Origin of the sequence: Bradyrhizobium sp. SHOUNA76 (genome assembly GCF_023006445.1) — a bacterium.
Classification (GTDB): Bacteria; Pseudomonadota; Alphaproteobacteria; order Rhizobiales; family Xanthobacteraceae; genus Bradyrhizobium.
This window is the reverse complement of record NZ_JALBHA010000013.1, coordinates 1-48,488: the sequence shown is the minus strand read 5'-3', so window position 1 is coordinate 48,488 and position 48,488 is coordinate 1. Positions and strand designations below refer to the sequence as shown.

The window sequence follows — 48,488 nt, the reverse complement described above, 5'->3', positions numbered from 1 at the left end:
CGAGGATCCGATCGCCCGCCTGCGCCAGCGCGCCGAGGACATGGGCGCCAGCTCCGCGGCCCTGAAGAAGATCGCCGATGCCGCCGATCCGCTCTACAAGACCCTGGACGAGGGCCAGAAACGGCGCCTCGCCGTGCTGACCCGCCACCGCGGCCCGTTCGGCGGCGGCGAGGACGGCCCGCTGCACCGCCACTTCATGGACCGGATGATGGAGCGCGGCATGGACCATTTTCACCACGACCGTTTCGAGCGCGACAGCGGTCCGGACCGCGACCGCGAAGGCCGGCTCTGAGCCATCAGGGATTCTGCCACGATTAACCTTGGCGAAGCCGCTGGAATCCAGCGGCTTTTCGCTTTTCCGGGCCTGTGGAAGAACCTTGGAAAACTTGTGTCCGATCGCTTGCCAGACCCGGATCGCTTTGCTAAACGACCGGCCTCGCAAGGCTTTGACCGGCCTTCGGGCGCATAGCTCAGTTGGTAGAGCAGCTGACTCTTAATCAGCGGGTCCCAGGTTCGAGCCCTGGTGCGCCCACCAAATAAATCAAGCACTTAAGATCTGGCTTGGTAGAGTAAGCGACCTCATTTTACAGGTCGTTTTACAGTTTTGTTCTCGCTTCGAGCTTGAGCACCGCAGCTTCGGCGAGCTGAATGTCGCGGCCTAGATAGTGCGCATCCAGAATGGCCTCGACGTCCTTTAGCGAGTGGCCGGTCACAGCCGCGATCTGCGGCACGCTCGCGCCAGCAATCGCCAGCCGAACCACCGCGGTGCCTCTCAGATCGTGAAACGTCAGGTCGCCAATGCCCGCCCGTTCGCAGGCCTTTGCCCACGACGACCGAAAACCATCCGACGTCCAGGGCCGGCCGAGCGTATTTGTCAGGATCAGAGGTCCACGGCGCTTCGTGGTGTCGAGCAAGGCTCTCAAGGGAGTGCCAGCAGGCATCACCACGCGCCGCCCGCCTTTCGACTGGCGGAGACGAATGTGAGGACTCTCATAGGCTGACCACGGCAAGCGCAAGAGGTCGCCTTGTCGTTGACCGCTCCACAAAGCCAAGATCAGCGCCAGCCTGATCTCTTCGGATGCAACCGATAGAACTGCGGCAATGTCCTGTTCGGTCCAGATCTTGTCCCGCCGGTCTGCGGCGTAGAGCCGACCTCCGCGCTCGCAAGGATTGCTGGCGATAATGCCCCGATCTTTCGCGAAAGACAGAATGCGCGCCAGCACCGTCCAGGCAAGATCTGCTTTGCGCGGCGTGTTGGCGTATTTGTCGCGCCAGCTTTTGAAATCGCCACGAATCCTGCGATCGGCGAGAGCGGCGATCGGCAGATCAGCGAATTCATCTTCGATGAGCTTGATGTATCTGAGGTAGTCACGGCGGGTGGACACAGCGATCTTGGTAAATTCCGGTGCCGTCTTGTATCGCGCGATGATTGACATGAAGGTGCCAGCGCGGGGCTGCCGAAGATTCGAATGTGCCTCTTGGTATTGCTGGACAAAGTCAGGCGTACCCGGTTCTGCTTTGATCTGGGGGCCGCCACGATAGGCGTAATAGTACGTCTTTGGTTCGCCGCTTGAGAGCGTCACCTTTACTTTATGAATGCCTTTGAGATTGACGCGCACGCTTCGCTCTCCACTCGTCCAGGGCAGATGTCGCAACGTCGGAAGTTTGAGTGCTGGGTAACCCGCTCAGCGAGTCTAACGCGAGATCAATCGCTTTCAAGTCCCATCGCGATGTGCCGGAAAGAGCAGAGGGTAATCTTCCGATCTTTACCCACCTCGAGAAAGTGTTAACGGACAGACCACAGTATGAGGCAGCCTGGTCACGCGACACCAGGCGCTGGCCAATGCTGCTCCGAACAAACTCCATCCGAACGATCCAGTCGTGACAGCATCACGCCAAGGCACTTGGAAGATCGCACTTTCGTCGGCCGGCGCAACTGCAAGCAGCGGCATTGAGATCAAGCTGCCGCCTTGTAGGAAAGCGATCGGGCAAGGAGGATCAAGCCCGATCAGGCGGCTCACATTGTCTTGAGATGCGACGAAATCGTTCGAAGGCCGAAGGTGGAATTTGGATCAGCTCACTCTTCCGCCGCTGTCTTATTGATTTTGATTTAGGTGCGTGCGGCTGTCGCCACAGCGGGCTCTCGTGAACCGAGTCGCCTCGCGTCTCGGCCTTCGGCTTCGATCCCTCACGCAAGCAGATATAATGTGTCGCTCGCCGGAGGCACTCGCACGAAGGGCTGCCGCTTCGCGGCACCGCTATCACTGCCCGTCGCGCGGGTGCCTCGTTAACCGGTCTCGCGACTGCACTCGGTCCCGGGTCCCGCCGCGTACCGCGTCGGCGCTATGCTGACCCTCCTGCGGGTGCCTCTTTTGATTCTCTCACTCTTGCCTTGTTCTCACCTGCGCTGACTTGCTCAATATTCCAACGCTTGAGATCTAAGGGGCGCCGCCCCTCGCGCGCGCCAGGGTAAAGCGCCGGCTGGCGCCGGCGCCGACCCGAGCGGTCTCCCCGGTCTTCCGCGCTTCGCTCATCCTGTCGACTTTGACTGCATGCCACACACGCTTGTGCAGACCCGCTTCTTGCGAGCGGCCCTTGCGGGCGGGTGATCCCCCTCCGCTCGGGTCGCCCTGGCACTTGCTACCCCCGGTCTCGCCGACGGGCAGGGGTGCAGGCGCGTAGTGCGCCTTGCACCCATGGAAGCAAAAGGAAGAATGATCATGTCGGCCAAATCGGTTGAAATCGTTCCCGCGAGCGGGACGGAGGTTCTCATTCCGCTCAACAAGCTGAAGAAATCCCCGAACAATGCGCGCAAAGTGCCGCATAGCGAGGCGGCGATTGAGGGGTATGCGGCGAGTATCGCCGCCAAGGGTATCCTGCAGAATCTGGTGGTTGAGCCCGAGCTGGACGGAGAGGGAACGGCCACGGGGTTCTATTTGGTGACCATCGGCGAGGGCAGACGGCTTGCCCAGCTGCTGCGGGTGAAAGAGAAGGAGATAAAGAAGACTGAGCCGATCCGCTGCATCGTCGACACCACGAATGACCCCCACGAGATCAGCTTGGACGAGAATGTCACCCGACAAAACATGCATCCCGCCGACCAGTTCGAGGCGTTCAGGAAGCTCGCGGACGAGCGTGGTTTCGGCCCGGAGGAGATCGCCGGGCGCTTTGGGGTGACGGCTCACGTGGTGCGGCAACGGCTGAGATTGGCGGCGGTTTCCCCCAAACTGATCCAGCTCTATCGCGACGGCGACCTGACCCTAGAGCAGTTGATGGCCTTTGCCATCACCGACGATCAGACCCGTCAGGAAAGCGTCCATGAGCGCCTGTCCTACGACCGCGATGCCGGCACCATCCGTCGTCTCCTCACCGAAACTCATGTCGCGGCCACGGAGCGCCGGGCGCGGTTTGTTGGGCTGGCGGCTTATGTGGAGGCGGGCGGAACGATCCTGCGCGACCTCTTCACCGAGGATAGTGGCGGCTATCTCGAAGATGTTGCGTTGCTCGATCTCTTGGTGACGGCACGGCTCGGTCGCGAGGCGGACGCCTTGCGGGCGGCCGAGGGATGGAAGTGGACCGAGCCCCATCTCGACTTCCCGCATGCCCACGGTATGCGCCGCGCCTACCCGCATCCGGTCGAGCTTTCAGCCGAGGATCGGTCCGCCCTTCATGCGCTCCAGACCGAGTTCGACTGGCTGACCGAACAGCATCAAACGGCTGACGAACTGCCTGATGAGGTGGATGCCCGGTTCGGTGAATTGGAGACCCAAATCGAGCAGCTAGAGGCGAAACGGCAGGGCTACGATCTCAGTGATGTCGCGCGCGGCGGCGCGTTCGTGATCCTCAATCACGACGGTACTATCAGGATCGAGCGCGGTTTCATTCGCCCCGAGGACGACAAATCACATCCCGAAGCCGGGCAGGAAGGGGACGCTCAGGCCTCGGGAGAGGAGAGCGAAGGGGACAATCAGGCCCCACGGGACGGTGAAACAGAGGACGCAGAAGACGAGGAGGAAGAGGAAGAACAGAGGCTGTCCGACACGCTCGTTCGTGACCTCACCGCGCACCGTACCTTGGGGCTGCGTCTCAATTTGGGTGAGCAGCCTGATGTCGCCATTGTGGTAGTCACCCACGCACTCGCCGCGCAAATTTTCTATGTCGGGGCCAATGCCCAGGTGGTCGGCATCCAACCCGTAAAGACGGATTTGGCGACGCATGCGGTCGGCATCGAAGATACGCCGGCTGGGAAAACGTGGTCGGATCGTCATGCCAATTGGGCGAGGCAAATGCCCCGGGACGTCGCCAAGCTGTGGGACTTTGTGGTCGAACTCGACCACGACAGCCGCATGGCGCTGTTCGCCCATTGTACAGCATTGACGGTCAATGCGGTCAAATTGCCGTTTGACCTTAGGCCGCGCGCGTTGGCAGCGGCTAGCCGTTTGGCCGGAGCCGTCGCCCTCGACATGCCCCCGATTCTGGCGGCCGACCGTGCGGAATTATCTCGGCCGGGTTACCAAGGCGGGCATCCTTGACGCCGTCCGCGAAGGCGTTAGCGAGGAGGCCGCCGAACGCATCTCCGCAATGAAAAAGGTCGAGATGGCGGCCGCCGCCGAGCAGTTGCTGACGGCAACCGACTGGTTGCCGCCGTTGCTGCGCACGGCCAAAACGAAGGATCGGGCCGGTGCGCCGGACAAGGCGGAAGGCCGTGATTTCCGCTCGCAAGCAGCGGAGTAAGAGATGAGCCGGGGGTCGAGGCGGCCCCGGCAAGCGTCAAATTCGGGCCGCGCACCTGACGGTGCGCGGCCCGCTAATCGAGGCGACGCGTGCGATGACGCTCGCCAGCCCGTCTCCAAAAGCGGGCCACGATCCGTCCGATCTGCGCGGCTGGCAGCGACCTATGAGGCTGTGCCGCGCCCTCCTTTTGCAGCGGCGAAGCGATCGGATTGGGGACCGGATGATGTCCAGATCTCGCGTATTCAAAGCGCAATCGCGCGAACAATTCTGGTCGGCGCCGTCGTTTCCCAGTCTGAAAATGCGGTCGGGTTCGCTTGGTTTGTTCGGTTTGCCGTGCTCGCGATGGATGCGCGGACGTCGCTTCTTTTTGATCGATCCACGCCGTTTTCCGATGCTGCACTGGGCGTTGGTAGCCACGATAATCGCCGTCAGTTCGGTCATGGCTCGCGTCCAACGCATCCACGAATGGCTCATCGGGCCCGAGGGACGGCAAGAGCCTCGATCGCCTTCCCGCAACAGCTCACGCCTGCTTTTTTCCCCTGCCGCCAAGCGGCGGCATTCCTCGCGCAAGACACAAAAGCAGGCTTTCGCCGTCCTCCGCTGCGCTGCGGGCCCAAGGGCTGCGGGCCGATCGCTCCCCGGGCCAAGGATCGCCATCGAGGCTGCGATGGGCGCGGCCCGAGCAACAGACGGACGGAGATCACCATGGCGACCATCGGCACTTTCACCGCTTCGGACAACGGCTACACCGGCTCGATCAAGACGCTGACGTTGAACATCAAGGCCAAGTTCACGGCCTCCGAGAAGGACAACGACAAGGCTCCCGACTACCGGATTTTCGCTGGATCCACCGAATTTGGCGCCGCCTGGAAGAAGACCGTCCGCGACAGCGACCGCGAATATCTCTCGGTCAAGCTTGACGATCCGAGCTTCCCGGCTCCGATCTACGCCTCGCTAGTTAAAGTCGAAGGCGAGGAGGGTTTCAGCCTGATCTGGTCGCGCCGCAACGGCGATTGACCCCGAGGATCATCGGCCCCGCCTCCTCGAGGCGGGGCTTTTTTGCGTTCCCTGCCCGCTTTGAAGGACGGCAGAAGGGCATTTTCTTCCCTCGAAAGGAAGGCGCGTAGCCACGGATTCGTGGCGCAACTTAAAGCCGGTTCGAGGCGCCGAGTTGGGAATGAATTAAGCTCGCGGCTGCGCTTTCCGTCGGGCGGTTCGTGAACTCAATCGCCGTCTCCGCGGCCGATTGATCGCGCCAAATTCGACTTGAGGACCGCGCCTTGGATGCGAAACTGAGCCGCTTTGCCGTCGAGATAATCGGCTCTGCATCGCGGAGAACTCGAGTTCGCGCATACATCGAATCGCGGTCGAAGCGCCGCTTTGCGGGGCGACTGGTGCTCCGCGGCAAGGCCTGGCAACTTCGCCCGAAGGGCACGATACCCTGCTTGTGGCGCTACGACCTATGGCGGCCGTCCCCCACCCGAAACCCTCGCACGCTTCCTTTTTCCCCGCCGGCAGGCCGGCTCCTCGCGGTCGCTTCGCTGCAAAAAAAAGAGCGGGCTCAGGTGCTCCGCTGCGCTTCGCCCCAAGGGTTGGGATGTGGTCCGGCCGCCATGACGGTCTCGCCATCGCAGGGCATCGGCACCTTGCGGCAACGAAGGAGACAGACCATGACCGCGATCGGATTCGTCACCCGCACAACTTACGGCGGCTTAAGGGGGCAGCTCATATTGCGCCGGTTCGCGCCGACATCGACATCGTGCCGAACCGCGACAAGTCCGGCGATAACCCAGCAGATTTCCGCATATTCTCCCAGGGACTTGAGATCGGAATCCGGTCGGATTCTGAGCGGCGAGAACTACGGAAGGGACTACATCAGCCTATCACTCGCAGCACCCGGCCTTGGGGTCCGCAAGCTCTGCGCAAACCTTGGTCGAACGATTGGCCTTAACAGCGACGGCATTCTTCGTGATCTGGAATCCTGTCGATAGGTCGAAATGGTGGGCTCTCGCGCATCGCGCGGGAGCCCATTTTTCTGTCTCGGATACAAGATTCTGGATATCGCCGACTGTTGCAAGAGCGCCCACAACTGGGTGCGCGCAGAAGGGTGAGGGTGGCTGAACAGCCTGCGAGACATCTCATTTCTATCGATGAACGCTCTCGCACGCTGTGGAATTTGCTTGGTGCCAAGGTCGTTTCCGTGGCTTTTTCTCTTCGTTCAGATACCGAAAATCGCTCCATCGTCATTGGTATTTGCGCCATTCCATGGAGAGCTCAGAGGCTGGAATTGATGGCTTAGAAGCGTGTCGAGCGCTCGATTTTTGTACGAATAGCGTGCTGATGGCGTACGGGCGATGCCTTCGGCCCGCGCTCTACTCGTCGCTTTGCTCCTCACCGAGCCACCCTACGGGTGTCTCGGCCCTTCGGGTAACGATCGCTATCGCAAAAGAGAGGAAAGCAAAAAAAGCAGGGGGAGTGAGGGCAAGATAAAAGCACTGGCACCACGGGATGGCTAAGTGGTTGTCTGCACATCCAAGGGTTGGAGATACCGAGGGCCGCGATGTCACCAATCGGGATTTAAGGCATTGTTGGCGTTTGCCGATCGCATCAGCAAACTGGCGATGGTTCGTTGACTTGAAATATTCGCGATCGTCTCAGACAGGAGCCGCGTCACGCGTGGTGTCGACGAGGACGAATCGAAGCGAAGGGTCGGGTGGATCGACAACCGCCAGCGATGCAATTGGATATATTCGGCACGTTGGCAGCCACAGAGCCACAGAGCAGGCCGGGGTTACGACTGATCGCGCGTCGAACTTCTCTGACGGTCGCGTTGGCAGCCGATGCGCACCAGATGCGGCGCTCGCCGGGCGGTGGATGACCAGGGGTGATCGAGGTGCGCCTCGGGGCACCAAGGCGTCGCGCGCGAGGGTAAGCCAGCCAGGCGAACTCTACGCCGCCACGCGAGATCGGGTCGGCGGCAAGGCATTCCCCGACCGCCAGCAATTCCGGTTCATCGTTGCGCTTGTGGGCCGCGCGGAGATCACCGATCAGAGGCAGTCATCCGCGACCTGATGCAATAAATGGAGGAAGGCCTCGGCAACAGGCTCGACTCGACTGGGGCGCTGCGGATCACTTCAACATCGGTCACGCGAACAGCCGTGTTGTGCTCCCCCGACAGGGATGACGCGAGACATGATCTCGTGATTGCCATCGACTTCGCCCAGAGTTTGCGGGCGCGGGGTGGCGGACCGTCCATGGCGTGGCTGGACCGAAAATCAGGATCAAGGTCGGTCGCAAGCGCAGAAGATCACAGCCGGAGCAGTTCATACTCCTCAATGAGCTATAGAGCGCAAAGCGGTGATGGGCGGTTCACGCACACACATATCTGCCACTCCGCCGCTAACGGGTTCCGGGGGACTTCCAGAACGGGATCGTCTTACGCCGAGATCGACGCCGTGAGCCCTTCTGCATGCATGGCGGCGAGCGCAGCCCTAACCCGCTGGATGGAAACCTCGAGCTCATGGAGCAAGCTCTTCAGTTCGCGCGGGCTGGCCTCCTCCATGCGCAGGTTGTCGACGTGCAAGGTTTCTTCAATCAGTTGGACCACGGATGTTTCTTCAGAACTGCGGCCAAGCGCGCCGTGATCGTTTGCAATTTCAGCCTCGGCGACGACCTTTCCATCGGTCGTCACTCGAACCGAGGTCTTCAATCGAACGAACTTGGCGACCGTCGAAGCCGGGATTTCAACAATTGCGAGCGGAGCGCCTGTTCGCTTGCAACGGTATCCGAAACGGAACACATCGCCCGCGTCCCCGGCGCATTGATGTCCAGGTAATTCAACGAAGGGTTCAAGATCAGCCAACACGCGCGGCTCTCCTTTTTGTTGAGTATACTCAATTGATGAGTTTACTCAACAAGAAGCATCTCGCCTTCGATGGACGAGATGAAGCAAATCGTTGCTCGGAATCTGCGGCGGGTTCGCCACGAAAGAAAGTTGAGCCAAGAAGAGCTCTCTTTTCGGGCAAAAGTGGACCGGAGCTATATCAGTCAGCTTGAGACCGGCAGTTACAGCGCGTCAGTTACAATGTTGGGAAAGCTCGCCAAAGCGCTTGGCGTCGACGTCAGTGAATTGTTGAAGCGGTAGTGGGAGTGGTCGTTCATTCGTGCGTTATCGTGTGGAGATAACGCATTTATCTTATCCTCCTGAGAACATTCAGCGATTTAGTTACGCCCTGGGCGGGTCGGGGCAGTAAATAGCAGCAAAATGCAGTGAAGGGCAGCGTTTGCGTGCGGATTGCGTGCGGGTCTGTTCTGCGGTCGTTCGCACCCTGCCCTTTGTGCTGGCCAGACTTTCAATGCCTCTTACGCGAAGACCGTCATGATGACCTCGCAATCTGCAGCAGATGGGTGAGAGGGTGGACTCGAACCACCAACCGGTCGTCGCCGCGCCTGCCAACACTCTCACCATACGCGAACTCGCGAATCCTGCTCCGACGTCTGAATCTCGTCAATGCTCACGTGTCGTACGTGCATAACTCGGAGTTCCTATTGAAGTCGGGATTCCGCTTCGGGTATCAAACCCTCATTGGCCAGCGATGGCTTCAAGAGCTCAGAGAGGCACCGGGGGGCCGCGGTTCTGAGAAAATTAAAACCTACTCTCCCGGTGTCGGCTGGTGCGTGGAACTCTCTGCCCGATGGGCCGCACGCATAAAGTTGGAGTAAGAGCGTGCTCGCTTCTTTCGCCTACGAAGCCGGCAAGGCGGATGGCTCGACGGTTCGCTTCAAGCTGAAACTATCCTTCGGGTGGTCTCTGCTTAGCCGAATCTTCGGGCCTTAAGTCTGGAAAGGGTCTGCCTTCGGGCAGACCCTTTTTCCTTTTGGGTCGCTGGGTCGAGACCCGAAAGGTGCCCGTGGTCGCCCGTGTCTGTTGGAGAGCCACTGACCCAGCCATCGGGTGGGCGGGGTTCTTCAATAGCGCTTCGGCGAGGCGGCTAATCCTCCAGTTCTACTTTGTGCTTGAGCTTGTCGATGAGTTCGGATGCATCAGCCTTGGTCTCGGGCTTGGGAACCGGCCTGTGGGCCTGCTCGACGAGGATCTTGAGGCAGGAAGCCTGGGCGCTGGTCACGGGGTCGTCGCTGGAAACCCAGTCTTTCGGGTGCTTTTGGATGTCGTCTGCCATCTGAATCTCCTTTTCCCATCAACGTCAGACTCGACTCTTCGTTCCGTTTTTGTTCTGGTGATGGCTTCCGTGATTTTGGTGAGGCCATGCCAGACATCGACCTCGTTCGTCGGGAAATCGAGCACATGCGCGTCCAGGTCGGGCGCCAGCGTAAAGAGATCCTCCAGCTTCAGCGGGGCAGGGATATCCACGGCATCGGCCGAATACTGCTGGAGCGGATGCTCACCAAGATCGACACCCTTTGCGAGCAGAGGGACGCTCTCAAGAAAGCCGAGCCGGGCCCCAACGCTCGCCGAGTGCTGGGAGCCCGGAAGCGGTAGCCCTCAGGTATCACTCCGACGAGCCCAACCTTTCTCCCTTCCTCAAGGCGTTGGACGAGGTCTGCCGCCTGGCTACGCGAGAATGGTGGTGCCGCGCACACGTCGAAGCCATCATGGTTGCGATTGACCAATACGCTAAAGCTGCAACGGGCAACCGCGAGTATTTCCTGAACAAGCCATATTCAATTGGTGGTAGTAGGAAGGGAGATATTCCTTGAGTGACCGGCGATGGCAAAGAAGGGCCGAAAAGCACAGCGGCGTAGAAAGCAACGGCGACGGGCGGCAACCCCGCTCGACCGTATGCACAGGGAGCTGGGTAATTTCCTGACTGAGATGGGGCGGCTTGAGTTTTCGATGCTGCTCCTAGGGGAAATGATATCCGAGGAGCCGCTTGAATATCTGTTCGAAGACTACGCCGAGCGGACGTTTGGAAGGAAGATTCAGTGGTTCGAAGAGCGCTGCAACGCATCAGAAGCGCTCGAAGAATACAAGACCGAGCTCACACGCCTTTACGCGGATATGCGGGCGCTAAAGACAAAGCGCAATTACCTTGTCCATGGCGAGGCCTATCAGGCGTCCTTCAAAGGTCGACCGATTGCACCGTATCGGGTTGGCGTTACACCCGACAACGTGGAGTACCTGGACGATTTCGACCACCAGAAGCATGGCGACAATGTCTTCAGCATTGAACAGGTAAAGGCAACGACGGCCGAGTGCGTAAAGCTAAAGGACCAGGTCGTTAGAATTCGCGCCGAACTGATTGCCAACGCAGAGCCATATGAAGAAGAGCAGGGCGAAGATAACTGGCCTCCGCCCGCGGCGGCTAAAGCAGGTTAGACAATCGCATCTACGTTCGGCGCGCTTTCGACCTCACGACTTGAAACGGCGCGGTACTCGGGTTCACCGTAAGGCTCCCAACCGGTCAGGGTGTTGGTCTTGGCCTTGTCCACGGCCGCGTCCGCGCCCTCGTGGACGAAGATGTGGGGGTAGCACGCTAGGTCAGCCCTGCGGACGCGCTTGAATGTCACTTCGACCTCGGTGAGGATAATGCGGGGCATCTACTTGCCCTCCGCTTTGGCGAGAGCGGCATGCTCGACTTTCAACCGAGCTTCACCAGGAAGCCCCCACGCATCCATAAGCTCTTTATGGCTTTCCTTGGTGTAGATGTCAGGGCTTGTATTCACTAGACGTGATATTGCGCGTTCTGCTGCCATATTGGCGGCCACCAACTCATCATGCGCATTAACGCATTTGACGATATGGGCGGCGTTGGCTTGCTGCTCACCGCTGGCATTGATGCGGTCGTCGGTGATACAGTCGGCTACCTCAAACTCTGATGGCGAGTTGGTTACGATTTGAGCGTTGCCATTTTCTTTCCAGGTCGTAGGTGTGTGTCCCACATTTCTATCTTCTCTTATCGTTTGTCTTAGAAATCAATTTCATTGTCGTGCTCGGGCCGAAAGCTCTCGGCGTCCAGCTCTTCTTCGTCCTCGTCGGTGACTTCGAGCGTGACCACATGGCCGAACATGTCGGCAAAATGCTGTGCGGCTTCGCGTGCCTCGTCGATGTCGAGCTTCTCGTCTACCTTGCCGACGAACTCGGGAACGTTGCGCTCGTCCAGTACCGCGCGGGCTTCGGGTCCGAAGCATGTTCGACAGGGTGGTAGGGCCAATGTTCTTGATGCACAGTCGTATCTTTCGTTCGCGAGACAAGCATGAGTCATGCCTCGAATCTCGTCAAACAAAAAGTGCATGTCGATGTAGAAGGGTGCTTAAGCAAGCAGCAAAAGGGGCCGGACTGTTTTGCGAACGATCGGCCCCCGATGCGCGTACTATGACGCAGCGCCATCACGCGCACAGGTCTTGAATCTTGTCAAGCAAGCAGCCTATTTGATAGCCGATGGACAACTACCCGAAACATCTCACGCCGCCGAAGGATGAATTTGGCGCCGTCGATCTGAATAAGTTCCCAGAATGGTGGGCGAGCGCGAAAGAGCACTTCTCTTCGGTTCCCGAGAACACCGCTCAGTTTTGGATACATGAGAACTGGGGGCGATCCCCGTACCGATACCTCAGGTCCAAGAACTACAAGTTTGAGCGCGTGCAGTGGCCGTCAGAGCGACTCTTCGAGTTGCGGACCGAGTGGGGCAACTTCGACGCAACGCTGCGGGAAAACATCGAGGATGGCGACTACACGTGCCACAATGACGAGCTTGGTGAGATTCACGAGCTCCCGCGATACATGATGGACAACAGGAGCTTTCCGCAACCCATCGTCATCCTTGATAACCGCGACGGTCATCTTAAGCGGGAGTACCGCGGCGCTGCAGACGTTCCAGCCGGCTACATCCTGATAGAGGGGCACAAGCGGTTGAATATCGCGGCATACCTGCAGACGACTGGCAAATTCGGCTCGACCTTCGACGCTTGGCTGATGACGAAAATCCCGGCCTAGGCGGCCGGGACGGTTTCGATTGGCGCCATGATCCGGCGGCTAAGGGGTAGGAGGGTCGGGCAGAACGACGCCACCCGGAAATCCATCTCCTCGTAGAGACGTGCCCAGAGATGGCGGCACATCTCGACCTGGTCGGGCGTCGGTTTCGCTCCTTCGAGCTGAACCGATACCGGCCTGTCAGGGGACAGGAGGTGGAGATTCATCTTGGCCTGGCCGTCGTCGAAGATGATGACCCCACCTCGCCATGGATGCTCGACACATTCGAACTTGACCGAGTAGGTCATGACTTCTTCTCCAGCCATAGCGTGGGTGTGGGCTTCCTCCGATACGTCACCGAGATGTAATTCCCCGCGGTGACATAGCTGATTGCTTCGTACCCTTCGCACTTCAAGCAGAAGGGCAGGACATCCTCGTAAGGACTGCCGCACTTCGAGCATTACTTCATGGGGTCTCCTTGCCCGCGTTCTCCCGCCGCTGCGAGAGGCACAGCGGGGCACATCGGGGTTTGAGATTTCAGCGGAAGAGGTCGAACTTGGGAGGATCGACGATGCCGTTGTCCGACTTGAACTTGGCGGTCGTCATGTCCTCGGAAGCCCACGGGAAGTGGAGAAGCCCACACGTCGGGCAGCGAGAGTTCTCCGGTTCGGGGCCCTCTCTTGTCCACTGCATGAGGCGATCCCCTGTGCAGCGGTACCAATGGCGATGCATGTTGGCCATCAGTCGGGCTCGATCGGTTCGTCAGCGTAGTAGTTGCTGTCGGTCAGAACCTCCGGCCGGTAGTCAGAGAGTTTCTCGTCCTCGCACTTCGGGCAGACCCTTGCGAGAGGAATACCGCGGGCATCGTTTGCCCAGCGTGAGAGAAGCCCCGAACCACAAGGGCAGGGGCGAGCGTTGTCGATCGCCATCTGCGTCTCCGTTTTCAGGTTTTGAAGGACAAACCCGACTAGCGGGGTGAGCTCGCAACGTCGCGGTTTATCAGATTAGGTCGCCCCATAAAGCCCAGGCACAACCGGCTTCCTCGCCGCTTCCTTTGGGCAAAGCTCGCCGCAAAGCTCAGTGAGTCCGTGCCCGACAAGGCGCACGGGGGAACGCTTTTAGATTTTCTGGCAGTGAATGAATCTTGCGCTGGTTCCGATACTTCGTAAAGTCGAAACGCTTTTTGGGGAGGCGGCTTTGAGCACCGTAGCTTTCTTACTTCACGCGCTGGTGTATTCAGCCGTGGGGGTCTGCACCGTACTTTTTTATTGCATCATCTATTTTGACCGGCAGTGGGCTCACGAAATCGGCTCACAGTTTACTTGGAAACACCGGCTCATCGTTCTGCCGGCGATGCTGGGCACCGGCATTTGCGTTTATTGCGGCACCGTCCATGCTCTGTCGTGGATGCCGCGCTCCTGGAATTACCTCGACTATGGAAGCGCGTCTTTTCCCGAGTATCTCGGGTGGGTGGTTGGAGGTAACGCTGCATTTTTGTTGCCTTATGCGGCCTTAAGCGCCGCCGGAAAACATGCAGAGCTAGAGCTGGAAGTCAGAGATTTGTGGGAGCGGCTTCGCAAGGCGGAACGAGCAGGAAAATAGATCGAGCGGATTATTTGAGCGAAGCGGTTGAAGTATACGATTTGCACCCGCAGTCTGTTTTCAAGGGGCCGCATTCCAGTCGGTGCGGCTCCGGCGAGACTATCGACTGGCGCAACGAAAGACTGGAGCAATCAAACACGTATGGAGCTGGCGGCAAGCCATTTGGGAATCCCAATTAGCCGCAACCACAAAAATAGTCCTACAGGCGTTGGCTAGCCACCTCAATGACATGGGCGAACCAATGTTTCCAAGCCAAGCTCGCCGGGCGCGCATGTGCTCGCTATCGGAGCGCGCAGTAATCACCCACCTTCATGTTGCGGAACAATTCGGCTGGATTGCGCCACGCAAGCGCGACCTCAAGAGCAGCAAATGGGCTGCAAACGAATCCGTCGCGACTTGGCCGAATGGGGTGAACGATCTTCAGCTCAGGGGTGAACCACGTTCACGCGCTGAGGTGAATGACGTTCATGGTAATATTCCAGTTGAAGTATCCAATGAACAAATACCGTGCGGGTTTGGAAAATTCTGGGAAGCCTATCCCCACAAGGTCGGGAAGAAGGCCTGCGAGCAAAAGTGGAAGAGCAGGGGCCTCGACAAACACCTCACTGCAATCCCGGCCGGCCTTGAACGTTGGAAAGCCTCTGACCGCTGGAAGCGAGGCTACGTGCTCGACCCCTGACCGTTATCAACCAGGAGCGTTGGAACGATGAGCCGCCGGCTGCTCCTTCTGCGCCGTCTAAGCCGGGTGAGATGCGTGTGCGTGAGACGACTGATGCTGAGCGAGATGATGCTCGCTTTAATCGGGAGATGATGCGCTTGCGTCGTTTGCCTGAGAATGTACGTAAGTCTGATGATGAGATTGCGAAGCTTGCTCATGATGCGCTGTATGTCAGCGCGGCATGAACACGATTCCCAATACGCCAGCGTCTCATGTATGCTTCGGCTCTAACGGAGGAAGCGCCATGGGCAAGTTCAAATTTCGGATGGGTTCTGGAGGCATTCACAACATCGTCGAGCGTTCGCCGGAGGATATTGCTGAGCGCAAGCGCCAGTCAGCCTTGCGCCGTGAAGCGAAGCGTAAGCTCAAGAAGATGAACCAAGGAGAGCAAGATGTGTGAGATTTCAATATCGAGATGACTTGTGCTGGCACCGCCGTTTCGCCTGGTGGCCGGTATTGGCGGTAGATGTCAAACATTCGGATGGCTGGGGGCAGGGCGGAGCCGCGCCAATCGGCAAGATGAAATGGGTTTGGCTTGAATTCGTCGAGTGTAGGCTGATCGCAAGAGAGCGGCCCGACAAACGAGGATCGGAGCTTAGGCCGGTCTATCGCTACCGATGAGCAAGCCCAGCGTCGCCGAGAACCAATACTTTGACCAGCTCGGCATCTGGCTACATGGGCCATGGATGTTCGATGGCGCCGAGGCGGGCGGAGTGGCTGCGACAGGTTTTGGCGCGAATCACCCGATCATCGCAATTCTTCATCGCTACGGAATGTAGATTCCTACCAACACGAATGTAGATATCAATCCGCAAGTCGGCAGTGCCAATTCGCAATGTCATCGCAAAATATTCCGATACGCATATTCTGGGCTCGAAATCGGGAATTATTTGCGTTTATCCCCACTTACCCCCTTGCGCGTGAGTCACGCTTTCGGCCACATATTTCTGCCCCCGGCAAATCAGCTCTGAATTTCCTCAATGGAGAGCTGTGCCATGTCCTCAAGATCCCGTGATGTTCACTCTTGGCAAAACACCGCGCCCCGTTTGACCGACAAGAGGTCGGTCAGTCAGCGGACGATTGCAGGACTGAACCAGTGCCAAAGCGTGCACCGTTTTTCTCTTGCCTGTCAGGCAAATCGTTGGGCACAAATAACTCGCCCCCGAAAGGCCAGCTCTGAAAAATATGGAGAGCTGCGCCATGAGTGATCCCGAGCTGAATGTTAAGTTCTGGCCGCCCAGCGTGACGGCTAAGGGGGCAAAAGCCATCGAGGCCATCCGCCGTCCGTTGGCCTTTGCGGTTTACGCCCGTCCGGTGGTGGCAGTTATTCTCGGCCTCGCTGTCGTATTCAGCGGTCCCGAATTTTTGCCCTGGGCGTTTCGGTTGTTGAAGTTTTGGTAGGCGAGTGCGTGTTCTGGCCGCAGAAGGGTGAACAACTGCTTTCATGAAATGGGCGGCTAAGGGCGGTCGTCAGTTCGTCCACAGAAACTGAATTCAGATAAGCTATTGGAAGTACGAGTGAACAGCGTGATAGGTGCGTGGGGTACGATTCCCGGTCCATCCCCCTTGCGCTCCCAAAAATAATCGGCGACAAATCTGAACCCCAAACACCGCTGGAGAGCGATCCTATAAGGAGAGCTGTGCCATGCGTGTCGTCCACATTTTTGAACAACGGTGGAGGGGGCAGGGGCGGTGCGTTGCGCCGTTCTCGAATCTGTGCCTCCATACCTCTGCAGAGTCGACGGTTCTCCAAGAATTCAAATGGAGGACTATGTCGTGAGTCCGCCCCCGAAATTGACCGTCAAGTTTTGGCCGCCCAGCGTCACCGCCGAAGGCGTTCGGGCCATTAACGCCATCCGCAGGCCCTTGGCCGCCCTGGTCTATGCCAGAGCAGCAACCGCCGTTATTCTCGGCGTCGCCCTCGTCTGGGGCGGGCACGAATTGGCCCCTAGGGCGCTTCTGTTGTTGAAATTTTGGTAGGCGCAGGTGGCCTTTCTGACGGAGCCTCAAAGCCAGGGCTCATTGGCGGAAGCCTTTCGCGACCCAGCCGATGATACGTCCGATAACGTAGACGACGAGCGGCGGCAAAACGACATAGAACGCGATGAAAATATAGTCCCGCCCGCTTAGCGGGGTATGTGGCACGTTGTAGTCTTTGCTGAGCCTCAGGTTTTGTTCGATGTCGTTCCAAATATCAAGGCCGGCGTACACGGCCCATACGATCGAGCCGACGACCCAAACCCTGAAAAACCCTTTGCCCCAATTCATCAGTAGCTCGGCACCCTATGCGTCCGGCAATCGTACGGCCCGTCCTTGCCCGTCCCCTTGATGTTGGCGTTGTAGTAGCGCCCGTGGGAATCCGCTGAGAGCAAAGCATCTACCGTTGATTTTGGTATCTCGCAGTAATGGTAGTAGGTGTCTTTCAACAGAATGACCATGTACTGGTTCGCCGCGTCGTAGCAGACTCGATTAATGAAGCTGCTCTTGGTGTCCTGGCAGGCGAAAGGTTTGAGGTCGACCGGGCCGCGATACTTCACGGTGACCGTCTCGGCGCAGGCTGGCGTGGATACTGCCAGCGCGAGGAGGAATGCGAGGCGCTTCATCATCTTCTCCAGTTCTGCCCCAATTCGTCGTCGAACCAGGCTTCCGCATCGTAGTTTGCTCCGGTGCGAGACCGGAAATCGAGACAATGGGAATAGTGGGCAAAGAGCCAGTCCTTGAAAGCGTACCAGCTCGGATGTTCCCGCTTGTCCTCAGGAAGGGTATCGAACCAAGTTGTGGCGAGCGAGCGGATAGCCTTTTCGGCCTCGTCCTTCTTCATGCCTTCACCCGAGGTTGGACAAAGTCGAGGGAAAATTCAGATACGAGAACGCCAGCTTTAAATTGTTCGACGGTTAACGATGCATTCTGTGTGTCTACCTGGAGAAAATAACCGAGCTTGTACCCGCAGACGTGGTCAGGCTCGACGCCTTCAGGGCAGGCGGTGGTGAGAGACTGAAGCCGCTCGCGGTCCCGCTGCTTGTCGGCTTCGTCTCCGTCGGCCTTCTTCATCTCAACAGCAATGAGGTTATCGTTGGGGAGTTCACCGCGACTATGAAGGAGGAGGTCGCAAACGACGTTAATAGGCTCACCCGTCACGGCGCTCCTGATCCTCTTCACTCTGTCGCCGTGACGGTTGTACTCGGTATCGACCCAATACCCTTCGAGGCCGTGCTGGTTCTTCACGTGCTCAACGTACCAAGCCAAACGGTGGCACATTGCCTGTTCATGGGCGTTCTTGCGGACCAGCGCGAACTCGCGGCCGACAAACGCCTGAACGGCCTCCCGAAAGATGTCCTCAAGCGCCATCGCTCTCGTCCAGTAGGCCGAAATTCAAGTCGAGAAACACGTCCTCAGGCGGAATCTGCTGCTCTTTGCAATAAGCGTAGATCTTCAACCACTCATCCCGCAAAACGACATCGTACTGATTGTAACCGGCGCGCTCTGAAATGTGCCCCATGCCGTGATGCTCAAGAATGCCCATGAGTCTTTTGAATTTGGTTGGACCTATCGTAAAAGCAGCTACTGTGTCGTGAACGTCGAGTTCATCTACATTCAGCCGGTTCATCCGCTCAGCGAGCCGGATAGCGAACTGCCTTTCGTTTAGAGGAACTTCCTTGAGGCTATTCAGGAAGTCAGTGATCTCCTTCAATTCTCGTTCAACATCCTCCGGGTCTAACCCTTCACCGTAAGCCTTTAGCGTCTTCGGATAGACGGGTTGATTGATCTGGGTCGCATCCACGAACTGCTCGATGAGCTGACGCTCGGCTTTCTTGAAACGATCCTCGTGGGCCTTCTTGATGGCGCGCAACTTATCGGGCGACCAATCTGCCTCGTTTTTCTTGTCGTCAATGATGTCGTGGTGTTTCCCGCAGATAATGAACAGGTTGGCCTCAGCTCGCCGCCCTTCGTCGGTCATCGAGTCGAGATACCTGGCTCCCCCTGGCTCGGCCGCATGGATATGCGCAATCTTCCCAAGCATGGTGCCCGATGGGTCAACGAGCGATTCGGTGCAATTGGGCATTGCACACTGGTTGCCTGTGTAGGCGAAGAGTTTCTTGATGGTGCTTTGCGTAGGCGCGAGACGTGGCATGGGCAAATCCAATAAAAAACCCCCGAAGGGGCTTCGTCCTGGCGCCGAGGGGTGGGGGGAGGAGGCGCCCAACCTCGCTAGATTAGTTGTGTACGTCGACTACGACAACCCAGTTGTCTTTGTTGTCGGCGAGCGCCCGTTTCCGGCGCTCTTCGAAGTCGGGTGTTAGAAGGTAAGCGCCATAGCCGCTGCCGTGCTCCGATCGTTCGTATATTCCAATATTTTTTCGGCACCCAATGATCGCCCGAAACAAAAAAATAGGGAGAAGCCCAGCATCTGCGGGACGAGCACATCCGGGAGCAGCTGATAGCCGACAACGCCCGGTAGCCTACCCGGGATGAATCTGCTACCTGAGGTTTTTAGCCGGGACTTGGTCTCGGCTTTTTTTATGAGCCCGCGATGTCCAAAATCATTAACCCCCGGCTGTTCAGCCAACAGTTCGGGGTGCCAAAGGCAGATATTGATAAGGCCGGCTTTCTGGACCCCCTCCTGAACGCCGACACGAAGCTGTTCATCGACCCCTTGCTGCTGCGGAAGAGCGGGAATGCTACCCTCCGGACCAAGGGCGTTGCCGCCTTTCGGAAGCGCACCGCCGACATCGTCAGCCTCCTGATGGCGAGCCCGACCAACAGCGGCCCGGCCTGGACGGCAGCCCTCCGGCTTCTGGACCTCCACGAGCGTCGGGAGACCTGTTTGGGATATGGGGGAGCGGGGACCTCCGGGAGCAGCCGGCCCGATGGGTTGAAGACCCGCATCTTGAACACCACGCGGGACATCGTGAAGCTGGGAGTCACCAACCCCGAGATCATCGGGCTCATGGGGATCTTCGAGGACGATGTTGGACCGGACACCATTAGCGACATGACCACCAACTCCCTCTTGGGAGTGCTGCAGGAAATCACCCTCGGGTTCTGCTCGAAATACTCGATCCCGACGGGGAAGTTCATCTGGGGCTGGAGGAGTATGAGCTGCCCATTAACCCCCTCGTGAGTGGCCACGGGTTCCTTCTGGTGCCTAAGGATGTCCTCCGGGAGCTTCCCGTCGCCACGGACTGGTCGGACATCGACAGGGTCGTCCAGCACAACGCCATGCTGCGGAAGATGGTCAACGCCATGATCGGCAACATCGCCAAAGCGACCATCAAGGAGAAGAAGCACGCCCTCAAGACCCTGGCACTTCAGTCCGAGAGCACCTTCCAGAAGCTCTTCACCGACCTTCTGAAGGGAAATCTGCAGGGCTACGATTTCGGCAAGGACAGGAAGAATGTCGAGGCATTGCGCGAAACGCTCACATCGACGCCGCAGAAATTCCCGCTCTACATCGCCAAACCCGCAACACCATCCTTCCCGGAGCTTCATCGGGTCGTGAATGAGATCACGGCGCAATTCAAACACCTGGTCGAGAACTGCGATCTCTCCAGACTTTTGTGGGACAACTCCAACCCGAAGTCCGAGAAGGCTGCTCAGTTGGTCTACTTCGGCGTCGCGGACTCGTATTGCAAGGCAAACAACATCGACATCTCTCCCGAAGTCCATTCAGGGGGAGGGCCGGTCGACTTCAAGTTCTCCACGGGCTACGCGGGGCGCTTGCTTGTCGAGCTCAAACTATCGAAAGGGAAGGTCGTCCAGGGTTACGAGGAGCAACTGGAGACGTACAAAGCTGCCGCACAAACCGAGGAGGCGCTGTTCCTGATTATCGACGTGGGCAAGATGGGTTCGAAGCTGACTAAGATCAAGAAAATCCAAGTCGAGAGGATTGCGGTGGGCCAGAGGGCCGCGGACATCGTTGTGGTGGACGCAAAGCGGAAGCCATCGGCGAGTAAGCGGTGAGGTCCACATGGCGTGGGTGAAGATCAATCCGAGCGAAATCCTAAAAGGTTTCCCGAACATGCAGGACTATCTCCCTTACCTCGAAGAGCTGGGGAAGGAGAGCCCGCGGGGCAAGGTCCTCATCTCGACGGGGTTCATGGAGCAAGTGCTCAAGGAGATCCTGTGTGCCTTTCTGATCGAGGGGAAGGTTGCTGAAGAACTGTTGGAGGGCGGCAGCGCGCCGCTCGGGACGTTCTCCGCTCGCGCAAAGCTCGCCTTCACGCTCGGCCTCATTTCCGAAACGGAATTCCAGGACCTCGAATTGATCCGCAAGATTCGGAATGAGTTCGCCCATAACGTCAAAGCGTCGTTCGAGGACTCGGAGATCCGCAATCGGTGCAAAATTCTAGAGCACAGGGTGCGCGACCATCCCGACCGGCCGATGCGTCCAGAAGAGCAGTTCACGACAGCAGCAACGGGATTGCTGCTCGATCTCGTGAACCGAGCAACCTATGTCAGCAAGAAGCGGCGCTCCTACGGTAAATGGAAGCGGTGATGAGCAAGGCATTTCGCAAGTCACCATCACCCAAGTCAGTCTGTCGGTCTGGCGCCATCGAGCGGATTGCGGTGCGCGAACTCGCGCACGAACGAAAAGTGCACGTATCTGGTGCGATTTCTGGTGCGGTAGCCGCGCTGCGGGCAACGAGAACGAAGTAAGCCATTGATCACGTTGGTGGGCCCGGCAGGACTCGAACCTGCAACCAGACCGTTATGAGCGTTCGGCTTGCGGTGCGATAGCCGCCACGTGCAATATAGCTGGGTCGGCAACGCTCCTTTGCGCTTCTCCGTTGGGCCTGAAAGACTACTGGCTGGGTCGTCGAAGGGACAGGGCAGTTGACCGACAGTCTTTGGTTGGAACTGGAGTCAGTTCGGGCCAAGTTTGGTTGGCTCGGTATCGACATAACAGACCGGTTGGTTAGGCATGCAAAGATCGACGTCTCGGGAATATCGGCCAATCAAGCAGAAATCCCGGCAATACAAGATAACTCTGCAAATGGCCGATAGTCTGGGCAACGTAGGGATATGCGTCCGTGAGTTTAAGGTAGCTTGAGTGGTTGGGGCAGCCGCCGGTGGCTGACGAGCTTCCTTTTAGTTGAGCCGCTCACTGACAAGCAACTACACGACCGCCCCGCTAACTCATAAGCCAACTATACAAATGCAGTAGGTTCGTTGGCTGATTAGGTTTCGGCACCAATGGAGTCAGTTCACCGACTGATAAAGTTTCATACGAAAGCTTATCAGTGTCCAGGGTAACGGAACGTCGCAAAGCCTATCAGTGGATTCTGAAGGCCAACCCTCCGGCTCGGTAAACACGGGTTGAGCCACGACTTTGGATAGGGAACCTGAAATGGTATCCACGTTCGGTCAAGAGCTGATGCGGGTGGCCCTGGAAGGGGAACTCGAGGCGAAGTTCGGTCTCTCGTTCGTGCTGGTTGACCGCGAGTATCTCACCACGCTCCGGCGCGAGCGTGGCTACACTGCAAACCCGTGGTCGTCCGGGTCGCGGTTCATCATCTCGCACTCGCTGATGGTCGATGAGACCTACATCGGCGGTCTTCGGGACCTGCTGGGCGAGTTTCGCGCGCAGGCCCTGCTCATCCTCGATGAAGCGCATCATGCGGCACCGGCGAGCGGATCGCGTTACGCGGTCGACATGAGCGCGCCATCTGCCTTTCACGGGTTTTTCCCCGGCCATGAGGGCTTGGGAGTTTTGGTGTGATGACGGTGCTGTCGATGAGCCGAGCGACTATTCTGGTCTTCCGATTTCCGCGACGAGGTCCTCGCCCGTCTGCCCATCGATTCGGTCGAGTGCGTTCTTAGCGGCCGTCTATTTTGGTTTGAGGGATCGAGTGAGAACAAGTGGTCACGACCAGCACGGTTCGGTTGCAATGCCTGCCTGCGATCGCATGCCCTTCAGTCTAGCATCGCTATTGAATTGTTCTACAATTGAGAGTTGAATGCTAGCATTTAAGAATGGGGGCTGATTTTGCTTCAGCTGGAGGCACATCTTGAACTGTCTGATGTGCTTCGTTTGATGGAAGAAAAGCTGGGAGCAGGTGTCTGGCGCTGTGATGCATCCGGCCAGATGCAATGGTCGCGTGGCTTTTTTGGGCTGCTCGGATTGGATCCGCATGCGGTGTCGCCTTCATACGCGGAAATCCAACGAAGAATTCATCCGGACGATCGCGGTCCGAATCGCAGTCCCAGCGAGTTGATGACAGATCGGACGTTGCTCGACGGTGAATTTCGCATTGTTCGGCCTACTGGCGCTTTGCGCTGGATTCATTGCCACACGGAAGTACTGCTAGATAGAGCAGGTGAGCCGGAATGTATCTTGGGGATTGCTCTCGACATTACCGCGCAACGTCGGTTGCTCCAGACGCTACGAAGTGACGCTGAGCGCTACAGCGCTTTAACCCAAGTGGTAGGCGGTCTGCTGTGGATCGGTAGTTCCGATGGTCGGATCACGGCACTGCCGAATGGCGAGAAGACACCGGAGGCAAATCAGTTCTTTGGCAAAGGTTGGGTTGATCTTCTTCACGAAGACGAGCGTGAGGCGGCCCTGAGAAACTGGACGGCCTCGGTCGAGACGGGACGGCAGTACAGTGTCGAACATCGGCTGCGACAGCCCGACAATACATATCGGTGGTACCATTGTACGGCAGTGCCTGTCACCAATGCGGATGGCAGCATCCAGGAATGGATGGGTCTCTCCATTGACGTGCATCAGGAAAAGCTCTCCGTCCAACGCGCGGCGACATCGCCGCTTACGGGCGCGCAACTGCGCGCAGCCCGCGGCATCTTAAATTGGTCTGTGAAGCAATTGGCCGCGCGCACAGGGATTTCGGCGGCCATCATCCGTCGGCTTGAGGAGTACGATGATGCTCCCCCAATGCCGGACGAGACCATGGAAATCCTTCGCCGCGTCTTTTCGGCTGCGGGAATCGAGTTCTTGTTTCCGTCTGTGGGTAAGCCTGCAGTTCGGCCGCGACAATGATCGAGACAGGTTGTCGCAGCCTTGCTCCTCTCACTCGCCATGAATGGCTTGAAGGACTGTCTTGGCAATCAGTTTTGGGGTTACGCGCGCATTCCGCGGCCCAGCGAGCTAAAAATTTGCGAAGAGCGCGACCTAGGTTTCGTAACAAAGCGCTGAACCGACAATTTTTGCTCGCATGAGGAAGATCGAATCAATTTTCTTCTTAACCAACTCGCAGGCAATTGTCTTCACCATCGTCTACACGCTTAGGTGGGGGTGGGAAGCGTCAGTTGCAGTTTCAATTGAGCGAATCCAAGGAGCTTTTTGGCATCTGCGCCTAAAAGCCGTCGTCGGTTGCGGCGACTAAGTGCGTCACATTCAAATCCATTCTTGCCGATCTTTTTTTTAGGGGTCCGATGACCCGCGGAGCGTTGCCATGCCTTTCAAAGTCAAACTTCGGATTCGTGGCCGGCTGATTTCGGGATTTTTTGCCCTGTGCGCGATTATCGCGCTTTCTGTCGGGTACACAGTGTTTGCGGTCGGCGGGATTTCCACGACCGTGGATCGCATGGTGAACCTGCGCACTCCCGTCGCACTCGCGAGCACGGAGCTGGTCGGCAATCTCTATTCCACACTGGCGACATTGCGTGGCTATCTCCTGACCGGAAATCCGCAAGGCAAGCTCGATCGGGCCGCAATGTGGAAGGAAATGGATGCCACAATTGCTGGCTTCGATGAGAAGGCGGTACATTTTACCAACCCGGAGAACAGCCGCAAATGGGCCGAGGCCAAGGCGCTGCTCACTGAATTCCGAGCTGCGCAAGACAAAGCCGAAGCCGTCGCGTTCACTTCCGAGGCATATCCAGCCACCAAGCTGTTGGTGACCGAAGCCGGTCCGCGCGCCGAAACAATCTTTTCCGAGATCACCGGGATCATCAACGAGGAGGAAGGCCTGGAGGCGACGGTGGAGCGAAAGCGACTGCTGAAAGCCATGGCAGACACGCGCGGCAATTTTGCCGCTGCCACCGCTCAGCTTCGCATGTACCTCTTGTCGGGCGAAAGGAATGACAAGGAAAAATTCTTCAAGCCGTGGGAGCTCTTCGAAAAAGGCTACACTGCGGTGAGCGCGAAGAAGGACCTGCTCACGCCGTCTCAGCTGCTCGCTTTCGAGAAGATCACGAAGGCGCAGGGCGAATTTGTCCCCCTTTACGAGAAGATGTTCGCGGTCCGAGAGGCCGCGGACTGGAATGCGCCGGTGCATATTCTCGTATCGGAAGCGGCGCCGCGCGCGGTGAAAATTCTCGACCTACTTGACGGGCCGAAGGGCGCCGATGGCACCCGCTCTGGAGGCATCAAGACGAACCAGAAGAGGATGCTTGCCGAAGAAAGCCATCGGGTGCAGACCAGCATATCGTTCCTGAAGCAGGTCCTGTGGGGCTTGCTCGCGACAGGGCTTGGCCTCGGCACCGCGATTGCGTTGCTGACCGCTCGGACGATGGCGCGCCCGATCCAGGGGATGACCGCCGCCATGTGCAGCATCGCGGGAGGCGATACGTCCACGGCGGTCCCCGGCATGGGCCGCGCCGACGAGGTCGGCGAGATGGCGGAAGCGGTTCAGGTCTTCAAGGACAATATGATTGAAACGGACCGGCTGCGCGCCGAACAGGCGCAATCGGAGGCTCGTGCCGCTGCCCAACGCAAGGCCGACATGCACCAACTCGCCGGCCGGTTCGAGGATGCCGTCGGAGAGGTCATCGAGACGCTGTCGTCGTCTTCGACCGAGCTTGAGGCAGCGGCCAAGACCCTGAGCAGGACGGCCGAGAGCACTCAGGAGCGCTCCAGCATGGTAGTTGCGGCTTCTGAGGAAGCCTCGACCAACGTCCAATCGGTTGCTTCCGCCACCGAAGAGATGAGTTCATCAGTCACCGAAATCAGTCGCCAGGTGCAGGACGCAGCCAGGATTGCGGGGGCGGCAGTGGGGCAGGCGCAAAAAACTAACGATCGCGTCAACAAGCTGTCGCAGGCGGCAACTCGTATAGGCGACGTGGTCGAACTGATCAATACGATCGCAGGACAGACCAACCTTTTGGCCCTGAACGCAACGATCGAAGCGGCCCGGGCCGGCGAAGCCGGACGCGGCTTCGCTGTCGTTGCTTCCGAAGTCAAGGCGCTCGCGGAACAGACCGCGAAGGCGACTGGGGAGATCAGTCATCAGATCACCGATATGCAGGCGGCCACCCAGGATTCCGTCGTCGCGATCAAGGAAATCAGCGGCACGATCGGTCGGATCTCGGAAATCGCTTCGGCCATTGCCGCCGCGGTAGAAGAACAGGGAATGGCTACGCAGGAAATAGCGCGCAACGTCCAGCAGGCCGCGCAAGGTACTCACGAGGTCGCCTCCAATATCACGGAGGTGCAGCAGGGGGCCACGGAAACCGGTTCAGCCTCAAGTCAGGTGCTGGCCTCGGCGCAAATGCTGTCGAACGACAGCGCGCGGCTAAAGACAGAGGTCGAGAAGTTCCTGGCCACTGTACGCGCAGCTTGAGGTCCACATGACAAGTACCTCGACATCAGCGGGTCACGCTGGAGGGGTCACAGCGACAATCTGTGATGGAGCATCCGAGCCGACGGCTGCCAACATCATCCCGCTGCCATTTAGTCTAGAGCGATACCTGATCGTCCAGACCAGAACGGACTGCGAGTTGCTGCGACGTAACGTGAATGTCGTTATCGAATGCCTTAGAGCTCTCAATGGGCTGCTTGAAGATGTGGATGACAGATCGATACGTGAGGAATTTCAACATCGGGTGACGCGGCTGAGCGAGCTGCTCGTGCTTCGGCTTGATCAGCTATCTGCCGCGGATCGCTTGCTGCAGGAGGTGCTCCCGTATGCCTAACCGGGATGGATTGTACTGCGCGCGTACGTTCGTCCTTCAACACCTCCATGTAGGCCTCGATAACATCGTGTCCCATCGCGCGGAGCGCCGCAAGGGAGACCGGTCGGCGCCGCGTACAGGAATAGTTGCGATGCGAGCGAGATTACCTAATGCCAGTAGGCCCCGCGGTCGCGATGTGCCCCTTTTCCGCCCATTGCATCCTCGATCATGGATGCCAGCGCACCTTTATCGCTCCGGTTGGGTGCTAGACACTGTCGTGCCAATGGCGCGCTCTACCTCTCTAGCCAACACGCCCAGATGATCGGCAAGCCTCGCGAACAACTCTCGTTTTCGCAGATCGGTGGCTAGATCGCTGATCGATTTGCAGTCGGCGGCATCGTTGCGGAGCTTCTCCAATTGCTCATGCATGTCTCTCATCTCAGAGTGGCCCCGGTACATCCTCTGTTCATTCAGTCGAATTGATGGAGGGGTACTTGAGCTCCCGCCGATCCATTTCCGAACGGAGCAACCCAGCATAGTCACGAAGATTGTCACCAACAATGCGGGAGCGGCCGCCATTCGCGCGATCAGCCAACACTTGCCGCCGCACACTTTCCCAGAGAGACAATAAGGTCTGATCTTTCGAGCTTGAAAAGTTCATCCGCAGGCCCTCAGTTTTTGGCCGCTCGGATCGTACCGCGTACCTCGTGAGCCTGATTGTTCGGTCGCCGGCATAGCCGTGGTGAAGCTAAACGCTCGTTGCACATTGGTCACACCGTCTGCAGGTTGCAGGACAAACGGGAGATGACGCGGAAGATGACGATGATTCCGGTTTTAGCGCAGAACTCGAACACGGACGGTAAACTTCACGCCGCGTCTGCCACTGGGCGCAGCATGATAGGCTAGTCGCGTACGACCGGCGGAAGGATGCTCTGGCCGACAAAGCTCGCTCTCTCTGGAGGACTCGGAGGTGGCAGGCCATATTCCCTGGCCCGCTTGGCGGCAAGCTTGCGGTATGCGGCCGCCTGCTCGAGCAATTGGGATTTGAAGGCCGAGTCGGATTCACTGGCCGCAAGCTTTTCGAGCTGGATCGCACGCTCGAGATATTCTGTCAGCAGCTTCATGAGATTTCGCGCGACTTCTGCGCCGCCAGATGTCCGATTGCCGAGGGCGGCCCTCCACCAGGTGTCGCCAACCAGTCATTGATTTGCAATGCGGCTTCAGCCTGCCTCACGCGCTTCATCAGAAGCTCCCGCTCCGTGCCGGGCGGCCGCTGTTCGGCGGCTTTTCGGAATTTTACAGCTTCCTCGATGAGCCGCTGACTGAACGAGGCTGACTGCTTAATGCGGCGACGCATGCCAAATATCCTCGAAATCGCCCTTCACGGAACCTTGACGCCCAACGCAGACATTCGATTTAGGTTCCGGGTGAGGAACATAGTGACGGCATGTCTTTGTTTGACGTGATGTCAAACTTGGAAGTCGTCGTCCTGCAGTGGTCTGCCGGGAATTTGCTGCCCTGCAATGCCGGAGGCCCGGCCGTTTCTGAAGACAATCTGCCACCAAGTTAAGCCTATGCTATAGGAACGATGGGGCACGTGGGAGAATCGTATTGGCAGCTTTCCGCACTTGGGAAATGCCATGCGATATGTTGCGTATGCTGTGGATTTATCCGGCGTTGCTCGCGCGGCTTACGAACTTGATTGTCCGACAGACAAAGACGCCGAAGACCGAGCTGCGAAGTTCTTAGAGGAGCGTCCTACTGTCGAGGTGTGGGACGGTCCCCGCAGGGTTGTCCGGCTAGTGCGCGATAGCTCGAACTGACCGGTCAAGAGTGCGAGCTACTGCGAAGGTTCGTGAGGCGCTCCGGCGACCGCCCATCAATGTGCCTCCGGCAGCTTGCAAAGCGCATCGGTGGCGCGCGCCGATTCATGCGGGCGGGCCGCTGCCGGTTTGAAAGGGCGGCGAAGAAGTAAGCGACCGTAGCACCTGTTCAGCTTGCTCCTTGGTCAAACTGGCCGCCCAGGCGGTCCCGATCAATGCTGGGCCCTTACGTTCTCGATCGTAGACCATCCAACCCTTGCCTCCGATTCGAACCAAAAATCGGCTCTGCAATGGAACTTCGTCACTCAATGAAGCATGCTCCCGAATTGCCAAGCAGGGAGCACCTTCATTTTTGTAGCTTCATTCACATATGTGAATCGCGTCGGGAAAACGTGGCAATGCAACCAAGTTTTCCTGGTCCGCCGTGTCGGTGGGGCTTGGCCGGTTTCCTACAAAAATGGCCGCAGCTCCGGGCGGCGATGGCGAGGAGCTGGGGCGCATTGGGGTCACCCTTGGGGAATGGCATCGGGAAAACTTAGCAATCCGCAAGCGTTCCTGGCCTTGCCTCAGGTTACCGATCGTTATCGGGTTTACCGTTGGGACTGCCGTCACCGCCACCGTTGCCTTTGCCATTGTTGCTGTAATGACGGACATCGCGCGCGCCAGACTGCGCAATCGCGTCGGACGTCAAGGACGTCGAGAGCAAGAGCGTAATGGTCGGCGGCGTCACCGCCGCGAACTTGCCGCAGGTCTTCAAGAACTCCCGACGGTCGTCGTCCCGGTCTGGCATGGAGGAGCCGGGCCGCGAGCTCGAATGACAGATTCTAGACGGCGACCGCATTCCTCACCAGCCGTGGCCGGTCCAGCATGTCCGCCACGTCGGAGGCGGGCCGCGGCCGGCTGAACAGATAGCCCTGCGCCTGATTGCAGCCCTCGCGCCTGAGCAGCTCGAGCTGCGCATCGTTCTCGACGCCCTCCGCCGTGGTGACGATCCCGAGGCTGCGGCCAAGGCCGGTCACCGCGTGGATGATCGCCATGGAATCCTCGCGCGTCGCAAGCTCCGACACGAAGGAGCGGTCGATCTTGATCTTGTCAAACGGGAAGCTGCGCAGATAGCTCAGCGATGAATAGCCGGTGCCGAAATCGTCGAGCGAGATCCGTACGCCCAGGGAGCGCAGCTCGTGCAGGGTGGTCAGCGTCGCCTCGCTGTTCTGAAGCAACACGGATTCGGTGATCTCGAGCTCGAGACGGCGCGCCGGGACTCCTGAAGCGGCCAGCGCCGCGACCACGGATGTGATCAGGTTCGGATTCCTGAACTGCACCGGCGACAAATTGACGGCGACGTGGACATCGTCGGGCCAGGTGGCCGCGTCGGTGCAGGCTGCGCGCAGCACGAACTCGCCGAGCTGGACGATCAGTCCGGTCTCCTCGGCCAGCGGAATGAAGCTGATCGGCGAGATCAGGCCGCGCTGCGGATGGTCCCAGCGCAGGAGCGCCTCGAAGGCGACGACGCAATCCCCAGCGACGTCGCGGATCGGCTGGTAGTAAACCTGAAACTCGTCGCGCTGCAGCGCCGCCCGCATATCCATTTCCAGCAGGCGCCGCGCCTGGGCGCGGGCGTCCATGCCGGTCTCGAAGAAGCGATAGGTGCCGCGGCCGTCCGCCTTGGCGCGGTACAGCGCGAGGTCGGCATTCTTCAGTAGCTCGTCCGGATTGCTGCCGTCCTGCGGCGACAGCGAGATGCCGATCGAGACGCCGATGACGATCTGATGGTCGTTGATCTCGTAAGGCGCCGAGATCTCCTCGACGAGACGACCGGCAAGCGACCGCGCAGCGGCTTCCTCCGATCGTCCGATCTGGACCACCGCGAATTCGTCGCCGCCAAGCCGCGCCACGGTGTCGCTCTCGCCGACGGCGGCCGTCAGCCTGCGGCCGACCTCCCTCAGCAGCGCGTCCCCGATGGGATGGCCGAGCGAGTCGTTGATGTCCTTGAAGTGATCGAGATCGAGACAGAGCACCGCGAGCTGATCGCCCGACCTGGTCCGGCGCAGTCCCTGCTCGAGCTGTTCGTGGAACAGCACGCGGTTCGGCAGGCTGGTCAGCGCGTCATGGCGGGCCATGTGCGAGATCTTGGCCTGGGCATGCAGCCATTCGGTGATGTCCTCGAAGGTCGCGACCCAGCCGCCGCCCTGCATGGGCTGGTTGACGACCCGGATGGAGCGGCCGAACCTGCTGACGAGGTCGGTCGTGGTACGGCCCTCGCGCGCGTCGGCGACGAGGCGGGCGAAGAACTCGCCCGCGTCGCCCTGCCACTGGCCCTTGGCCTGCTCCTCCCTGAGCACGTCGACCAGCAGGCGGCCGGTGAGCAGGAAGTTGGTCCGGCCGAGCATCGCGGCATAGCGCCCGTTGAACAGGATGATCTTGCCGTCGGCGTCGAACATGCACAGTCCCTGCGACATGTTCTCGAGCGCCGTGTCCAGCACGGCTTGCTGGCGCCCCAACTCGCCTTTGGCGCGGCGGTCGAGCAGCGCGGCGATCAAGGCGATCACGATGATTGCAGCCGCAGCACTTGCGGTCAAAACTGACAACGATATCGGCGGTATCGACAGTCCGCTGATCACCAACGTCGGATCCGGCGTCAATTGCACCGCCCCCATCGCCGTGAAATGATGCGAGACGATAGCCACCGTCAGCAGCACCGTGGCGCCGATCGCGCCGGACAAGCTCTCGCGCCGTCCAGCGACGTGGAGTGCGAGAGCACCGAAGACCAGACCAAGCAGGATCGACGCGGCAACGGTGCCGGATGCCCAGCTGACGCGCGCAGGGATTTCGAGCGCCACCATGCCGGTATAGTGCATCGCCGCCACGCCGCCCCCGACAATCGACCCGCCAAGAACGACGAGGCTGGGTCGACTGGCCGAGACCGCAACGCTCAAGCCGACAAAAGTGATGGCGATGGCGAAGATCAGCGACAGCAGCGTCACCGGGACGTTATAGGCACCGCCGGCGCCCGGTCCATACGCCAGCATCGCGATGAAATGCGTTGCCCAGATGCCGCAGCCGGCAACGACTGCGTCGAGCATTAGCCATACAAGGCGCCCCGATCCTTGCGTCGCCCGCGCTCGGTGAAACAGGCTGATCGCAGCCGCACTTGCGAGCAGGCAAACCGCGCCGCCAAGTGCGACCAGTCGCCAGTCGTGTTCATCCGTCAGACAGTAGAGCACCTGATACATGAGCTTTCCCCAACCTGCGATCACCAGAGCGGGGAAGTGGTGGATTTTAGGTAACGAAGGACGACTGACTTACCGGATAGTGAACAGACGCTTCCAGAAATCAACCATTCGTTGTCCGTCGAATGGCATTCGTCAAACTTCTTTCAACGGGGGATGGGCTCTGCCCGGACAATCAATCTTGACGCGCGAGCATCCAGCCGAGCCGGTTGCACAGGCGACGGCGCATCATTGTGTCGAGTTGGCTGCCGTGACCTACATCCAGAGGTAATGCATGGCTGGCGATCGGGCATCGGTGCGGTGATCGCCGTCGATGTTCGACGTGCAGGCGGCCAAACAGCCGTTGCCTGGACATGGGGCGTCCAGTGGCTCGAGGAGAAACCCTTGCGGTGCCTTCAATGGTCTGGTGAAAATATCCCTCGCACTGGCCGACCGTGAGGCGACAATGTCGCGCTGCTGCTCGGCTGACGGTCGATCCCATGCTGCGCCAGCGTCGAAGCTGGCGAGTTCGTGAAATGTGGGCAGCCGGTCAGAGAGGTGGACTCGCTCACGTCATCATTGGTAGCAATCGGCGCTGCGCGACGCACCGTTGGGCGCTGGCATCATGTATGCGGCTATAACGGCGGGCTCGAGCTGCACTTGGGTGCGGCTGTCGACGCCTGGCGAGGATCTACTACTGGCACCTTAGCGCGAGGGGCTCTCCGGCACCCTCGCTTCTCGCTTTTCCATCTGCTCCTCGACGTAGAGGAGGATCATTCGCCGGGTGTCCGGGTCGGTTATTTTCTGGAATGCCTTGAGCAGTCGCAGCATTTGCAGATCTTCGAGTCTGTTCGACATTGCAAAAGCCTCGATGGAAAGCACAGTCTAAAATCGGGAAATCTATGCAACACTTCGGTTGCTACGGGAACAGGGAACTCAACTGAAAGTTAGCCTGTGCCGACTCGCCCGCGAGGCGGCCCCGGTCTACCCCCCTTTGCCGCCTGCCAATCAGGGCCGTCCCTCCGCCACCGGTGATTTGGAGTAAGCGTATGCGTGATTCACCATCGATCGTGCCGTCAGATCGCTTGGACCGTGACATTTGCCTCGTGCTTGAGGACTTCGGAGCCGGCGCCGGGTGCGCTTTGGCGCGAGACGGATGAAGACGACACCGCCCATGCGACCGTCCTGCGGCATCTCCTATCGGGCCAATATACCTTCCGGTTAGGATCGTTTGCTTCAATCCGAGCCAAGGCTTCACGGGACGCAACATCTGAGTTTGCTGACGCTGTAGCCCAGCTAGCGGCAGATACCGACGCCGAGGTCTCGCCTGCTTTGCAAACCTTTATTGCCGCCAACGGCGGCCGATGGTGATATTTCTGTCCTGCGCGTAAGCGGCGATGGCGGCAGCCTGATTTTGAATCGAGTAGCGCTGCATATCGGTGGACATCCGAACATACTGCGCTGCGCGGAGGGCTGGGGCGCGCTTCGCTAAGCCTGTTCCCCTGAGCACAACGAGCGAGTTGCCCATGACGATTGCCTCAGTCTCTCGCGGGCGCAGGATGCGGATGATCCTTCTCCACGCCGAGAGAATATGACGCATTTCCTAGCTGTTTCCTATGCTGCTGGGAAGCCTGGCGAGCATGGGACGCGGCGGTGCAGGTCCGTCCAGCGCTAGCGAGCCCATGCGGGGACGTTCGCGCCTTAGCTCTGACAGCCGATCTCGACTATCTCTTCCCTGAGGAGATCAAGTACATCGGCAACTGGCTAGCGCGCGAGCAAGAGGGTGGCGCCGCTATTGTGGGGCTACCCGACAGACACAGCGGGGGCGTTCGCCGTGGTAAGGTGCACCGGTCGTCGAGTGCTTTGGTTCCTCGCCAATCGATCAAACTCGCAACCCAAAAGGATTCATCGCTAAATGGCCCTAACGCGAGCGTCTCTGATTTGGTTCAACCTAGGGCTAGCAATATTGTTCACTTCAAATGCGATCTACTTCATTTGGTTGATGGGCATACCAAGTCTTGCCTTTGCGGATGTCTATTTCATTCGGCAAATGCGCAGAACATCACACCCGGGTTGGCTCAGCTTAAGGGCTATACCGATTGGCGTCTTGAAGGGAGGCGCCCCTCCCTTCATGAGACCCGTCGGCTTTCAGTGAACGCGGCAAGAAATATCGACGCTGCGCCATTTTGGTCGAAGTCTTGTTTCTTCCTTGGTTCTTCGGCGGACTGTTGGTGTGGGCGCCAAGATGAAGCCCGAATGCTAGGCCGTGTACCGATACACCCGGCTGTGACTGGCGACGTCCGCTTTGCTTCAATAGCAACCAAGTTCGTGCGGCAGCGCAATATGTCGCGATGGGCCAATAGGCGACCTGGACCACATCGACGACATGAATGCGGCCGCCAAGTGAGGCGGCCTTACTCTCCTCGCTTGCTTTCCCGTTCATGGTCATCGAGCATTTCTAACTGGCTCGCGGGCCCGCTTAAGCTGTGGGCGATGTTGGTGAGCAGGGCGACTTTCTTTGGGGAAATACCGATGACGCCAGCTTCAATCTTGAGGGCTTTGGCGGCCTTCCGACGCTCAATGGCGCTCATCATTACAGGCTCCCCGGTCGGTTGTGCACAATCGCCGCCCACGGTTGCGCGGACAAGGTCCGGGAAAAAACGCCACCCGGTTAATCTGTGTCGCGGGCAGCGGCTTCCCAGCCCCGGGTGGGTTTGCAAAACCCCGGTGCCCAACAACAGATTGCATATCCGCATCGTGTGATCTGAGCAAAATTGCTCATGCTCTTGCCAATTGAGGCGGCCCTACTGTCGGGTATGGCGCTTCAAAACCGCAACGCGCCGTTCACGCTGCCACACTTCTAAGTCGTGCCCGTCGAGCATCTGGGCGGCCTTGGCCTTGGCCTCCTCGTCGTCAGCGCATTCGAACTCGTGAACCCCGCTGATATGCCCGTCCTCGCTCATGATGTAAGCGCGGTAGTCCATCGTAGTCGTTCCTTCATTGGAACGATTATACCCGGTGCCAAGCGGCTGAAAAGTCAAATTAGGCCACACCCGTTTTCAACTTAGGCCACGGCGGTCGGAAACAGGCCAGTACCCCCTGAGGGGGTACTGTCCTAGTTAGGACACCCGCAGAGGGGAATTAGGACACTATAGTTTGGGGGCGTATGCCTTAGGCCGCGTGCAAACTTTCGCGCCATTTGCATCAGTCACGGTTTGGTCGAGCTGGCACCTTTCCAAGTGCTGCTGCGATACTTCGGCGCGGCTGTTGGCGAGCGCAGCGCCGGTTTCGACGGTGGCCGGTCAGGTCCGGTCTACCCGCGCAACTTCGGACATGACTGGGCCAGGAGGCGACATGATTTCGCTGATAATTCAAAGAGGCCGCCAACTTAGGCGGCCTACCATGGCTCCGAAATAATGTTATTGCACCCGTAGCAGCGGAATATCCGATTGGCCCGATGCCCCCCAAAGCTGCGCAAGTCGGTCAAATGCTTCATTTCCACGCCGCATCGTTCGCAGGGCGCGTAGGTGCTGCCTTCGGTAGGATTGTTCGGTCGTGCATCCGGGAAATCGATAGCAACCGGCCTGAGTTGTCGCTGAGCAATTTTGAACATCCCAAAAAAGAATGGGCTATCCCGGAAAAAGAATGGGGCTATCCCGGAAACAGACCAGTGCGGCAGCATTGACCTTTGCACGAAGGAACACATTCATTGGGCTTGGGCTTGAAATGGAAAGTGGGCCGCTAGCTTTATCTTTTTTGAGCGGCCTCCTTCTTCATGATCGCGATATATCGGTCGGTCTGGTTAGCTATCATCTTCCAGCTTCGCGCAAGGCTTGTCAGCATCGTTGCTTCGGCTCCGCTCTGTGCCAAGAGCAAGAGTCGATGACATTCTTCGGCCTGCGTCCGGCACCGACTTGCTTCGTGCATTTCCCGCCCGAAATCAAAATAAGCCAACGGAGACCTGCCAGATACACCAAGGCCAGAAACTGGTGGCGATTGCACCAATTCACGGCGCCGGGACGAATACCTCGTAGAGGGGACCAGCTGATCTGAAAGGGGCATCGCGTACACCGTCCATCAAAAGCGGGAGCACAACACTCTCTGTCACCGTATTTTTGCCTTGTGGTCAGGCGGTGACAGCAGCAGACGTATCACTTTCTACAGCGATTGTGTGTTCAATTTTATACACGTTTGAGTTTTGGGACAATGGGGGCAACTACAGGGAGCACAAGAGGCTCCGGCGCGATTCTCGGCTCCTTGCTCTGATGTCCGTTCGGGGTCACCCTCAGACCTAACGCCTCCGCAAAAAGTCTTCCGGTGTACATCCAATTCCGGATATATCGCTGCACCGCGCCAACTGACGCGATGGGCCACAACCGGGGTGCCGAGGCAATTCAAAGGCAGGCAGGTGCTGCACAAACCTTGCGCGATTGAAATGCTAAACCGGACAATCGACGCGATCTGGCCGAACCTGATAAGCCTGAAGACCAGAACGGCGAAGCGTTGCAGCGACATTAAGCTAGAGATGGCTTGCCGCCCAAGTCGCCGCGGGGACGAGGCTCGGTGTGGTTTTCAGGCCGAGCCCCGATTTTTTTCGCTGCTCGGCCGCAAAGACATGCACGCTTCTTTACCATCCGAACCGTTTCGAATCGAGGCTTGGCAACCAACCTATCCAGGCCTAGCATTTGTTGACCGCTAGGAGACTTTGATGACCTCAGAATTTGTCGTGCATAACGCCTCAGGTTACGATCAGCTCATGGGCCGCTGGAGCCGAAGGCTCGCACCCCTATTCATCGATTTCGCGGGGATCGCCGACGGCGAAAGGATTCTCGACGTCGGCTGCGGTACGGGCAGTCTGACCTTCGCTCTTGCTAGAGCTGCCAATCTCGGTGAAATTGCCGCGATCGACTATTCGCCAGTGTTCGTCGAGGAGGCGCTCCGACGCAACAACGATCCCCGAATAAGAATCCAGCAGGCCGATGCCTGCGCCTTGCCCTTCGAGGGCAACACGTTCGACCGCGCCTTGGCGCTCCTGGTGCTCCACTTTGTTCCCGAAGCGGGCAAGGCAGTTGGTGAGATGAGTCGCGTCGTCTCGTCGGGCGGCGTGGTCGCAGCAACCGTGTGGGACCATCTCGGCGGGATGCCCGGCATGCGCATGATGATCGACACAGTGGCGGCACTCAGCGAAGGCGGGCGCCAGCTGCGCAGCCGCTATTGCTTCCAACCGATGATGCAGCCGGGTGAAATGAAACGGACCTTTGTCGATCAGGGTCTCGTGGACATTACGGAAACGCAGTTGATGATCCGCATGGACTATCAGAGCTTTGAAGACTATTGGGCGCCAATTGCAGCGGGCGAAGGGCCGCTAGGCAAGTATGTGGCAACCCTCGACGCTGCGGAGCGAGCACGCACCGACGCAGCGGTGCGTGATGCCTACGAAGCCGGCCGGCCCGACGGCGCGAGATCCTTTGCGAACGTCGCGTGGGCCTGCCGGGGCATTGTTCCCTAAATCCGACGGCCAGCGTGGCTTTCTCCGAAGTTTCTGAGGTTGAAACAATTCTTCCAACCGCGAGCCAACAGTTTTCGGATTTGTAACCGACCCCGGCTTTCCAGTTTCCCTTCGGGAGCCGACATTTGGACGAGTGTTGGAGTTCGTCGGTATGAGCCAATTCCGGACCTCGGTGACCAGGGCCAACTTCCGCAATCAGCCCCGGCGCAGACAATCGAAACGTCACGAAAGTAACGGTTGCCATGAAGCGCAATCGCGGCAGTCGCGCTCAACAGCGCTTTTTGCCAGGATTATTCCAATAGATCCTTTGCCATCAGGACATTGTCGTAGTAGCGACCGTCTTGCTTTAGTGCGTTCTTCTCCACGCCGAACTCCAGAAAGCCCAGCCTCGCGTACAGGTTTCGTGCTTGCTCATTGTCCCGCACAACCGAGAGTTGGATGAGCTCAACCTGTTGACGTGCGAGATCACATATCGCTTCAACTAGCCGGCGACCGACCGAGGCCTTCCTTGCGCCAGGTCGAACGTACATTCCCCAAAGTATGCCTTTGTGCGCACTTTTCTGGCCCTGCTGGACAGCGAAGCCGGCAACGGCGACCAGCTCTGCGTTACGGAACGCGCCGAGCATTGTAGAAGCGCCCAGCCGATCCGAGAACCAACTCAGAGGTTGTGCATTTTCGACCACGAAAGTACTCCGAACGCTTCCGGGTTAGCCTGGAGGGCCTTCAGCCGAATGCCCCGATATAGGACTGCGTCGGTTTGGACGAGGCGGCGTATCTCGATGCGGTCGGCGCTCATCATTCGTCCTTGGCAGCCGAGTAAGGAAAGGCTCAACAAAGCCATTCCTTACATGTCGAACAAAATCAAACCATTTGTTCTGCGACATCATGTTTTGGCGAGATCGGCTTGTGGCCGGGGGCGACGTCAGCTTCGGGTCAAAAGCGCCGATTTCAGCCGTTGGCAGTCAGGTCCGGTCTACCCTCAACTTCGGAAATGGCCGGGCAAGGCTCAGGCGGTCGCGATGGGCCAGAAGCTGACCTCGCTAGAAGGCGACCTTGCTTCGCTTCGGCTTATTCAGACGTGCCCTCGTCACTTCCTTCTACATCATTAAATCGACTCCCTGCGAGCAATCGTCAGTCACGCCTGCCGCACCCTTCGGGATCAATTCCATCACGAGGCCGCAGTGGACGCACCCATCACATTTAATGCGTGCCGGACCTGATTGGTCGCATAATCAACCACTTCGCGATGGGTCATTCCCGCACCGTGCCTTTTCGCCTGCTCAAAGGAGGGATCGCCCAGCACACGGCGGATGCGGGCGACGGTGTCAGGTAGCTCCTGGAAAAAGCTGCTGGACGGGATCATTTGCGAGAGGGCACCGCTAAGCGTGGCCGCAGCCGCCGGATGGCCAAGTCGCTCAAACAGCAGAATCAGGGTAGCAGTGGTGAGGGTCGCAAGCCCAATTTCGTTTGATTGCCCCCAGATTTCGAGCATTTGGGGGAGCGATCGTAACGTCTTGCCCGGATCCCCGTTCCGCACTTGCAGCTCCGCGACGGCCGGTATGATGACGATCTCCCAGTAACGGTTGCCTGATGTCCTCGCATGAGCCAGCGCCTTCTCGAGCGTATCCAAGGCACGTACTGGGTTGGCTTTGCTGAAGGCTCTTCCTTGGGAAAACAGCGCAGCAACGAGCGAACTTGGCGTTCTTGTGGCCGCAACCTTTTCCAAAATGTCGTCGGCGATCGCCATTGCCTCTTCATGCGCGCCGGCCATTGCCAGGTAAAAAGGAAGCGTGGCGAGGCATTGCCGCTCGCGCTGGTCAGCTGGGTGCTCAGCGCCGGCACGCGCGAATCTGACAGCGCTTTCGGCATTGCCCTGTCGGGACGCAATCATGGCTAGAACCGCGAAGGCCCATACCGGCGGATCAAAGTTGGCGTTGCCGATCAGCGCTATCGCTTCCTCAGCGTAGCGCGTCGCCTCTTGAACATGTCCAAGGTTCCACGTCCGGATTGCTGCATAGGTTAGCACGGCTCCGAGCCGGCGATGATCGGCATGACGAACTGCATCGACGATCTCTGTCGGCCAATTGAGAGGCTCGCTGCGCACCCGGAGTACTGCCATGCCCGGAATCCTCGACGCAATGCGGGCCGCGACGTCAATATTATCTTGACTACTCGCCCACCGAAACGCCCCCCGCAGGTTGTCGATCTCCTGATCGAGCCAGGCGTAGGCCATGAGTTGTTGCGGGCTTCGCCAAACTCTGTGGTGCGTCTCTGCTGCCTGCGCGAAAAATTGCGCATGACGATCGCGAACGGCCTCCCTTTCCCCCAGCACCGCGAGCCGCTCCTCGGCAAACTGTCTAATCGTTTCGAGCTGGCTGTATCGGACAGCATTCCCGACTCGTCTGGTACCAAGTAGCGATTTCCGCACCAGCGAGTCCAGGATAAGCAGAACGTCCGGGATAGCGATGTCGCCGCCGCTGCAAACGCACTCGGCAGCCTCCAGCCCGAAACCTCCGGAGAACACCGACGCGCGCGAAAGTAGGGCCTGCTCAGACGACGATAACAGGTCATACGACCATTCCACGGCGTGGCGCAGCGTCTGATGCCGCTTCAGGACGCGTCGCGACCCGTTGGTGAGCAGGTGGAAGCGTTCATGCAGGCGATCGCGTATCTGAGCGGGACTCATTGCGCGCGTTCGGGCAGCTGCGAGTTCGATGGCCAAGGGGATGCCATCGAGGCGGCGGCATATTTCGCAGACCGTTTCAGCGTCACCGCTGAGCTCGAAGCGTGGTTCCGCGCATCGCGCGCGCTCCACGAACAACTCCACGGCTGGTGCTTCAACTCCGCCGCCGCACTCGAGTGGCGCCAGCGGGTAGGTTCGCTCGCCCTCTATCATCAGCGTCTCTCTACTGGTCGCCAGCAGGCTGACGTGTGGGCATGCCGACAGAATCTGCCGTGCAAGAGCGGCTATCGCATCGATCAAGTGCTCGCAATTATCGAGAATGAGAAGCAAGCTTCGTCTCGACAGCGAACGGGCGACGCTTTGCTCAATGGTCTTGCCGGCCTGCTGCGTAATGCCGAAGACATCGGCGATAGCATGACCGATCGCATTGGGATCATCGAATGCGGCAAGCTCCACCAGCCACGTGCCGTCTGCATAATCTCGGTGCATCTGTGCCGCAAGCCGGAGTGCAAGTCGTGTCTTTCCGATCCCGCCGGGGCCCGTCAGCGTCACCAGCCGCGCGCTGGACAGGATGCCGCCGGCCTTGGCGATATCCCTGTCACGCCCGAGAAAGCTCGTTGTCTCGGCAGGTAGGTTACCAGGCGCAGCAATCGCGTGCATCGACGAGGAAATGCTTTTGTCCAAAACGTCCGCGGGTAGCGATCCATCGCTGCTCACGCTGGCAGGTCCCTGTGGCACTGCGCTGCGCACCACGGAGGTGTTGAGCTGTGGACGATTCCACTCTCGCAGGAGGTCGCGGTGAAGTATTTTGGTTTGTGCATCGGGCTCGATGCCCAATTCTCTAGAGAGAAGTTCGACACAAGTGCGATACTGGCGGAGCGCTGCGCCCCGTCTGCCCTGCTGGGCATATAGCTTCATAAGGGTGCAATGAACCCGTTCTTGCAGAGGATCTGCGGCAAGCAGGCGTGTTGCGATGTGAATGCCATGTTCGAGCGCACCCGCGGAGAGGTGATGATCGAGCAGTTTCGCCATACCATCTAAGGCAAGTTGACGGAACCGCTGACGCTCCGTCGCTGCCCAGCTTTCAAATTCCGGTGCCGCTACCTGAAAGCCCTCAAGGAATTCACCGCGGTAGACTTCGATAGCCCGCTCCAGATTCTCGACACCCGATTTCCTGATGAGATCCTCGAATGTCCTTGCATCGATCGTGAGAGTGGCTGGCGCGAGACCGATCGTATCCTCGTGAGCAATCAACCCGCCCGGACAGGCGTATGACAATGCCTTGCGCAAAAGGCTCAGCGCCTGGCGAAGGCTGTCGCGGGCCTGCGCCTCGATGTGGTCGCCCCACAACAGCGCCGCAAGCTTGGGCCGGGCCTGTGCCTCCCCCTCGTGCAGCGCCAGATAGGCCAGCAGGGCTGTCGTCTTTTTGGTGACCAACGGAATGGACTCTCCGGTGTCCATCTGGAGCCGGAAACCGCCGAGAAGTGCGAGGTTTGCCTTCGCCATATCCGCCGGCCCTAGGCTCAGGATGCAAAAAGCACCCGGTCCGACGATTTTGCGAATTTATCACGCTCGGGCCGACAGGTCCATTGCGACCGGCAAGTAATCTGCGTGCGAGGTCAGGGCCCACTAACACCATTGGAGATCACCATGTGGAACCGCTTGTCGATCGCAGCCGCCGCAGCCTTCATGATGGGCACAATCGGAGCCAACGCTGGAGAACTGCCGACGTATGAAGTTATGGGTTTTCCGATCACGCCGCATCAGTTCGCGGCAGTGGGTCCCGCCAATGCGCGACAAGACACGTCCACGGCCGGCCTGTCAGGCCCGGTTCTGGCGCCGCGCCAAGGAGCACGCGACGAGCAGAGCACCAGCGGTGGCCGAGCGATCACAGCGCTGGTACTCTCCCCGGTCATGGCGATCGAGCCTTCGCGGTAAGTCGCGGGCGTCGCGCGGTGTCTGGCTCCCAACAGAACCGCGCGGCAGTCTCGCTTCACGTTACTCTGAGGTCCAAAAAGGTCGAACTCCGACGTCATCTCCAATCTGGCCGCATTGGATTATGAGCGCTTGTTCACAGCTCGGCCGGCTCCCGTTCTTCCCCAGTAAGCCTACAACTAGGATGCTGCCGGGGACACTTCGCACCCACGCAAACGGGCTGGGAAACGGAGGTTTCCATGACCAGTTCCAATAGACGCCCGGCGCATCTTTCTTGGTTGATCGTAGCCCGCACGGTGGGATTGTGTACGGTCACATTTTTCGGCATCAACACAGCCTATTCACATGACCTGATGCGACCAGAACTGAACGCTTGGTTCAAAAGTCTCAAGAACAAGGCAGGTGAGCCGTGCTGTGATAGTGGGGACGGCCAATATGCGGAGGCCGAGTGGGATATGGCAAAGAATGGCTATAGAGTCCTTCTGAAACATCCGCATCGGCTAGACGAACCCGGGCAGTGGTTTGACGTGCCAAACTCTGTCGTGCTCAACCGGCAGAACCTCAGCGGCAGGTCGATGGTTTGGTGGTGGCCGTCCTACGCCGATGGAAGAATGACTCCTTTGTGGCGCTGCTTCATTCCCGGACCGGAGGGATGATCCGCCCCTGGCAAACAATAGCACCGTAAGTCCGCCATGGGGCAGATTCGGAAGTCGAACTACGCAATCGCGACTCCCGCTTTTCCCACAACAGCAGACTAACGGCCCTACCGGCGCATTTCGACAAGTCCGCACGAAACTGTTCCCGTGAATGTCGGCACCGCGAGCAAGCAGACGCCGCGCATAGGCGGTGAGCGCAAGATCGCGATGCCGGCACAACTCGGCGTTTGCATTGTCCAATATTTTCATTTTGTGCCACGCTTCACAGCCAGTCGCCAAAAACTTTCCGCCTTCACCCGGCCGAACGCCGGTGTTTTCCGTCTCGGTATGCCAAACTGAACCCGCATGCGTGACGAACGAACCGGGCGGATACGTCCGCGATGCATCCCAAATGCCCAAGTAACGCAGGGTCGGGCGCGTCTCGAGTTCCTTGAGCCGCTCTTGCCAATCGGCCGCACCGACGCGCCTTCCTTGCTGTCCGCGAGACGGAAGCAGCCGTCGTCTGCGTCTGTCTCGGTCCATTTCAGCGCCTCTACCTCGCCAAGGCGACAACCGGTGAGCGCAAACAGCCAGATGCCGTGCAGCCCCTGAACAACATCGGCATCGTCACGCGCGGCCTTTAGCGCCTTGCCGACCATCCTGTATTCATGCGGTGTAAGACGGCGGTTGCAGCGACCCGTCAGCTTGCCGCTTGGCGCCCCTCGCCGGGTTATCCGGTCGAATGCCTTCGTGAACCGCAAACGTTAGAATGCCGCCGAGAAGCCCGGCAGTGCGCGCAGCAGTGCCAGCGCCGCCCTCGACCACCGACTTGCCGCGCTTCTTGTCCGACTTTGCGATGCGCGCCGTCTTGCCGACCGTCACGTCCTTGATAAACCGATTCACGTCCGCGAGGGTGAGGTCGCGAACCAGCTTGTTGCCGAGAAGGGGCTTGATATGCTGTGCGATCCGTCCGCGATCGCTGGCGAGTCGAAGGTTTTTTCGGCAGATTGCGCTTGCCCATAATCAGACCAGCTTCCGCCGCAGCGAGATAGTTGTCGCACAATTCTCCAACGGTGATCGATTTCCGACGAGTGGCCCGATCTTCTGCGGGGTCCTCGCCGCGAGCAACGTCACCAAGGATGGCCTTCGCTTCCTTGCGCGCCTCTTCGACCGTGAGCGCACCATGAGCGCCGATCTTCACCCGGCGCGACGGGCCGGCCTTTCGATACTGTGTGACGTAGGACTTGCGGCCTGAAATCCAAGTGCGCACACCGAAGCCGTCGTCCCAGGCGAAATAATCGGTATCCTTCGCCCCAAGCGAGTCAACGAACCGTTTGGTAAGTTTTGGCATTGGGCAAAACCTCCTACCGGAAGCACACCGGAAGCACCAGAACGGCATTCCGGGAAATTTCCCGGAAGAGCGTTGCCTTTCCAAAAGTGAAATTTTAGCCCGTTTTTTGCGCAGCAAATCAATGGTTAGAAACTCACAAGAAGCATCGGAAAACCTGAGCGACCTGCCCTCCGAAGGCAAAGGTCACACGTTCGAATCGTGTCGGGTGCGCCATTTTCCCACCATTCAGCACAGAACCGCGAACTGTTCCGGTATGGATCGGTGCCTATTTGATCCCCGAAAGGCATCTAAGGTTGATGTCATCGACGATGCCGTCTGCGAAGTACTCTTGTTGAGGGTCGTCGTTGATATCGCTGGCGGGCGCCGGTAGGACGCGGCCGGCATCATCGCCGACGCCTCAGCGGATCATAGTCTTCCGCTCCGCTGCGTCTCTCCTGGGCACCACTTCGACCCCCGAAGCCAAACGGAGCGGCTGGAGCAGGACGGCGAACTCTTCGAGCGAGACTGGCGGAGAAAAAAGATAACCTTGCGCCATGGTCGCGCCATTTTCGGCCGCGAACCGAAGGTCTTCGGCCGTTTCAACGCCTTCGACGACCGTTTCGAACCCCAATTCGTCCGCAAGTCCGAGCGCCAGGCGAAGGATCGTCTGCTTTTCGCGGTCTTCCGCGACACCCGCCACGAGCGTGCGATCGAGCTTCACGGCGTCGAAGGGCAGCCTCGCCATCGTCGAAAGATTCGAATAGCCGGCTCCGAAATCGTCCATTGCGAAGCGTATGCCCATTTGCCTGAGCAGGCTTATTCTCTCGCGCACGACGTCAGGATTGCGCATCGCGACCGACTCCGTGATCTCGATCTCGAGCTTTGGCGGCGGGAAGTCGGCCTCACGAACGGCCGTGATCATATCCCTGATGAACAGCGGGTCTTCGATTTCCGTCGCCGCGACATTTACGGCGAGCACGAGGTTCGAGCCGGCTCGGATCAAGCCCCCGATTTCGGCGAGCGCGCGCCTCAGCACGAAGCGGTCGATCTCCATGATGAGGCCGATCTCTTCCGCGATCTTGATGAAGCGCGCAGGAGGAATGTCGCCCTCCTTCGGGTGATGCCAGCGCGCCAGCGCCTCCACCCCTAGGATGCGGCCATCCCTGCACGACACCTTGGGCTGGTAATGGACGACGAGCTCTTCATCGCGGATCGCCAGGGCGAGGTCGGTTTCGAGCGCATGGCGCGCACGCGCGATCTCTGCGAGATCCGGAGTGAAGAACGCGTAGGTATTGCGTCCCGAGCTCTTCGCGACGTACATCGCAAGGTCGGCGCGGATCAGGAGATCGTCATAGGTTGTGCCGTGGGTGGGGCAGATCGCAATGCCGATGCTGACGCCGATGGTTGCATGGTTGCTCTGGAGCTTGAAGGAAACCTGCAGCGTCTCGATCATCTCGCGGGCACTGAAGCTCGCGGCCTCGACCGTCTTCACACCAGCGATGATGGCGACGAACTCGTCGCCCCCGACCCGGGCGAGCAGACATTTGCCGGCAGCGCCCTTGGACGTCAGCAAATTGTTCAAGCGCTCGGCCACCATCCTGAGCAGCTCGTCGCCAGCCTTATGCCCGAAAGTGTCGTTGATGGATTTGAAGCCATCCAGGTCGAGGAAGAACAGCGCTGCGCCCTCTTCCGCATCGATGAGCGCCGGCGCATCGATGCGCATCTTCTCCCGATTGGGAATGCGGCTCACCGTGTCGTAGAAGGCGAGCTGACGAATTCTTCGAGTGCTGGCCCGCAAATGCGTCAGCATTTGCTCGAATGCGAGGGCGAGGCCGCGGACCTCGCCGCTGCCCGTTGCGCGGAATTGAACGTCAAGATTGCCACCCGCGATTTCCTGGGCGGTCCTGGCGAGCGCTGAAAGTCCTTTCGTGAGGTGCCTCACGGCGGCCAATAGCGCGACGACCAAGGCGCCGAGCGCCAGCGCCGCGGATGCCAGGAACTGCCACATCAGCGAACGCGTATGGGATGCGCCGATCTGGAACATCTGATCGCGTGTCGTCGTCACCAGCGATGCGCTCGCGAACGTGCACACCTTGAGCGTCGCCTCGTAATCGACACAGCGGGCGACGTAGTTGCCGTCATCCGAGCGCTGCAGCCCCGCAAGCGTCCTGGCGCCGCTGAATCTCACCCCTTCAGGCCCCGCGGAAGACACGATCTCGTTGTCACCCGTGATGATGACCACGCCGGCATTGGCTAGCGAAGTGAAGTTCTCGAGGGTCCGTTCCGTGCGGCCGAGCGGTCGGATGGCGGCAAGCGCGCCGACGAGGTCGCCGAAGTCGTCGAACACGGGCTCGATCGCGGTGTGCGCTATGGTCTGGCGCTGCGGCAGGCCGAGCGCGGACAATTCACGCAATTTGAGCTCATAGGTGCCTTCCTCACCCTGCGGGTGCGAGCGGCTATTGTCCTTGAGGATCGGGTTGAGATTGACAGAGAGAGCGGTACCCTCAAACGCCTGGTTCAGCGCGAGTAGGTCGAGGGACGTGTTGGCGCCGATCACGCGACCGGTTCCGTCGAAGGCGATCAGCCTTTCGAAGCCGGAGGTCGAAGCAACGATGCTGAGCAGCTCGCGGATGGTCACATCGTTGTTCGAGGCGACCGCCTTGGCGACATCGGCGCGCTGAGCGATCTGACGCAGGCGAGATGCGGTTTCTGCGCCCAGGGCCTCGATTCGCGCTCGCGCCAACTGCGCCTCGCCGTCGAGGCGATGAGCGAGCTGGTCTTCTGAGAGCTCACCCAGGGCCGCTGCCTGGTGCCTCAGTTGCTGCTGCAGGCGTAGCGCCGTCGAGCCACCGATGAGGCCGAGCCCGAGGACGCCGGTCGCGAGCACGACGGCAACAAGGCCCATGCCGATAGACGAGGGGAAACCCGGAATCCCGGACGGAACGGCCCAACGACGCCAGCGGGGCGGCGCCCTCGATGCCTCTGCCATATCCGGGTCAGTCGCCACCACCGCCAGCACCCTGAGCTTACGGGGCCCGGTCAATGTCGCTCATTGAGGCCCCTTCCAAGCGCCAACCTTAGGCGAGTGAAATACCCAAAATCGTCAATTTGATCGTCTATTTGTGGCCGGTTGATTAGCAAATGGTTTTTCAAAACCATCAGATTTTGTGCTTTCCACTTTCCGTCCGCCACGAATGATTCCAAAAGGCACGGCGTTGCGACAACAGATGGTTTAGGTTTCTTTGCCAGATTGCGCACCTCTTGGTTCGAAGGGGTCCGCCATGGCATTTTCGAGGATAACAGCGGCAATTCTTGGCCTCTGCCTTGCGGGGGTAAGTGCCGCTGGCGCCGAAACACGCCGGCTCGACATCGTCGGGACCGGAGATGGCATCGACGTCCTGCGCGTCATCGCCGCGAGCTTCATGCAGCAGGAAGGATCGGCACGGATCGAGGTCCCGCCGAGCATCGGTTCTGGCGGAGGCATCGCGGCCGTGGGGTCCGGCAAGGCGATCTTGGGGCGCGTCGCACGCGGCCTGACCGACGCCGAAGCGGCTTCCGGCATCGTCTACAAGGCGATCGCCCGCCTGCCATCGGCTTTCATCGTCCATCCCGCCTGTGGGGTGAGTGCCGTCACAAGCGATCAGCTCGTTGCGATCTATTCGGGCCGCCTCGCGAATTGGAAGGACCTGGGCGGTGCCGATATGCGCATCCGCGTCGTGCGGCGCGAGGACCAGGACAGCACTCTCACCGTACTACGGGCCAGCATGCCCGGCTGGCATGATCTCGAGATCACCGAGAAATCGAAGATGGCGACGACCACACAGGAAGCGATCGAGACGGTTCGCGATGTTCAAGGCGCGATTGGCTTCGGCCCCTTCTCGCGGCCGTTGGAACAGGGGCTCACAGTGCTTCGTGTCGACGGCCACTACCCGACCGACGCGGACTATCCCTCGAGCGTGGTGCTGGCGCTGATCTATTTGAGGACGTTGCAGGATCCGGACGCCTTAGCTTTTCTACGCTTTGCCGATACGCAGAAGGCGGCAGACGTCATCACCGGCCTCGGGAGTCTGCCCGTCAAGCCGTGAGCCGCCGGGGCTCGCTGGCCGCCGGCGCTGCCGAGCTCGGCATCGGCTCACAGAGCGGGGGGATGAGGCTGCTCCCGGCTTCGCCATAGACGGGCGACCTTGTCCATCAACGATGAGGTTTGCGAGCTCGGTAGGAAAGGATCGGCGTAGCATTGCGCATTGGCCAAGCGCGCCTTGTTCTTCACGATCTCGACGAGACCAGCGGGGCCTGCGACGTAGACCGTATCCTCCAGCCCGAGCAAGGGCAGGTAGTGCGATGGGCGCCCGGGCCTGATCGGCAGGGTAGATCCGACCTCCGTCGTCGCGATGACGTCGCGGACACCGTCGTCGATCAGCCACTGCAACGAGGGAAGCATATAGAGGTTATCGGCATCCCGGCTGCCGGCGACGACCGCCATCTCGCGGTTGCGCTGGGTCGACCGCGCCGAGCGGGCCAGCGCCC

49 protein-coding genes, 2 tRNA genes and 4 pseudogenes are annotated in these 48,488 nt (G+C 59.2%); 26 read left to right on the top strand and 29 right to left on the bottom strand.

Features of this window, described 5'->3' with window-relative positions:
* Together MOV74_RS03750 and MOV74_RS03745 are read left to right on the top strand one after the other, a co-directional pair.
* A pseudogene (locus MOV74_RS03750) lies at positions 1-292 on the top strand (hypothetical protein); the annotation flags it as partial.
* A 167-nt stretch (positions 293-459) separates the two neighbouring features.
* Positions 460-535 (top strand) — tRNA-Lys (locus MOV74_RS03745).
* A gap of 61 nt (positions 536-596) precedes the next feature.
* Here the strand turns inward: MOV74_RS03745 and MOV74_RS03740 are convergent.
* Positions 597-1,619, bottom strand: a complete 1,023-nt coding sequence (locus tag MOV74_RS03740) for a site-specific integrase (RefSeq protein WP_246918039.1) — start codon at positions 1,617-1,619, stop codon at positions 597-599.
* A 1,101-nt stretch (positions 1,620-2,720) separates the two neighbouring features.
* On the opposite strand from MOV74_RS03740, the pseudogene MOV74_RS03735 reads away from it, so the two are divergent.
* Together MOV74_RS03735 and MOV74_RS03730 are read left to right on the top strand one after the other, a co-directional pair.
* Positions 2,721-4,734, top strand: a pseudogene (locus MOV74_RS03735) (ParB/RepB/Spo0J family partition protein).
* A 705-nt stretch (positions 4,735-5,439) separates the two neighbouring features.
* A complete protein-coding gene (locus MOV74_RS03730; protein WP_246918037.1) occupies positions 5,440-5,751 on the top strand; it encodes a DUF736 domain-containing protein in 312 nt (103 codons plus the stop codon).
* Between the two features lie 2,419 nt (positions 5,752-8,170).
* Here the strand turns inward: MOV74_RS03730 and MOV74_RS03725 are convergent.
* Positions 8,171-8,599, bottom strand: a complete 429-nt coding sequence (locus tag MOV74_RS03725) for a hypothetical protein (protein ID WP_246918035.1) — start codon at positions 8,597-8,599, stop codon at positions 8,171-8,173.
* A 69-nt stretch (positions 8,600-8,668) separates the two neighbouring features.
* On the opposite strand from MOV74_RS03725, the gene MOV74_RS03720 reads away from it, so the two are divergent.
* Entirely contained in the window at positions 8,669-8,878 is a 210-nt protein-coding gene (locus MOV74_RS03720) for a helix-turn-helix domain-containing protein (RefSeq protein ID WP_074131412.1), read from the top strand.
* 847 nt (positions 8,879-9,725) lie between these two features.
* Here MOV74_RS03720 and MOV74_RS03715 read toward each other — a convergent pair.
* Positions 9,726-9,914, bottom strand: coding sequence for a DUF3072 domain-containing protein (locus MOV74_RS03715; RefSeq protein ID WP_246918033.1), 189 nt, complete (start codon positions 9,912-9,914; stop codon positions 9,726-9,728).
* Between the two features lie 86 nt (positions 9,915-10,000).
* Between MOV74_RS03715 and MOV74_RS03710 the strand changes: the two genes are divergently transcribed.
* Positions 10,001-10,234 carry a hypothetical protein gene (locus tag MOV74_RS03710; RefSeq protein ID WP_246918031.1) on the top strand — a complete coding sequence of 78 codons (234 nt, stop codon included), beginning with the start codon at positions 10,001-10,003 and terminating at the stop codon, positions 10,232-10,234.
* Positions 10,235-10,462: 228 nt separating this feature from the next.
* The gene (locus MOV74_RS03705) at positions 10,463-11,071 is read left to right on the top strand and encodes a hypothetical protein (RefSeq protein WP_246918029.1); all 609 of its coding nucleotides are present in this window, start codon (positions 10,463-10,465) and stop codon (positions 11,069-11,071) included.
* On the opposite strand, the gene MOV74_RS03700 is transcribed toward MOV74_RS03705, so the two are convergent.
* The 3 genes from MOV74_RS03700 to MOV74_RS03690 are packed head-to-tail and all read right to left on the bottom strand — an operon-like array spanning position 11,068 to position 11,978.
* Positions 11,068-11,292 (bottom strand): hypothetical protein, encoded by a 225-nt coding sequence (locus tag MOV74_RS03700; RefSeq protein ID WP_246918027.1) that lies wholly within the window; start codon positions 11,290-11,292, stop codon positions 11,068-11,070. The two genes, MOV74_RS03705 and MOV74_RS03700, sit on opposite strands and share 4 nt — an antisense overlap.
* Positions 11,293-11,634 carry a hypothetical protein gene (locus MOV74_RS03695; protein ID WP_246918025.1) on the bottom strand — a complete coding sequence of 114 codons (342 nt, stop codon included), beginning with the start codon at positions 11,632-11,634 and terminating at the stop codon, positions 11,293-11,295. It lies immediately after the preceding gene.
* Positions 11,635-11,660: 26 nt separating this feature from the next.
* Entirely contained in the window at positions 11,661-11,978 is a 318-nt protein-coding gene (locus tag MOV74_RS03690; RefSeq protein ID WP_246918023.1) for a hypothetical protein, read from the bottom strand.
* 155 nt (positions 11,979-12,133) lie between these two features.
* On the opposite strand from MOV74_RS03690, the gene MOV74_RS03685 reads away from it, so the two are divergent.
* On the top strand, positions 12,134-12,688 hold the full coding sequence (locus MOV74_RS03685) for a hypothetical protein (protein ID WP_246918022.1): 555 nt from the start codon (positions 12,134-12,136) through the stop codon (positions 12,686-12,688).
* Here MOV74_RS03685 and MOV74_RS03680 read toward each other — a convergent pair.
* The 3 genes from MOV74_RS03680 to MOV74_RS03670 form a co-directional block, all read right to left on the bottom strand.
* Positions 12,685-12,972 carry a hypothetical protein gene (locus MOV74_RS03680; protein WP_246918019.1) on the bottom strand — a complete coding sequence of 96 codons (288 nt, stop codon included), beginning with the start codon at positions 12,970-12,972 and terminating at the stop codon, positions 12,685-12,687. The genes MOV74_RS03685 and MOV74_RS03680 overlap by 4 nt on opposite strands.
* A 229-nt stretch (positions 12,973-13,201) precedes the next feature.
* Positions 13,202-13,357, bottom strand: coding sequence for a hypothetical protein (locus MOV74_RS03675; protein ID WP_246918016.1), 156 nt, complete (start codon positions 13,355-13,357; stop codon positions 13,202-13,204).
* Positions 13,358-13,404: 47 nt separating this feature from the next.
* Complete coding sequence (locus MOV74_RS03670) at positions 13,405-13,593, bottom strand: hypothetical protein (RefSeq protein ID WP_246918014.1); 189 nt, start codon at positions 13,591-13,593, stop codon at positions 13,405-13,407.
* A 208-nt stretch (positions 13,594-13,801) separates the two neighbouring features.
* On the opposite strand from MOV74_RS03670, the gene MOV74_RS03665 reads away from it, so the two are divergent.
* The 6 genes from MOV74_RS03665 to MOV74_RS03640 all read left to right on the top strand — a co-directional run bounded on the left by MOV74_RS03665 (position 13,802) and on the right by MOV74_RS03640 (position 16,385).
* Positions 13,802-14,266 carry a hypothetical protein gene (locus MOV74_RS03665; RefSeq protein ID WP_246918012.1) on the top strand — a complete coding sequence of 155 codons (465 nt, stop codon included), beginning with the start codon at positions 13,802-13,804 and terminating at the stop codon, positions 14,264-14,266.
* Positions 14,267-14,348: 82 nt separating this feature from the next.
* On the top strand, positions 14,349-14,945 hold the full coding sequence (locus tag MOV74_RS03660; protein ID WP_309486777.1) for a helix-turn-helix domain-containing protein: 597 nt from the start codon (positions 14,349-14,351) through the stop codon (positions 14,943-14,945).
* Positions 14,946-15,022: 77 nt separating this feature from the next.
* The gene (locus tag MOV74_RS03655) at positions 15,023-15,169 is read left to right on the top strand and encodes a hypothetical protein (protein ID WP_246918010.1); all 147 of its coding nucleotides are present in this window, start codon (positions 15,023-15,025) and stop codon (positions 15,167-15,169) included.
* Positions 15,170-15,228: 59 nt separating this feature from the next.
* Entirely contained in the window at positions 15,229-15,384 is a 156-nt protein-coding gene (locus MOV74_RS03650; RefSeq protein ID WP_246918008.1) for a hypothetical protein, read from the top strand.
* Between the two features lie 217 nt (positions 15,385-15,601).
* Positions 15,602-15,763 (top strand): hypothetical protein, encoded by a 162-nt coding sequence (locus MOV74_RS03645; protein WP_246918007.1) that lies wholly within the window; start codon positions 15,602-15,604, stop codon positions 15,761-15,763.
* Positions 15,764-16,184: 421 nt separating this feature from the next.
* Positions 16,185-16,385, top strand: a complete 201-nt coding sequence (locus MOV74_RS03640) for a hypothetical protein (protein WP_246918005.1) — start codon at positions 16,185-16,187, stop codon at positions 16,383-16,385.
* Positions 16,386-17,003: 618 nt separating this feature from the next.
* On the opposite strand, the gene MOV74_RS03635 is transcribed toward MOV74_RS03640, so the two are convergent.
* From MOV74_RS03635 to MOV74_RS03615, 5 genes are read right to left on the bottom strand one after another with little or no spacing between them, the layout of a single operon-like run.
* Positions 17,004-17,252: a hypothetical protein gene (locus tag MOV74_RS03635; protein WP_246918002.1), complete on the bottom strand. Its 249-nt coding sequence runs from the start codon at positions 17,250-17,252 to the stop codon at positions 17,004-17,006.
* Positions 17,252-17,587 carry a KTSC domain-containing protein gene (locus tag MOV74_RS03630; RefSeq protein WP_246918001.1) on the bottom strand — a complete coding sequence of 112 codons (336 nt, stop codon included), beginning with the start codon at positions 17,585-17,587 and terminating at the stop codon, positions 17,252-17,254. Before MOV74_RS03630 ends, MOV74_RS03635 begins: the two co-directional genes overlap by 1 nt.
* Entirely contained in the window at positions 17,587-17,805 is a 219-nt protein-coding gene (locus MOV74_RS03625) for a hypothetical protein (RefSeq protein WP_246918000.1), read from the bottom strand. The genes MOV74_RS03630 and MOV74_RS03625 overlap by 1 nt, the downstream gene beginning before the upstream one ends.
* Positions 17,802-18,332, bottom strand: a complete 531-nt coding sequence (locus MOV74_RS03620) for a hypothetical protein (RefSeq protein ID WP_246917998.1) — start codon at positions 18,330-18,332, stop codon at positions 17,802-17,804. Before MOV74_RS03620 ends, MOV74_RS03625 begins: the two co-directional genes overlap by 4 nt.
* Positions 18,322-19,116 (bottom strand): hypothetical protein, encoded by a 795-nt coding sequence (locus MOV74_RS03615; protein ID WP_246917996.1) that lies wholly within the window; start codon positions 19,114-19,116, stop codon positions 18,322-18,324. The genes MOV74_RS03620 and MOV74_RS03615 overlap by 11 nt, the downstream gene beginning before the upstream one ends.
* A gap of 399 nt (positions 19,117-19,515) precedes the next feature.
* On the opposite strand from MOV74_RS03615, the gene MOV74_RS03610 reads away from it, so the two are divergent.
* From MOV74_RS03610 to MOV74_RS03585, 6 genes are all read left to right on the top strand, one after another.
* Complete coding sequence (locus MOV74_RS03610; RefSeq protein WP_246917994.1) at positions 19,516-20,106, top strand: hypothetical protein; 591 nt, start codon at positions 19,516-19,518, stop codon at positions 20,104-20,106.
* Positions 20,107-20,126: 20 nt separating this feature from the next.
* Entirely contained in the window at positions 20,127-20,945 is an 819-nt protein-coding gene (locus MOV74_RS03605) for a chromosomal replication initiator DnaA (protein WP_246917992.1), read from the top strand.
* A 7-nt stretch (positions 20,946-20,952) separates the two neighbouring features.
* Positions 20,953-21,480, top strand: coding sequence for an MltR family transcriptional regulator (locus tag MOV74_RS03600; RefSeq protein WP_246917990.1), 528 nt, complete (start codon positions 20,953-20,955; stop codon positions 21,478-21,480).
* Between the two features lie 852 nt (positions 21,481-22,332).
* Positions 22,333-22,704 carry a hypothetical protein gene (locus MOV74_RS03595; RefSeq protein WP_246917988.1) on the top strand — a complete coding sequence of 124 codons (372 nt, stop codon included), beginning with the start codon at positions 22,333-22,335 and terminating at the stop codon, positions 22,702-22,704.
* Between the two features lie 267 nt (positions 22,705-22,971).
* On the top strand, positions 22,972-23,982 hold the full coding sequence (locus tag MOV74_RS03590) for a PAS domain-containing protein (protein ID WP_246917986.1): 1,011 nt from the start codon (positions 22,972-22,974) through the stop codon (positions 23,980-23,982).
* A gap of 415 nt (positions 23,983-24,397) precedes the next feature.
* Positions 24,398-26,506, top strand: a complete 2,109-nt coding sequence (locus tag MOV74_RS03585) for a methyl-accepting chemotaxis protein (protein WP_246917985.1) — start codon at positions 24,398-24,400, stop codon at positions 26,504-26,506.
* 577 nt (positions 26,507-27,083) lie between these two features.
* Here MOV74_RS03585 and MOV74_RS03580 read toward each other — a convergent pair.
* The 9 genes from MOV74_RS03580 to MOV74_RS03545 all read right to left on the bottom strand — a co-directional run bounded on the left by MOV74_RS03580 (position 27,084) and on the right by MOV74_RS03545 (position 34,853).
* On the bottom strand, positions 27,084-27,266 hold the full coding sequence (locus MOV74_RS03580) for a hypothetical protein (protein WP_404979109.1): 183 nt from the start codon (positions 27,264-27,266) through the stop codon (positions 27,084-27,086).
* Between the two features lie 473 nt (positions 27,267-27,739).
* Positions 27,740-27,961 (bottom strand): hypothetical protein, encoded by a 222-nt coding sequence (locus MOV74_RS03575; RefSeq protein WP_246917983.1) that lies wholly within the window; start codon positions 27,959-27,961, stop codon positions 27,740-27,742.
* On the bottom strand, positions 27,958-28,194 hold the full coding sequence (locus MOV74_RS03570) for a hypothetical protein (protein WP_246917981.1): 237 nt from the start codon (positions 28,192-28,194) through the stop codon (positions 27,958-27,960). The genes MOV74_RS03575 and MOV74_RS03570 overlap by 4 nt, the downstream gene beginning before the upstream one ends.
* 1,037 nt (positions 28,195-29,231) lie before the next feature.
* Complete coding sequence (locus tag MOV74_RS03565) at positions 29,232-29,450, bottom strand: hypothetical protein (RefSeq protein WP_246917979.1); 219 nt, start codon at positions 29,448-29,450, stop codon at positions 29,232-29,234.
* 34 nt (positions 29,451-29,484) lie between these two features.
* Positions 29,485-31,893, bottom strand: coding sequence for an EAL domain-containing protein (locus tag MOV74_RS03560; RefSeq protein WP_246917976.1), 2,409 nt, complete (start codon positions 31,891-31,893; stop codon positions 29,485-29,487).
* Between the two features lie 681 nt (positions 31,894-32,574).
* The gene (locus MOV74_RS40765) at positions 32,575-32,700 is read right to left on the bottom strand and encodes a hypothetical protein (protein WP_258719497.1); all 126 of its coding nucleotides are present in this window, start codon (positions 32,698-32,700) and stop codon (positions 32,575-32,577) included.
* 511 nt (positions 32,701-33,211) lie between these two features.
* Positions 33,212-33,469 (bottom strand): recombinase family protein, encoded by a 258-nt coding sequence (locus MOV74_RS41230; protein WP_404979108.1) that lies wholly within the window; start codon positions 33,467-33,469, stop codon positions 33,212-33,214.
* Between the two features lie 814 nt (positions 33,470-34,283).
* Complete coding sequence (locus tag MOV74_RS03550; RefSeq protein WP_246917975.1) at positions 34,284-34,463, bottom strand: hypothetical protein; 180 nt, start codon at positions 34,461-34,463, stop codon at positions 34,284-34,286.
* A 210-nt stretch (positions 34,464-34,673) separates the two neighbouring features.
* Positions 34,674-34,853 (bottom strand): hypothetical protein, encoded by a 180-nt coding sequence (locus tag MOV74_RS03545; RefSeq protein ID WP_166812838.1) that lies wholly within the window; start codon positions 34,851-34,853, stop codon positions 34,674-34,676.
* A gap of 1,724 nt (positions 34,854-36,577) precedes the next feature.
* Here MOV74_RS03545 and MOV74_RS03540 point away from each other — a divergent pair.
* The gene (locus MOV74_RS03540) at positions 36,578-37,378 is read left to right on the top strand and encodes a class I SAM-dependent methyltransferase (protein WP_246917974.1); all 801 of its coding nucleotides are present in this window, start codon (positions 36,578-36,580) and stop codon (positions 37,376-37,378) included.
* Positions 37,379-37,668: 290 nt separating this feature from the next.
* On the opposite strand, the gene MOV74_RS03535 is transcribed toward MOV74_RS03540, so the two are convergent.
* Positions 37,669-38,061 carry a GNAT family N-acetyltransferase gene (locus MOV74_RS03535; RefSeq protein WP_246917973.1) on the bottom strand — a complete coding sequence of 131 codons (393 nt, stop codon included), beginning with the start codon at positions 38,059-38,061 and terminating at the stop codon, positions 37,669-37,671.
* A 485-nt stretch (positions 38,062-38,546) separates the two neighbouring features.
* Positions 38,547-41,567 (bottom strand): BTAD domain-containing putative transcriptional regulator, encoded by a 3,021-nt coding sequence (locus MOV74_RS03530; RefSeq protein ID WP_246917970.1) that lies wholly within the window; start codon positions 41,565-41,567, stop codon positions 38,547-38,549.
* A 144-nt stretch (positions 41,568-41,711) separates the two neighbouring features.
* On the opposite strand from MOV74_RS03530, the gene MOV74_RS03525 reads away from it, so the two are divergent.
* From MOV74_RS03525 to MOV74_RS03515, 3 genes are all read left to right on the top strand, one after another.
* Positions 41,712-41,999: a hypothetical protein gene (locus tag MOV74_RS03525; protein ID WP_246917969.1), complete on the top strand. Its 288-nt coding sequence runs from the start codon at positions 41,712-41,714 to the stop codon at positions 41,997-41,999.
* Positions 42,000-42,235: 236 nt separating this feature from the next.
* The gene (locus MOV74_RS03520; RefSeq protein ID WP_246917962.1) at positions 42,236-42,652 is read left to right on the top strand and encodes a hypothetical protein; all 417 of its coding nucleotides are present in this window, start codon (positions 42,236-42,238) and stop codon (positions 42,650-42,652) included.
* A 147-nt stretch (positions 42,653-42,799) separates the two neighbouring features.
* On the top strand, positions 42,800-42,991 hold the full coding sequence (locus MOV74_RS03515; protein WP_246917958.1) for a hypothetical protein: 192 nt from the start codon (positions 42,800-42,802) through the stop codon (positions 42,989-42,991).
* A gap of 306 nt (positions 42,992-43,297) precedes the next feature.
* Here MOV74_RS03515 and MOV74_RS03510 read toward each other — a convergent pair whose 3' ends face one another.
* Together MOV74_RS03510 and MOV74_RS41225 are read right to left on the bottom strand one after the other, a co-directional pair.
* The gene (locus MOV74_RS03510) at positions 43,298-43,534 is read right to left on the bottom strand and encodes a hypothetical protein (RefSeq protein WP_246917955.1); all 237 of its coding nucleotides are present in this window, start codon (positions 43,532-43,534) and stop codon (positions 43,298-43,300) included.
* Positions 43,535-43,784: 250 nt separating this feature from the next.
* A pseudogene (locus MOV74_RS41225) lies at positions 43,785-43,982 on the bottom strand (Arm DNA-binding domain-containing protein); the annotation flags it as partial.
* 113 nt (positions 43,983-44,095) lie between these two features.
* Here MOV74_RS41225 and MOV74_RS03505 point away from each other — a divergent pair.
* A tRNA-Arg gene (locus tag MOV74_RS03505) sits at positions 44,096-44,195 on the top strand.
* A 184-nt stretch (positions 44,196-44,379) separates the two neighbouring features.
* Here MOV74_RS03505 and MOV74_RS03500 read toward each other — a convergent pair.
* Positions 44,380-46,866, bottom strand: coding sequence for an EAL domain-containing protein (locus MOV74_RS03500; RefSeq protein ID WP_246917953.1), 2,487 nt, complete (start codon positions 46,864-46,866; stop codon positions 44,380-44,382).
* A 376-nt stretch (positions 46,867-47,242) separates the two neighbouring features.
* Here MOV74_RS03500 and MOV74_RS03495 point away from each other — a divergent pair, with 376 nt between their 5' ends.
* Complete coding sequence (locus tag MOV74_RS03495) at positions 47,243-48,046, top strand: substrate-binding domain-containing protein (RefSeq protein WP_246917951.1); 804 nt, start codon at positions 47,243-47,245, stop codon at positions 48,044-48,046.
* 47 nt (positions 48,047-48,093) lie between these two features.
* Here the strand turns inward: MOV74_RS03495 and MOV74_RS03490 are convergent.
* Positions 48,094-48,488: pseudogene (locus tag MOV74_RS03490) on the bottom strand (ferredoxin); the annotation flags it as partial.

Coding starts and splice junctions, on each gene's coding strand:
- MOV74_RS03730 (WP_246918037.1), top strand. CDS start 5,440: ATGGCGACCATCGGCACTTTCACCGCTTCGGACAACGGCTACACCGGC.
- MOV74_RS03720 (WP_074131412.1), top strand. CDS start 8,669: ATGGACGAGATGAAGCAAATCGTTGCTCGGAATCTGCGGCGGGTTCGC.
- MOV74_RS03715 (WP_246918033.1), bottom strand. CDS start 9,914: ATGGCAGACGACATCCAAAAGCACCCGAAAGACTGGGTTTCCAGCGAC.
- MOV74_RS03710 (WP_246918031.1), top strand. CDS start 10,001: ATGCCAGACATCGACCTCGTTCGTCGGGAAATCGAGCACATGCGCGTC.
- MOV74_RS03705 (WP_246918029.1), top strand. CDS start 10,463: ATGGCAAAGAAGGGCCGAAAAGCACAGCGGCGTAGAAAGCAACGGCGA.
- MOV74_RS03700 (WP_246918027.1), bottom strand. CDS start 11,292: ATGCCCCGCATTATCCTCACCGAGGTCGAAGTGACATTCAAGCGCGTC.
- MOV74_RS03685 (WP_246918022.1), top strand. CDS start 12,134: ATGGACAACTACCCGAAACATCTCACGCCGCCGAAGGATGAATTTGGC.
- MOV74_RS03680 (WP_246918019.1), bottom strand. CDS start 12,972: ATGACCTACTCGGTCAAGTTCGAATGTGTCGAGCATCCATGGCGAGGT.
- MOV74_RS03675 (WP_246918016.1), bottom strand. CDS start 13,357: ATGCAGTGGACAAGAGAGGGCCCCGAACCGGAGAACTCTCGCTGCCCG.
- MOV74_RS03670 (WP_246918014.1), bottom strand. CDS start 13,593: ATGGCGATCGACAACGCTCGCCCCTGCCCTTGTGGTTCGGGGCTTCTC.
- MOV74_RS03665 (WP_246918012.1), top strand. CDS start 13,802: ATGAATCTTGCGCTGGTTCCGATACTTCGTAAAGTCGAAACGCTTTTT.
- MOV74_RS03650 (WP_246918008.1), top strand. CDS start 15,229: ATGGGCAAGTTCAAATTTCGGATGGGTTCTGGAGGCATTCACAACATC.
- MOV74_RS03645 (WP_246918007.1), top strand. CDS start 15,602: ATGAGCAAGCCCAGCGTCGCCGAGAACCAATACTTTGACCAGCTCGGC.
- MOV74_RS03640 (WP_246918005.1), top strand. CDS start 16,185: ATGAGTGATCCCGAGCTGAATGTTAAGTTCTGGCCGCCCAGCGTGACG.
- MOV74_RS03635 (WP_246918002.1), bottom strand. CDS start 17,252: ATGAATTGGGGCAAAGGGTTTTTCAGGGTTTGGGTCGTCGGCTCGATC.
- MOV74_RS03630 (WP_246918001.1), bottom strand. CDS start 17,587: ATGAAGCGCCTCGCATTCCTCCTCGCGCTGGCAGTATCCACGCCAGCC.
- MOV74_RS03625 (WP_246918000.1), bottom strand. CDS start 17,805: ATGAAGAAGGACGAGGCCGAAAAGGCTATCCGCTCGCTCGCCACAACT.
- MOV74_RS03620 (WP_246917998.1), bottom strand. CDS start 18,332: ATGGCGCTTGAGGACATCTTTCGGGAGGCCGTTCAGGCGTTTGTCGGC.
- MOV74_RS03615 (WP_246917996.1), bottom strand. CDS start 19,116: ATGCCACGTCTCGCGCCTACGCAAAGCACCATCAAGAAACTCTTCGCC.
- MOV74_RS03610 (WP_246917994.1), top strand. CDS start 19,516: ATGTCCAAAATCATTAACCCCCGGCTGTTCAGCCAACAGTTCGGGGTG.
- MOV74_RS03600 (WP_246917990.1), top strand. CDS start 20,953: ATGGCGTGGGTGAAGATCAATCCGAGCGAAATCCTAAAAGGTTTCCCG.
- MOV74_RS03595 (WP_246917988.1), top strand. CDS start 22,333: ATGGTATCCACGTTCGGTCAAGAGCTGATGCGGGTGGCCCTGGAAGGG.
- MOV74_RS03585 (WP_246917985.1), top strand. CDS start 24,398: ATGCCTTTCAAAGTCAAACTTCGGATTCGTGGCCGGCTGATTTCGGGA.
- MOV74_RS03580 (WP_404979109.1), bottom strand. CDS start 27,266: ATGCATGAGCAATTGGAGAAGCTCCGCAACGATGCCGCCGACTGCAAA.
- MOV74_RS03575 (WP_246917983.1), bottom strand. CDS start 27,961: ATGAAGCTGCTGACAGAATATCTCGAGCGTGCGATCCAGCTCGAAAAG.
- MOV74_RS03570 (WP_246917981.1), bottom strand. CDS start 28,194: ATGCGTCGCCGCATTAAGCAGTCAGCCTCGTTCAGTCAGCGGCTCATC.
- MOV74_RS03565 (WP_246917979.1), bottom strand. CDS start 29,450: ATGCCAGACCGGGACGACGACCGTCGGGAGTTCTTGAAGACCTGCGGC.
- MOV74_RS03560 (WP_246917976.1), bottom strand. CDS start 31,893: ATGTATCAGGTGCTCTACTGTCTGACGGATGAACACGACTGGCGACTG.
- MOV74_RS40765 (WP_258719497.1), bottom strand. CDS start 32,700: ATGCTGCGACTGCTCAAGGCATTCCAGAAAATAACCGACCCGGACACC.
- MOV74_RS41230 (WP_404979108.1), bottom strand. CDS start 33,469: ATGCGTCATATTCTCTCGGCGTGGAGAAGGATCATCCGCATCCTGCGC.
- MOV74_RS03550 (WP_246917975.1), bottom strand. CDS start 34,463: ATGATGAGCGCCATTGAGCGTCGGAAGGCCGCCAAAGCCCTCAAGATT.
- MOV74_RS03545 (WP_166812838.1), bottom strand. CDS start 34,853: ATGGACTACCGCGCTTACATCATGAGCGAGGACGGGCATATCAGCGGG.
- MOV74_RS03540 (WP_246917974.1), top strand. CDS start 36,578: ATGACCTCAGAATTTGTCGTGCATAACGCCTCAGGTTACGATCAGCTC.
- MOV74_RS03530 (WP_246917970.1), bottom strand. CDS start 41,567: ATGGCGAAGGCAAACCTCGCACTTCTCGGCGGTTTCCGGCTCCAGATG.
- MOV74_RS03525 (WP_246917969.1), top strand. CDS start 41,712: ATGTGGAACCGCTTGTCGATCGCAGCCGCCGCAGCCTTCATGATGGGC.
- MOV74_RS03520 (WP_246917962.1), top strand. CDS start 42,236: ATGACCAGTTCCAATAGACGCCCGGCGCATCTTTCTTGGTTGATCGTA.
- MOV74_RS03500 (WP_246917953.1), bottom strand. CDS start 46,866: ATGGGCCTTGTTGCCGTCGTGCTCGCGACCGGCGTCCTCGGGCTCGGC.
- MOV74_RS03495 (WP_246917951.1), top strand. CDS start 47,243: ATGGCATTTTCGAGGATAACAGCGGCAATTCTTGGCCTCTGCCTTGCG.